29 protein-coding genes are annotated in these 42,709 nt (G+C 61.1%); 9 read left to right on the forward strand and 20 right to left on the reverse strand.

What is annotated here, in order from left to right; translation table 11 throughout:
• Positions 1 to 67: 67 nt before the first annotated feature.
• Genes HX805_RS27025 through HX805_RS27035 form a run of 3 tightly spaced genes read right to left on the reverse strand, consistent with a single transcriptional unit; the run spans position 68 to position 2,526 of the window.
• Positions 68 to 619 carry a GNAT family N-acetyltransferase gene (locus HX805_RS27025; RefSeq protein ID WP_177029104.1) on the reverse strand — a complete coding sequence of 184 codons (552 nt, stop codon included), beginning with the start codon at positions 617 to 619 and terminating at the stop codon, positions 68 to 70.
• Positions 620 to 623: 4 nt separating this feature from the next.
• Positions 624 to 1,085, reverse strand: coding sequence for an LEA type 2 family protein (locus tag HX805_RS27030; RefSeq protein ID WP_003214086.1), 462 nt, complete (start codon positions 1,083 to 1,085; stop codon positions 624 to 626).
• Positions 1,086 to 1,098: 13 nt separating this feature from the next.
• Positions 1,099 to 2,526, reverse strand: a complete 1,428-nt coding sequence (locus tag HX805_RS27035; RefSeq protein WP_177068203.1) for a nucleobase:cation symporter-2 family protein — start codon at positions 2,524 to 2,526, stop codon at positions 1,099 to 1,101.
• A gap of 235 nt (positions 2,527 to 2,761) precedes the next feature.
• Here HX805_RS27035 and HX805_RS27040 point away from each other — a divergent pair, with 235 nt between their 5' ends.
• Entirely contained in the window at positions 2,762 to 4,387 is a 1,626-nt protein-coding gene (locus tag HX805_RS27040) for a methyl-accepting chemotaxis protein (protein WP_177009635.1), read from the forward strand.
• Positions 4,388 to 4,535: 148 nt separating this feature from the next.
• Here HX805_RS27040 and HX805_RS27045 read toward each other — a convergent pair whose 3' ends face one another.
• From HX805_RS27045 to HX805_RS27065, 5 genes are all read right to left on the reverse strand, one after another.
• Positions 4,536 to 5,513 carry an NAD(P)-dependent oxidoreductase gene (locus tag HX805_RS27045; protein WP_177117454.1) on the reverse strand — a complete coding sequence of 326 codons (978 nt, stop codon included), beginning with the start codon at positions 5,511 to 5,513 and terminating at the stop codon, positions 4,536 to 4,538.
• Positions 5,513 to 6,808, reverse strand: coding sequence for an MFS transporter (locus HX805_RS27050; protein WP_003214078.1), 1,296 nt, complete (start codon positions 6,806 to 6,808; stop codon positions 5,513 to 5,515). Before HX805_RS27050 ends, HX805_RS27045 begins: the two co-directional genes overlap by 1 nt.
• A gap of 55 nt (positions 6,809 to 6,863) precedes the next feature.
• A complete protein-coding gene (locus HX805_RS27055) occupies positions 6,864 to 7,808 on the reverse strand; it encodes a sugar kinase (RefSeq protein ID WP_177117455.1) in 945 nt (314 codons plus the stop codon).
• Positions 7,801 to 8,583, reverse strand: coding sequence for a sugar phosphate isomerase/epimerase (locus HX805_RS27060; protein WP_102605812.1), 783 nt, complete (start codon positions 8,581 to 8,583; stop codon positions 7,801 to 7,803). The genes HX805_RS27055 and HX805_RS27060 overlap by 8 nt, the downstream gene beginning before the upstream one ends.
• Positions 8,584 to 8,671: 88 nt before the next feature.
• A complete protein-coding gene (locus tag HX805_RS27065) occupies positions 8,672 to 9,730 on the reverse strand; it encodes a LacI family DNA-binding transcriptional regulator (protein ID WP_177117456.1) in 1,059 nt (352 codons plus the stop codon).
• Positions 9,731 to 10,006: 276 nt separating this feature from the next.
• On the opposite strand from HX805_RS27065, the gene HX805_RS27070 reads away from it, so the two are divergent.
• The 3 genes from HX805_RS27070 to HX805_RS27080 all read left to right on the forward strand — a co-directional run bounded on the left by HX805_RS27070 (position 10,007) and on the right by HX805_RS27080 (position 16,673).
• Positions 10,007 to 11,998, forward strand: a complete 1,992-nt coding sequence (locus tag HX805_RS27070) for a hypothetical protein (RefSeq protein ID WP_177117457.1) — start codon at positions 10,007 to 10,009, stop codon at positions 11,996 to 11,998.
• 144 nt (positions 11,999 to 12,142) lie between these two features.
• On the forward strand, positions 12,143 to 14,173 hold the full coding sequence (locus HX805_RS27075; RefSeq protein ID WP_177117458.1) for a hypothetical protein: 2,031 nt from the start codon (positions 12,143 to 12,145) through the stop codon (positions 14,171 to 14,173).
• Between the two features lie 232 nt (positions 14,174 to 14,405).
• On the forward strand, positions 14,406 to 16,673 hold the full coding sequence (locus tag HX805_RS27080; protein ID WP_177117459.1) for an autotransporter outer membrane beta-barrel domain-containing protein: 2,268 nt from the start codon (positions 14,406 to 14,408) through the stop codon (positions 16,671 to 16,673).
• Between the two features lie 67 nt (positions 16,674 to 16,740).
• On the opposite strand, the gene HX805_RS27085 is transcribed toward HX805_RS27080, so the two are convergent.
• From HX805_RS27085 to HX805_RS27115, 7 genes are all read right to left on the reverse strand, one after another.
• The gene (locus HX805_RS27085) at positions 16,741 to 20,607 is read right to left on the reverse strand and encodes an Ig-like domain-containing protein (protein ID WP_177117460.1); all 3,867 of its coding nucleotides are present in this window, start codon (positions 20,605 to 20,607) and stop codon (positions 16,741 to 16,743) included.
• A gap of 125 nt (positions 20,608 to 20,732) precedes the next feature.
• The gene (locus HX805_RS27090; protein WP_177021201.1) at positions 20,733 to 21,332 is read right to left on the reverse strand and encodes a LysE family translocator; all 600 of its coding nucleotides are present in this window, start codon (positions 21,330 to 21,332) and stop codon (positions 20,733 to 20,735) included.
• A 188-nt stretch (positions 21,333 to 21,520) separates the two neighbouring features.
• The gene (locus tag HX805_RS27095; protein ID WP_177117461.1) at positions 21,521 to 25,711 is read right to left on the reverse strand and encodes a YncE family protein; all 4,191 of its coding nucleotides are present in this window, start codon (positions 25,709 to 25,711) and stop codon (positions 21,521 to 21,523) included.
• A gap of 125 nt (positions 25,712 to 25,836) precedes the next feature.
• Complete coding sequence (locus HX805_RS27100) at positions 25,837 to 26,676, reverse strand: AraC family transcriptional regulator (RefSeq protein WP_008431232.1); 840 nt, start codon at positions 26,674 to 26,676, stop codon at positions 25,837 to 25,839.
• A gap of 82 nt (positions 26,677 to 26,758) precedes the next feature.
• Positions 26,759 to 27,400 carry a DUF1345 domain-containing protein gene (locus tag HX805_RS27105; protein WP_003214055.1) on the reverse strand — a complete coding sequence of 214 codons (642 nt, stop codon included), beginning with the start codon at positions 27,398 to 27,400 and terminating at the stop codon, positions 26,759 to 26,761.
• A 43-nt stretch (positions 27,401 to 27,443) separates the two neighbouring features.
• Positions 27,444 to 30,536 (reverse strand): efflux RND transporter permease subunit, encoded by a 3,093-nt coding sequence (locus tag HX805_RS27110; protein ID WP_177117462.1) that lies wholly within the window; start codon positions 30,534 to 30,536, stop codon positions 27,444 to 27,446.
• A 12-nt stretch (positions 30,537 to 30,548) separates the two neighbouring features.
• Positions 30,549 to 31,706 carry an efflux RND transporter periplasmic adaptor subunit gene (locus tag HX805_RS27115; protein ID WP_023658897.1) on the reverse strand — a complete coding sequence of 386 codons (1,158 nt, stop codon included), beginning with the start codon at positions 31,704 to 31,706 and terminating at the stop codon, positions 30,549 to 30,551.
• Positions 31,707 to 32,011: 305 nt separating this feature from the next.
• Between HX805_RS27115 and HX805_RS27120 the strand changes: the two genes are divergently transcribed.
• The 4 genes from HX805_RS27120 (at position 32,012) to nudC (ending at position 35,826) form a co-directional block, all read left to right on the forward strand.
• Positions 32,012 to 32,713, forward strand: coding sequence for a response regulator transcription factor (locus HX805_RS27120; RefSeq protein WP_008430287.1), 702 nt, complete (start codon positions 32,012 to 32,014; stop codon positions 32,711 to 32,713).
• Between the two features lie 3 nt (positions 32,714 to 32,716).
• Entirely contained in the window at positions 32,717 to 34,012 is a 1,296-nt protein-coding gene (locus tag HX805_RS27125) for an ATP-binding protein (protein WP_177117463.1), read from the forward strand.
• A gap of 161 nt (positions 34,013 to 34,173) precedes the next feature.
• Entirely contained in the window at positions 34,174 to 34,986 is an 813-nt protein-coding gene (locus HX805_RS27130; protein WP_102369234.1) for a crotonase/enoyl-CoA hydratase family protein, read from the forward strand.
• 6 nt (positions 34,987 to 34,992) lie between these two features.
• Complete coding sequence (gene nudC, locus HX805_RS27135) at positions 34,993 to 35,826, forward strand: NAD(+) diphosphatase (protein WP_008430294.1); 834 nt, start codon at positions 34,993 to 34,995, stop codon at positions 35,824 to 35,826.
• Here nudC and HX805_RS27140 read toward each other — a convergent pair.
• From HX805_RS27140 to HX805_RS27150, 3 genes are all read right to left on the reverse strand, one after another.
• A complete protein-coding gene (locus tag HX805_RS27140; protein WP_003208505.1) occupies positions 35,794 to 36,573 on the reverse strand; it encodes a TSUP family transporter in 780 nt (259 codons plus the stop codon). The two genes, nudC and HX805_RS27140, sit on opposite strands and share 33 nt — an antisense overlap.
• Positions 36,574 to 36,768: 195 nt before the next feature.
• On the reverse strand, positions 36,769 to 37,485 hold the full coding sequence (gene pcsA, locus HX805_RS27145) for a phosphatidylcholine synthase (RefSeq protein ID WP_003208507.1): 717 nt from the start codon (positions 37,483 to 37,485) through the stop codon (positions 36,769 to 36,771).
• Positions 37,486 to 37,633: 148 nt separating this feature from the next.
• Positions 37,634 to 38,560 carry a class I SAM-dependent methyltransferase gene (locus tag HX805_RS27150; protein WP_177023324.1) on the reverse strand — a complete coding sequence of 309 codons (927 nt, stop codon included), beginning with the start codon at positions 38,558 to 38,560 and terminating at the stop codon, positions 37,634 to 37,636.
• A gap of 191 nt (positions 38,561 to 38,751) precedes the next feature.
• Between HX805_RS27150 and mdeB the strand changes: the two genes are divergently transcribed.
• Positions 38,752 to 41,430 carry an alpha-ketoglutarate dehydrogenase gene (gene mdeB / locus HX805_RS27155; protein ID WP_177117464.1) on the forward strand — a complete coding sequence of 893 codons (2,679 nt, stop codon included), beginning with the start codon at positions 38,752 to 38,754 and terminating at the stop codon, positions 41,428 to 41,430.
• A 124-nt stretch (positions 41,431 to 41,554) separates the two neighbouring features.
• Here the strand turns inward: mdeB and HX805_RS27160 are convergent, their stop codons facing one another.
• Positions 41,555 to 42,043: a DUF1289 domain-containing protein gene (locus HX805_RS27160; protein WP_003208512.1), complete on the reverse strand. Its 489-nt coding sequence runs from the start codon at positions 42,041 to 42,043 to the stop codon at positions 41,555 to 41,557.
• A 52-nt stretch (positions 42,044 to 42,095) separates the two neighbouring features.
• Positions 42,096 to 42,709 (reverse strand): ribonucleotide-diphosphate reductase subunit beta (locus HX805_RS27165; protein ID WP_177035193.1); only part of this gene is annotated, 614 nt, incomplete at its 5' end.

Genomic DNA, 42,709 nt, shown 5'->3' on the forward strand with positions numbered 1-42,709 from the left:
AGCCGCTGTAAGAGCGGAACCCCTATCAGCCGTTACCCAAATAACGGATATACACCCAAAACCCACCTCAGCCCCGCCGACTCCTCAGCCATTCCTCCCGGGTAATCTCCCAGATATCCTTGGGCAAACTCCCAGCGACAAACTGCCCCTCATCGGTCCTGACCAACCGCATCCCCGTCCGCTCGGAAATCCTGCGAGACGCCACGTTCGGCGCCGCCTTGGGCACGCGCATCACAGGCCGCTCCAGCACCTCAAACCAATACTCAGTCACCGCCGCACTGGCCTCGGCCATCAACCCCTGGCCCTGCCACTGCGGCGCCAGCCAAAAGCCGCGGTTGTTGTCCACCTCATCCATCAGGCTGACATTACCAATCAACACCCCAGGCGCGCTTTTCAGGCGGATCGACCAATGCCACTCCTCACCCCGGGCCATCGCCGGCAATGCAACCTGCTCCAGATAGCTGCGCGCACCATCCGCCGGGTACGGCCAGGGCACCAGGGCATTCAGGTAACGCACCACTTCCCAGTGCGGAAATTGCTGCTGGACACCCTCGGCATCCTCCAGCGTCAACGGCCGCAGGATCAGCCGTTCGGTATACAGCGTAGGTTGCGCATCCATGTCGTTACCAAGTGGCAGTGTTGGGAAAGTCCAGGGTCCCGCGATCCACAAAACGCATGGTGCCGAACAGGCCACCCGCGAGTTTCCCGCGCAACACGTACGGCAGGTTATTCAAACTCTGGGTCTGGCTCAAGCCAAGGGTCTGGCGCAAAACGGAAAACGCCGAAACGCTCACCGGCACCGTCAGCACCGTCTCCGAAAAGCGTGGGATCGAGCCACCCTGGTCACTCACCCCGGACGCCAGCGGCCGGCCATTGACCTCCAGGTCCAGGGCCACGCCGCTGTAGTCGATGGCGGTTTCATTCGGATTTTGTATCCGCAGCTTCACCGCGAAACGCACTTCCAGGTCCTGGCTCTGCAGCGGCTCGATGCCCACCACGTTGATGTTCACCGGGTCGCGATTGGGAAACAGCGCGCACGCGCTCAGGGTGAGTAGCAGCAGTGACAAAACCATGAGCTTGCGCATAAAACGGGTTCTCCTATTTCGTGACGTCCGGGTCCTGCATCACTTTGAGGGTGGAGGCTTCCGGATCAAATTCATCTTCTTCCAGTTCTATGAACTCCTCAGGCAGGAAGATGTTCAGCACGATAGCGCAGAACGCCCCCACGGTGATTGGCGACTCGAAGATGTTGTGCAGTGCCTTGGGCAGCTCGCGCAGTACTTCCGGCACCGCCGCCACACCCAGGCCCATGCCCAGGGAGATCGCCACGATCAGCACATTGCGCCGGTGCAGGCCGGCTTCGGCGAGGATCTTGATCCCGGCCACGGCCACGGTGCCGAACATGATCAGCGTGGCGCCGCCCAGTACCGGCTTGGGCATCAGTTGCAACACCGCGCCGATCATCGGGAACAGCCCCAGCAGCACCAGCAGCCCGGCAATGAAGTACGCCACATAACGGCTGGCCACGCCGGTCAACTGGATCACCCCGTTGTTCTGGGCGAAGGTCACCATCGGCAAGCTGTTGAAGGTGGCCGCCATCACCGAGTTGAGGCCGTCGGCCAGCAGGCCGGACTTGATGCGCTTGATGTACAGCGGGCCCTTGACCGGCTGTTGCGAGATCATCGAGTTGGCGGTCAGGTCACCGGCGGCTTCCAGGGGCGAAATCAGGAAGATCACCGCCACCGGGATAAACGCCACCCAGTCGAACGAAAAACCGTACTTGAACGGCACCGGTATGCTGATCAGTGGCAACTGGGGCAGGGCGCCCAGGTCGACGCGGCCCATCCACCAGGCCACCACAAAACCCAGGGTCAGGCCGATCACGATCGAACCCAGGCGCAGGAACGGGTTGTTGAAGCGGTTGAGCACCACGATGGTCAGCAGCACCAGGGCCGCCAGGCCCATGTTGCCGGCGGCGCCCAGGTCGCTGGCGCCATAACCGCCGGCCATGTCGGTGACGGCCACCTTGATCAGCGACAAACCCATCAAGGTAATGATGGTGCCGGTGACCACCGGGGTGATCAGCTTGCGCAGCTTGCCGATGAACTGGCTGAGCACCACTTCGATAAACGCCGCGAAGAAGCAGATGCCGAAGATCGTCGACAGGATCTCATCGGTGCCGCCGCCCCGGGCCTTGACCATGAAGCCGGCACTGAGGATCACGCTGATAAACGAAAAACTGGTGCCTTGCAGGCACAGCAGGCCCGAACCCACCGGGCCGAACTTGCGGGCCTGCACAAAGGTGCCGAGCCCGGACACAAACAACGCCATGCTGACCAGGTACGGCACTTCGCTTTCCAGGCCCAGCACGCCGCCGACGATCAGCGTCGGGGTGATGATCCCGACAAAGCTGGCCAGCACGTGCTGCAGGGCGGCAAATATCGCCGCGCTGAAGTGCGGACGGTCGTCGAGGCCGTAGATCAGGTCGGATTTATAACGGGGGCGAGGGGTTTGAGTGTCAGACAAAATACGGGCCCGGGTAGGAAAAAGGAGGCGCAGGATGCCAGAAAGTGCCAGTTGTCAGAAGTGTGAAAAAATATTTCGAAACATCCCCCATTAAATCCTCAAGCCGGCCGATACCGTTTATAGGCCCACATACCTATTACAACAGTGGCGCCAGCCGGTCAGAGCGGCGCGTTGACGCCCACTGACCGTGTCGCGGCAGGGATGCTCGCAGCCACTACTTCTAAGAGCGCCCCCTATGTCCCTTCGTAACCTGAATATCGCACCTCGAGCTTTTCTCGGTTTCGCCTTCATCGCGTTGCTTGTCGTTATTCTTGGGGTGTTTGCGGCGAACCGCATGACTCTGATTCGTCAGGCATCGGTCGACATGGGCTCCAACCAACTGCCCAGCGTCGGGTATCTGGCGACCATGACCGAAAACGTCCTGCGCCTGCGGATTCTCTCTTTTCGTGTGCTGGTAAACCGTGAGCCGGCGGCTCTGGATGAGGCTCAAACCCGCATGGGTGTGCTGGTGGACAAGGTCAAGACGGCACAGGCCGCTTATGCAGGCATGCCAGCCGGGAACGAAGAGGCGGCGCTGTACAAAACGTTCTCCCTCACGCTCGACAATTATCTGAAGGCCCAGGCCGAGATGGTTGCCTTTTCACAGCAGAACAAGGTCGAAGAGATGCGTGCCTTGATCAATAGCCGTATCAAGGACGGCACCGACCAGATGGGCGAGCAGTTGAATAAACTGATCGCCATCAACGCTGCTGACGCGAAGCAGGCCGACACCGAGGCCGGGCAAAGTTATCAGGATGCAATCACTGGCATCATCGCAGTCTCCGTGATTGCTGCGTTGATGACCGTACTGCTGGCCTGGCTGCTGACGCGCAGTATCGTGACGCCCTTGCGCAAAGCGCTGGAGGTTGCTGAAACCATCGCCGGCGGCAACCTGAGCAAGCCCATCGAAGTCGACGGCAAGGACGAACCGGCCCGCCTGATCGGCGCCTTGGCCGCGATGCAGAACAACCTGCGCCAGACCATCCAGCACATCGCCGGCTCAGCCACGCAGTTGGCCTCCGCCGCTGAAGAGCTCAGCGCCGTCACCGAAGAAGCCTCCAAAGGCCTGCAACAGCAAAACAACGAAATCGACCAGGCCGCCACCGCGGTCAACGAAATGACGGCCGCCGTGGAAGAAGTGGCGCGCAACGCGGTGTCCACCTCCGAGGCGTCCAGCCAGTCCAACCAGGCTGCGCGGGAAGGGCGCGACCGAGTGGTGGAAACCGTCGGTGCGATCCAGACCATGACCCAGGACGTGCAAAACACCTCGGTGCTGATCGAAGGCCTGGCCACCCAGGGCCGTGACATTGGCAAGGTACTGGATGTGATTCGCGCGATTGCCGAGCAGACCAACCTGCTGGCACTCAACGCGGCGATTGAAGCGGCGCGTGCCGGTGAAGCCGGGCGTGGTTTTGCGGTGGTGGCGGACGAAGTGCGGGCCCTGGCCCATCGCACGGCGCAATCGACCCAGGAAATCGAGAAAATGGTCGCCGGCATCCAGAGCGGTACGGGTGAAGCGGTGCAGTCCATGCAGCAGAGCAACCAGCGCACCCAAAGCACCCTGGAAATGGCGCGGGCTGCCGGTGTGGCCCTGGAGCAGATCACCCAGTCCATCAGCCTGATCAACGAGCGCAACCTGGTGATCGCCAGTGCCTCGGAAGAACAGGCTCAGGTGTCCCGCGAAGTGGATCGCAACCTGGTGAACATCCGCGACCTGGCGACGCAGTCGGCGGCGGGTGCCAACCAGACCAGCGCGGCCAGCCATGAGCTGTCGCGACTGGCGGTGGATTTGAACGGGATGGTGGCGCGCTTCGTCATCTGACCTGAAATACGATCAAAAATGTGGGAGCGGGCTTGCTCGCGAAAGCGGTGTGTCAGTTGATGCATTCGGTGGCTGACACACCGCCTTCGCGAGCAAGTCGAATCGTCGCACCGCCGCTCCCACATTGGCTTCTGTGGTGCTTCAGGAATCAGTGTTTCCAGGCGGCTGGGTTCACCAGGTTCTTCGGCTTCTCACCCGCCAGCGCCGCCAGCAGATTGTCCACCGCGCACTTGGCCATCGCCTCCCGCGTCTCATGAGTCGCTGAACCGATATGCGGCGTCGCCACCACATTGTTCAAACGCAACAACGGCGAGTCATGCTGCAGTGGCTCCCGCACAAACACATCCAGCCCCGCCGCACGAATCGTGCGCTGTTGCAACGCCTCGATCAGGGCCGCCTCGTCCACCACCTTGCCTCGGGAGATGTTGATAAAGATCGTCTCCGGGCCCATCAACGCGAACTCTTCAGCACCGATCAAATCTTCGGTTTCAGCCGTCAGCGGCAAGGTCAGGCACACAAAATCGGCTTCCCGGAGCAGGTCCGGCAGGCTGCGGTATTGCGCGTCAAAACGTTGCTCCACTGCAGGTTTTGGCGAGTGGCTGTGGTAGATCACCGGCATGCCGAACCCGAAGTGCCCACGCTGGGCCAAGGCTTCGCCAATCCGGCCCATGCCGATAATGCCAAGCGTCTTGCCGTGTACATCGCTGCCGAAATGCAGCGGGCCGATGTTCTGGTTCCAGTTGCCGGCACGCACCATATTGGCCAGCTCCACCACTCGCCGGGCGGTCGCCAGGATCAGGGCGAAGCCGGTATCGGCGGTGGTTTCGGTCAGTACGTCGGGGGTATTGCTGAGCAGGATGCCGCGCTCGGTCAGGTAGTCGATATCGTAGTTGTCGACACCAACCGACACGCTGGCCACCGCCTCAAGGTTTGGCGCCAGATCCAGCAGTTTGGCATCCAGGCGCAGGCTGGCACCGAGCAAGCCCTGAGCGGTCGGCAAGGCTTCACGCAGTTTGGCCAGGCCGCTTTCATCCAGTGATTCAATAAGCGTGACCTGGGCCTGTTCATGCAGGCGGGCCATCAGCGGTGCTGAGAGTTTCTTGTAGAGCACGACAGACTTTTTCATCAGGTCTTTACCTTCAATTCAAGGGATTGCAGCGGGGCGCGCTCGCGGTCACTGGCGCCGGGCTTGAGAAAGATCGTCAACACCACCGACACCAGCAGCGCACCACTCATCAGCAAGTACGAGGCGCCGGGCGATCCGGTGCTGCTGTTGAGGTAGCCCACCAGGTACGAACCGCCGAACGAACCGAGGGCGCCCATGCTGTTGATCAGCGCCATGGCGCCGCCGGCGACGTTGGCCGGAAGGATCTCGGGGACGATTGCGAAAAACGGCCCGTACGGCGCGTACATACAGGCCCCGGCGATCACCAGCAGGGTGTACGACCACCAGAAGTGTTCGGCGCCGAGCACGTAGGACGCATAAAACGCGATGGAGGCGATCAGCAACGGTGGCCACACAAAACGTTTACGTTTTTGCAGTTTGTCCGAGCCCCAGGACACCGCCAGCATGCCGATCACCGCCGCCAGGTACGGCAGCGCCGACAGCCAGCCGGCCTCGACCATGTCCATTTTCAGGCCGGCCTTGAGGATCGACGGCAGCCACAGCACGAAGCCATACACGCCAATGCTCCAGCAGAAAAACTGCAGCGCCAGGATGATCACCTTGGGTGAGCGAAAGGCCTCGGCGTAGTTCTTTACCGCCTTGATGCCCACTTGTTCTTCGGCGAGGGCGGTTTCCAGGTCTTTTTTATGCTGGGCGCTCAGCCATTTGGCGTCTGCGGGTTTTTCATCCGCCAGCTTCCACCAGATAAACGCCCACAGCACCGCCGGCAAACCTTCGATGATAAACATCCAGCGCCAGCTGAAATGCTGCACCAGGTAGCCCGAGACCACCGACATCCACATCATGGTCACCGGGTTGCCGAGGATCAGGAAGGTGTTGGCTCGCGAGCGTTCCGCGCGGGTGAACCAGTGGCACAGGTACACCAGCATCGCCGGCATCACGGCGGCTTCGACCACCCCGAGCATGAAGCGGATCACGATCAGCATGTAGGCGTTGGACACCATGCCGGTCAGGGTGGCCAGGCCGCCCCACAGGATCAGGCTGACGAAAATCAGCTTCTTCACGCTGCGTTTCTGCGCGTAGATCGCACCGGGCACCTGGAAGAAAAAGTAGCCAAGGAAGAACAGCGCGCCGAGCAATGACGACATGCCCGGGGTGATCATCAGGTCTTCGGCCATCCCGGAGGCGGCGGCAAAGCCGTAGTTGGCGCGGTCCAGGTACGCCAGGCTGTAGGTGATAAACACGATGGGCATGATGTACCACCAACGGCGGGTGGCGAGTTTCAACGGTTCCATAAGGTTGCTCCTGAGCTTGTTGTAGTTGTGGCAACAGGTAACTCGGTGATGCTGATTAACCGGCTTTCTGGGTGTGGGGCAGATCGGTCCTGAACGGCAAGCCTTCCATGTCGCCACGGCTCTGCACCGCGCGGCTGCCGATCCAGTTGCCGCGCTGCACGGCTTCGCTGAAGCTCAGGTTTTCCAGGAGCGCGCTGATCATGCCCACGGCAAATCCATCGCCGGCGCCGACCGTGTCGACCACCTTGGCCACTGGCACGGCGGCGACAAACCCCTGGTCCAGCTGGGTGCGGTAATACGCGCCGTGGGGCCCGAGCTTGATGGCCACGGCTTCCACGCCCTGGTCCAGGTAAAACGCGGCGATGTCGGCCGGGTCTTCAAAACCGGTGAGCAAGCGGCCTTCGCTCAAGCCCGGCAACACCCAGTCCGCCAGGCAGGCGAGGGCGTTGATTTCGCTGATCATGCGTTGCTCGTTCGCCCACAGGGACGGGCGCAAGTTCGGGTCGAAGGACACGCTGCGCCCGGCCTCGCGCATTTGCGTCATCAACTGGCGCGACAGGTCGCGGGTGGCATCCGACAGCGCCGGCGGAATGCCGGTGGCGTGCAGGTGCCGGGCTTGCAACAGCTCAGGCTTGATCGCCTCGACCGACAGATGGCTGGCGGCCGAGCCACGGCGGAAGTACTCCACCTGCGGATCATCGCCGGCTTCCTCGCGGGACTTGAGTTGAAAGCCCGTGGGGTGCAGCGGGTCCACCGCCACATGAGTGCAGTCCAGGCCTTCGTTCTGCAAGGTGTCCACCACGAAGCGCCCGAGGGAATCGGCACCCACGCGGCTCAGCCATGCGACGTTGAAGCCCAGGCGTGACAGGCCGATGGCGACGTTGCTGTCGGCGCCGGCAATACGCTTGTGAAACTGGGCAACCTGGGCCAGGTCGCCGGTCTGATCGGCGACAAACATCGCCATGGTTTCACCAAACGACAGGATATCGATCTCAGACATGTGCGTTCTCCACGCGGGGCTGGCCGAGGACGGCGAGGGTGGCGACCTGCTGGGCGGTGACCTGCACCAGGTCATTGCCTTGCAGCGGAAATTCCACGGCCCGGGTAATACCTTGAGTCATGTGCTTGAGCAGTTGTTCCCACAGATGCAGGTCGGCGGCGCCCGGCGGCAGGGCCACCAGCTTGCCGTCGGCGCGGCGGGCCACGGCCTTGCAGTGCAGGTAGTCCACATGCCGGCCCAGCAGGCGCGCGGCGGTGGTCGCGGATTGGTCCTGCCATTGCCAGTTGCCGATATCGAAGGTCATTTTCACCGGCACCGCCAACCGCTCGACTTCGTTGAAAAAGCGCTGCATCGGCTCAATGCGCCCGCCGTGCAGGGTCTGGTCGTTTTCCACCAGCAGCTTGACCGGATGCCGGTTGAGCAGGGCGCTCAAACTGTCGAGGTCGTTGGTGTCGGTGAAATAGCCCAGGGAGACTTTCAGCCAGCGGGCGCCGAATGCCTGGGCGCGGTCGAGGGTGGCGGCCAGTTCGGCATTGGGCTGCGAGCGACCGGCCACCCAGAGTTCCAGGGGCGATGAGAACACGCACTCCAGGCCTTGATCGGCTGCAGCTTGCGCCAGCTCATGGGGTTGTTCGGTGGTCAGCAGCTCTTCGCGCCATTCGATGCGTTGCGCGCCGGCGGCAGCCAGCACCTCGACGAAACTCAACTGGCCTTGCTGGCGGACCAGGTCGGCGCCGTAACTGGAAAGGCTGATGGAGACGGGGTATTTATGCATTGTTGTGGACCTCTGAAACCGGTTTCATTTTTATTCGCAAAATAAACGTGTGGGAGCTGGCTTGCCTGCGATGGCGGCGGTCAGCCGCCTACTGCTTCGCCGGAGAAACCGTTATCGCAGGCAAGCCAGCTCCCACAAGGGATTGGGTCGAGCCCCGGATAATCAGTTGTGGCAAGAAGTTCAGGGTGCGTGGGGGCTGGCTATCGCCGCGCAAACGCTTGAGTAAACAGTCAAACGCACTGGCGCCAATGGCCTCGGTGGGCTGGGCGAGGGCGGTGATGCCGTTGCCCACCAGCGGGTACCAGTCGAGGTCATCCAGGGCGATCAGGCCTACGTCATCAAACAGGTCGCAGCCTAGATTTTTCAATGCACGGGTACACGCCAGTGCCGCGATTCCGTTGGCGCAGAACAACGCCTTGGGGCCGGATTTGCCTAGAAACTTTTGCAGACGCTGTTCCAGTTCGCCATCCAACTCCAGTACGGCGCCGGTCAACGTCGGACGGTTGGTCATCTCCGCCTTGAAACTGTCCAGGCGCTCAAGCCGCGAGCTGGTGCCGTCGGTGGCTTCAGTCACCAACAGCAGGTCGCGATAGCCTTGCTGTTCCAGATGCTCCACGGCCATGCGCACCGCCACCGGGTTGTCCAGCCCTACCAGGTCGCTGTGCAGCGGTTCGACCTTGCGGTCCACCAGCACCAGGGGCATTTCCCGTTGCAGTTCCAGCAATTGGTCCAGGTGATGGCCGAGGGTATTCACGATCAGCCCTTCGATATTGTAGGCACGCAGGGCCGCCAGGTGCTGGCGCTCCTGCTCGTCATCGCGGTCGGTGTTGCACACCACCAGGCTGTAGCCGTGCTGGCGGCAGGCGGTTTCCACGCCATGCATCACGGCAATCGAATAGGGGTTGCGGATATCGGCTACCAGCATGCCGATCAGGCGGGTGCGCCCGCGTTTCAGGCCGCGGGCCATCTGGTTGGGGCGATAGCCCAGCTCATCGATGGCCTGCTCGATGCGCAGGGCGATGGCATCGGAGAGCAGGGCACGGTCGTCGCCGATAAAGCGCGACACGCTGGCCTTGGACACACCGGCGCGCTCGGCGACGTCCAGCATGGTCACGCGGCTGCGTTGGGCGGCGGAAAAAGTAGTCACGGCGGCGGCCTTTCTTATTGGATTTATCTGGGTTCCAAGGCGAAACCAATTGCTGAAACCGGTTTCAGGAAACACCAAGTAGGAAATTTCGTCAAGCGCTGCTCAGTAACCGCCCTGGCAGCAAGGCCGAGCAAAAAGCGACGAATGGAGGGGGCTACCTGTTAATTCTGACAGTATCCGGCTGGAGGAATCGGGCGCTTAATTCTCTCAACGCCACTTGGTATACACACGCCGCCTGCCGGCAGGCCACTGTCCACCGTGTTGAGGATTAAACCCATGTCTGACGTCTCTGAATCCACTTACCTGATCAACCCCTTGGGCGCGGACGACGGGGGCACTGTGTTGCTGGACCCGATGGACATACCCGGCGTCGACAGTGGTGACCCCCGGGGCGTGATCCCGCGCTCGCGCCTGCAGGGCCCGCTGCAGGTCAACATTCCGATGTGGAACCCGCGACCCGAGCCGCTGCTGGATGAGCCGCACATCGTGCTCCTCCGCTGGGTGTGGGCGGGTGTCGATGAGGAGGTTGATTCGCGGCAGGTGTTTGGCCCGCCACCCCCTTTGCCAGCGGTGATCTCACTGGAGGTGCCCCTGTCACGATTGACTGATAAGGGCTCCGGCACCGCGCAACTCTACTACACGGTTCAGGACTCCTTTGGCGGCGTCAGTGTGCTGAATCCCAGGAGAACACTCACCATCGATCTGGACTCGCCTGAGTTACTGAACCCTCTGGATACTGTGGATTTTGTAGTTGCCCCGACCCCGAACGTCGATGAGCAATACCTGCTCGATAACGTGCCGGTGGCGTTCAATATTCCGTTCTACACCGTGCGCGCGGACAGGGACCGGATTGAATTCTACCTGTCCAACCGGGATAACCCGCCGCTAAGCGCGGCGGACGCCGAGTACGTGATCGCGTTAGCCTCAGACCCGCTGGTTGCTTACGTGGACCCCGATATTTTTCGCAGGTTGAACAACGGTGACGCCTATATTTTCTACCGCATTTTTGACGAGGCAGGCAATTTCAGCAGCCAGAGTGCCGGACTGCTGTTTCAGCTGGCACTGACGCCGTTGCCGAGCAACTTGCCGCGTCCGCAAATTCGGCCACCGGCATACGACGACGGCCTGATCAAGCGCGATGATGCACGTCGTGGCGTGTTCATGCGCATTGACCCCGCCTACGACGATTGGGCGCCGGGGGACCAGGTAATCGCCTACTGGAATGCCCGTCCGACAGTCCCGCAGCCAGTACTGAGCTTCCCTTGTGATGTGGAAATTCCATGGCTGACCCTCAGGGGGCCTGCGCCTGTACTGGTTCCCGAAGCGGCGGTGGTGCGCTACGAAATCATTCGCGGAGCCCTGCCTCCATTTCGTTCCTTATCGGAACGGTTCAATGTCGACCTGACGATTGCCGGCCAGGACCATCCCAATGCGCCCGCATTGCTTAACCCGACCCTGGCCAGCGTCACGGTGATAGGGCGCGGCTCCAAGACTCCCAATCAGCTCAATCATCTGGATCGTGGGCTGGCTGCCCAGGCATATGTTCCTTTGTTTGCCGATCCGGTTGCGGGTCAATTGCTCAGTCTGTTCTGGAACGGTGTTGGCCCGGTGGCCAGCCATCCCGTGCAGTTGGGGGAGGTAGGAGGGCAGTTGGTGTGGTTTACCGATATTCCCTGGAATCTGATCGAGGGGACGGTCAATCCACGTCTGCCGGTCCATTACCTCACCAGTAATGGGGTCAACGAACAACAGTCGCCGCCAACTTTTGTGAATGTCGATGTGACGGCGCTGATTGATTTTACTCCTCCGCAAGTTCAGCACACCCTCACTAGCGAGTATGTGACCTGTTGTTCTTCGCCTTCGCCTTTATATGGCGTGCATTGGTTGATTCCGGGCAATATCGGCCTGCAACTTAACGACGAGGTGCGTTTTCACTGGCAAGGCTATGCGCGTAATAACTGGGTTGATCCTATTGCTGGATCTGAATACGAAGAAACCATCCAGGTGCTGCAACCCCATATTGATAACGGTATTAAAGTTGTGGTGGAACCGTTCGACCGGACCCTGGAGCCTATGCGCGAATACGGTTCAGCTGTCGCCAGTTTCGAAGTGTGGCGAAACCTGGGCAAGGTGGGTGACTCCCGGCCAGACGTCAAGGGGAGCGGACACATCCGTGTCGACCTGACCTTTCCAACGGGTGGGTTTTGTAAACCCGGGGATGTCATTAGTTGCACCAGTGATGGAAAGGCAACGTTGGTCAAAGATTAAAGGACTGGGTGTATTTGTTGTTGTGCAGGGAATAGTCGGCGTGTGATAGGCGTGCAAGCGCTTTGTCTCGCGACGCGAACGGCTACGTCAATGGTAGGGAAGTGTGGGTGAGATGTAATTCGTCTTAATATCTGGAGACACGTAATGAAAAAGGACACGCTCGACTTTATCCGTAACTATGCAAAGAATCGAAGTGCCAATACGACTGGCGCCTTGCCTGATGGTATTCTTGAAGGTGAGGTGCCTGGCTACCCTGGATTGCTTTCACGGGAGTACAACCTGCGTGAGAATTTGAATTTCTCTATTCCACTATGGCCTGACGCCGATACCCATCCGATTTTTGACGATCTTGTCAGTGTTTGGTGGAAAAATTTCGATGACACCGAGTGGGGCGAGCCCATTTATAGGTTCACCGTTGCTGCCCCAGGGCCTGAGACAGTGGTGAACATTGCTCAAGGTCGGCGGCCCGCGGGGCGGTACCAAATCAAGTACGAAATTTACGTACGTGGCGTTGACAACCGTTCCCAATCAGATCCGCAGACCATTGTCGTTGACCTGACACCACCGTATGCCATTTCCCCCGATGCACCGCCGGCGCCGATTCCGCCTGCCGACCTGCCGACACCTGCCGACCGCGACTACTTTGAAAGCAAGCCCAATGAGTCTGCAGTGTTTACGATCCCGGATTATGTGGCGCATGGTCGGGCAGACGGCGATTGGGCGTATCTTTACTATAATGGCTCCGATACGCCCTATGCACCCAACCCGCCCGATCCTTCGCCACGCTGGAATCTGCCTGCGGACCTGAGCTTTCCATTGCCATTATCCGTGGTTGACGCCAATCCGGATGGCCTGCGCAATTTGCGGTATGAGTTGTTCGACGCGGCAGGGAATTGGGCGCGGCTTTCGACTGCCTACGAGATGGACGTGGGCCTGTTTCCAGCGCCCGAGAACCTGCTGGCCCCCCTGGTTGACCGAACCTCACCCCCCGGCGATGTATTGATTGATCGGGCGGACGTTGCGCTGGACGGCGGCATGATCGTGCGTATTCCTGAATATACGAACTTTCTGCGCGGCGTCGATGGAGATGAATTCCTCGTCACATTGAGGACAAGCATCACCACCGTTCCCTTGGAGGCCCAGCCACTGGGCAACAGCCGTTTCCCGGCGGAGGTTTACGTTCCGTACAGGGTGCTGGAAATCCTGTATGGGGCCACTCGAGGGCTATTGCCGTTGACGGTTTCCTATGTGGTGCGGCGGCGGTCTGTCAACAACCCGGCGACACCGACCACCACCGTCAACCTGGACCTGTTTGTTGTCGGCCCCACTCCCATTGGCCCGGACCCGATCAACGATGACCTGCTGCCCGTAGTCGTGAACGGGGTGGACGCAACCGGTACCGAGGGCCCCGACGACGAACTGGAGCGCGACCACGCCAACCGGCCTGCAATTGCTCGGGTAACGTTATGGAGTACGGCACCCACACCGGATGCCAGCGACTTTACGATCCGCCTTTACTATTCGGGCGAACTCGTTGCTACCCAACCGGTGACCGGCGCCTCGGCTGGCCAGGTGATTCCGCTCTCAATCCCGTGGAGCTTCATTGAGCGTCATGGCAATGGCCGCAAGACGGTGTTCTACACCATTGCCCAAGGGGCCAGCACCAACCGCCAGTTTTCCCCTGACACGACGGTGACGGTGAATGCCAACTTCAAAGAGCTTGCCCCGCCGGTGGTACGACATCTGTCGGACGGAGGGGCGATCAACTGCACTACGTTCAGGCCTGAAAATCCTCCCGGAAACGTTGTGGTGTTTATCCCGCCTTCGGAGCACTTTGAACTGAGGATGGTGGTTACGCTGCACTGGCAGGGCTACAGCGACAATGCAGGAATGGTAGCGGTCCCGGCAGCAGTGGGTCGTGTGGACTCCATACCGCTCACGCAAGCCATGATCAATTCTGGGTTCGAGTTGCTCCTGGGGCCCTATGAGACCATCTACAAACCCATCCAGCCCAACTCGGGTGCAAGGCTGGCCGGCTCCGCGCGGATCTGGTACACCATCAACCTGCCTGAAGGACCATTACCTTCCGATGAAGCGCATCCTCTTGTTCGCGGGGTTCGGATAGGTGGAACGAATGGCTTTTTCTGCGACGGTACTGCCGTCCCGCTTCCTTGATACTTGTTTGAGCCCTAATGCCAAAGAGGAGCCTTGCTCCTCTTTGGCATTTTTGCCGTTGGGTCGACTACAAACTGCATTCACTTTCAGCACAGCACCTTGGGATTAGTCCTACAGATGTTGGGAACAGCTCTGGGTACCTTGGGCGCCGCTTGATTGGCAGGGTCCACACGCTTTTCGGAACCGGCCAGTTTTTTTCCGTAAAGGAACGCCAACCCAGAGGTCCGTAAAGATGTCAGCTCCATTCGATTTCAAACCAACTCCCTTAAGCCTTGCCTTCAAGGCCAAGGCCGTCACACTGCTGATGCTCATGGCGCAGCTGTCCGAAGCGCGTGTCGTGACCGGCCCGGATGAAACGGTGGGGCCTGGCCCGCGCCCTGACACTTTTGAATTGCGTGCAGGTTCCCGCCTGACGGTTCATGGAGTGCCCACCCTGCAAATCACTGCCAATTCCGCAACCCTGATTGTCAATGCCGGCAGCAGCACCCGGGACATTGCCGCAATCAACTCCGACATCCGCATCGATGGTTCGGACGTCATTGCGCGGGATTCGGGAAGGGCCGGGGTTCATGTCACGGGCAGCAACGTGCTGATCACCAACAGCAACGTTACCCACAACAACGGAACCGGGCTGGCAGCGGCCCGTTCCCTGGGCGCCACCAATGGTTCCAGCGTCACGGTCGTCAACAGTCACATCACCGGCAGCACCCGCGGTGCCTCGGCCAGTGCCCACAGTGTGCTGGACCTGACCGATTCGCGTGTCGAGGCGACCGCAGATGATGGCGTGGGTATCGAACTGTTCAATGGCCAGGCCCGTGCGTTCAATACCAGCATCGTTGGTGGAGACATTGGCGTGAAGATGGGCGTGGATAACGACCCGACTTTGGCCAGCAGCCTGATCCTCGACCGCTCGAGCGTCGAGGGCAAGACCGGTTCGGCGATTCAGGTCGGCTCGTTCCGGCCCGGGGAATCCACCCTTGCTGATATTCATGTACTCAATGGCTCCACGCTAACCGGCGCAAACGGTGTGCTGCTGGAAGTCATGAATGGCGCCACCGCCAACATGAACGTCGACCGCAGCTTCCTGGTCGGTGACGTGGTGGTCGAAGACGGCAGCACCGCCAGGTTGCAGCTCAACAATGGCTCCTGGCTCACCGGCAAACTGCAGAACGTCGCCGAGTTGAGCGTCAATTCAGCGTCCCACTGGATGCTGGTGGATGACAGTTCAGTCGGCGACCTGATCATGGGCGGCGGCACCGTGCACTTTGGCGGCGCCGATGAGTTCTTCCAGTTGGACGTCAACAGCCTGTCGGGTGACGGCAGCTATGTGATGCACACCGACTTCAGCACCGGCCAGACCGACTTGCTCAACGTCAACGGGGTTGCCACGGGCAACCACAGCCTGCTGTTGGCGGCGACCGGCTCCGAGTTGGCGAGTGCCTTGCCGATTCGTGTGGTGCACACCGAAGGTGGCGATGCGCACTTCTCGCTGGACGGCGACACCGTGGATGTGGGCGCCTATTCCTACGGGCTGAAGAAGGAAGACACCGACTGGTACCTCGACCCTAACCGTCGTGGCACCAGCAACAGCACCAAAACCGTGATGGCGTTGTTCAACACGGCCCCCACCGTGCTGTACGGCGAGATGTCCCTGCTGCGTACCCGCATGGGTGAACTGCGCTTCAGCGACGGCCAGAGCAACGGGTTCTGGATGCGTGGCTACGGCAACAAATACGAGGTAGCCGGGAACAAGGACGGTGGTGGCTACACGCAAAACCAGCGTGGCCTGAGCCTGGGGGCCGATGCGCCATTGTCGAGCGGAGATGGCCAGTGGATGGCCGGTGTCATGGCGGGTCACAGCACGTCCGACATCAGCGCCAACACTTCCGGCAGCGGCAAGGTCAACAGCTACTACCTGGGGGGTTATGCCACCTGGATCGACGACGAGAGCGGGCTGTACTTCGACGGCGTGGTCAAGCTCAACCGCTTGCACAACGAGGTCAACGTGACCATGAGCGACGGCAAGCGTGCCAAGGGCAACTACACGCAGAATGCCGTGAGCGCATCGGCGGAAGTCGGCCGGCATATCAAGCTCGACGATGGTTACTTTGTAGAACCGTACTCGCAACTGAGCACAGCGATTATCCAGGCGCAAAGTTACGAGCTGGACAATGGCCTGCAGGCCAAGGGTGATCGCACCGCCTCCGTGGTGGGCAAGCTCGGCGTGACAGGTGGCAAGAATATCCAGCTGGAGAGCGGCGGGGTGCTGCAGCCCTACCTGCGTACAGCGTTGGCCCATGAGTTCAACCACAGCAACAAGGTCAAGGTGAACGACCAGCGCTTCAACAACGATGTGTTCGGTTCGCGTATTGAAGTGGCAGCGGGCGTGGCGATGTCGGTGTCGAAGAACGTCAAGCTGCACGCTGATATTGAACATGCCCAAGGCAAGAAGGTGGATCAGCCGTGGGGGGTTAATGTGGGAGTGCGTTACGATTTCTAGGAAACAGGGGTAAAGAAAAAAGGAAGCCGAGGCTTCCTTTTTTTGTGGGGTTAAGTATCTTGATTTTTTAATAGGGAGTCATGCACCACGCTGACATGTTGTAATGCCCGCGAACGGCTACCCAGCGTAGCGGTCCGGTTCCCATCGTTATGTAGTTGTACCAATCACCATTGAATGAACAAAGTCCATACTCTCTGAGTCTTGGAGGAGGGTTGTATATAGAGCTTAACGCGTAAATTATCGATCCATTTCCGCTGTTGCCTATTACAAGTGGGCGTCCTCCTATTGAGTTCATCCAGTTAATAGCAGCAGTAGGAGACTGGTGTGTTTCATTGACTTGTAGTTGGAAGATGTTAGAGACAACGACCGTATAGGACCGCGAAATATTATTTCTGTCTCTCGCGGTGATCGTCGCCGTACCATTACGATTGCCTGTTACTTTTCCCGTGGTTGAGTGTACTGAAGCAATAGTAGGTGCGCTGGACGCGTAGGAATAAGAACCAACCCCTCCGCTGGCTACTCGTGTCTGCGTATTGCCCGCCCAATCCCTCCCGGTTGCGGGCCAGTTGGTGAGCACCCTTGTACCGTTCAAGTTCATTTGACTCTGATCAATCCTCAGCGAAGTAATTACCGTATAGGTCGCAGTGGGGAACGTAATGGCCGTGGATTCAACGCTGCTGCCATCAAACGTTACCTTGCACGTTACGGTGATGGTGCTGTTGTTAGGCAGCCCGTCCAGCCATGTGCGCAGTACCGCCTTGTTCACCAAGCCGGTCGATACTTCTCCCGCCAGCAGGCTGTAGTTTGTCAGCACATTCAACGGCGCGCTGCCCGCCCTGGTCAGTTGCACCCAGACCTTCTGGCCCGTTGCGGCCAAAGGCCAAGGGGCAACACTCAAGGTGGCATTGGTGCTGAAGTTATTGAGGTTCAACTCACCGCCTGTAGGGACGCCATTGATCAGCGGCCGAGGCAGCGCCGAGGACGGAACACGGTTGACGGTCAGCTTCTGTGTTTCTGACGGGACAATAGTCGTCCCTATCGTCGCCATATAACGGAGCTCGATCAATTTGCCCGCGCTGTTGGCGAGGATGTCCCGGCTGATCTGAAAGTCGACGCGCTTATTGGTGTTACCGTTCTGCGCCGGGATGGTGGCCATGGTGCCGTTCGGGTAAATCCACTCGAGGGCGATGCGGTGGGCCGCGGTCATTTCGTTATAGGCCACCGCCACATAGGCGTTGTTCTGCCAGTCCTGTGGGTCGATGGTCAAGGTGGCGCCCTGCAGATTGGCAAAGGCCGGGCGCGGCAATGTGGCGGGGATCGACTGGATAATATGCTCGCGTACACCAAACAATACTGCGGTGTTTTTATCAGTGCTTTCGGCCAGGCTGACCCAGAAGCGAATGGTCAGGTGCGACTCGTTCCTGAGACCTTGCAGCTCCGCCAACGGTATGGGTTGCGAGACACCCAGGGTGGCGCTTTCTCCAACAGGGGCGGCGATAAAAGTGTCCAGGTTGAACGCACTGCCGTCGGTGTTGGTACCCGTGTATTGCAGCCACATGAACTGCTCTTCAAAGGCCAAAGGCCAGGCCGCCACACGGATGCGGGCTTGAGCGACGAGCTCGTTCGTCGGCAGGATCACGCTGTTGCCGACCCCGTCGATGGTTGGTGTGGGTAAGCCACTCAACGGCAGCAGGTCCAGGTTCAGAGTATCCGACTCATGGAGAAACCCGCTGCGGGTAAAACTGTATTGCACACTGATGCGGTTACGCTCGTTGCGAATGCCCTTGGCAATGGTACGGGCCTCTATCGGCACACCCACTTCATTGGTGTCGGGGTTGCCCCAACCCGTTTCGACGGTGCTGCCCAGCAGATCGGCCGTCACCCATTTCACTGAAAACGATTCGCTCTCGCGCATGCGCCGGTATTTCACCAGCACCGTTGCGCCCGATTGAGCCGCCAGCGGGTCAAGCCGGTCAGGGTACTGCTCGGCTTCCACGACTTCAGGCGCATCCAGTTCCACGCCACGGCCCACGGTCAGGAGGGTTGTAAACGAGCGCAAGGTGAGTTTCGGCAGCGGGGTTTCGCGTTCCAGGCTGTAGGTGATGCGCAGTTGGCCATCGAAGTTGTTATCCAGCACCGCACGGCTCACCGGCAGTACCAGTGGCTGGCCCTGTGTCGCACCGTTGATCGTCACCGAACCGCTGGCGGAACCGCCTGTGCCCGTGCCCACAATGTTCCATTGGATATGGTCGCGGCTCCTGGTTGCCGTATAGGGTAGCGTCAGCAGCACGCTGTCGCCCACTACGTCAACCGGGTCAACGTTGTCGTCAATCGCACCCTGCAGGGTGGGGGCAAGCATGGTTTCGAGGCGTTCGTCGATGCGTACTGTCAGCACCCGTGATTTGCGTTCAATCAGCGCACCGTAGGCATGCAACTGGCTGTCTGCGCCGTCATCGACCAGGTAATACACTGCGACGTCACCCAGGTCCTTGAACTGTTGCAGTATTTCGCTTGGAACCCGGCGCGTGCCACCCTGGTCCCCGGCCAGTTGCGGGTCGGAATAGCGAATTCCACCGCCCCCTGGAACAATTTGCTCGATGACCAGGGTTTCCAGCGAGTCGTAGGCGTGGGGCTGGTAGGACGGGATGCTGATAAACGCATCATCGTCCGGGTTGATCAGGCCCAACTCGCTCGGGGTCACGGTCACTGCCGGCATCGAGGTCGGTGTACCCACCACCGTCACGGTGACACTGCCAGACTGCCCGAGGTGGCCACCGGTGGCGGTGTGCCAAACGAATGAAGCCCTGAACGAGCCGCCGATGACGCGCTCGATCAAATCGCGGTCCACCGGGAAGATCTCTTCCCGACCGTTCCTGACTTCGACAGGATCAAGCACCAGTTCTTCGATCGTGCCGTCCGCCAGTGTGGCCGTCAGGGTAATCGTGACCTGGTTTGGGGGCAGCGGGGCCGGTGTCACCCGTGGGGTCTGCAACAGGATTTCGAACAGTGAATTACTTTGCGTGTCGTAATCGATTTGCCGGCTTTCCGCGTCATCCACCAGGAAAAACGGCGCGCTCATCAAGCTGGGGTCCAGTTCGGCGACCAGTCCATACGGCTTGGAGTACTGGTATTTTTCCCCTGAGTAATTCTGAACCACATCGAACACCCTGAAGCGCAGGGTGAGTGCGCCGTTGAGGCCGCCCTTGAGAATATTTTCCTTGCTGATAAATACCCTGATCGGCTGGATACCGCCAGCCTCGGCGGCCGTGACCAGGTGCCTGATCTCAATTCCGTCCCAATAGAACTCAATGGTGTCGTTCTTGCGCACGTTCGGATAGGGCGCAATCACGGCGTATAACCCGCGACTGATCGTGTCCATGTTGATCGTGCTGCTTTCGGGCAACCCGTCGACACTCAGGCTCAGTTTACTGTGCCATTTGTCGTCACCATTGTTCTCAATCCCGCCGGGACGGGTGGTCTTGATCAATATGCTTTGCGGCGGCGAGGTGCTTTCCTGGCCGCTGCCTGCGCGCACTACCCGCGCGCGCACTTGAACTTCACCTTCAGGCATGCGTTCGGCGATGACGTACATGCCATAACGATCCTGGTCCATCTCGACGACACCAGACGCCTGAAGATCGTTATTGAGGTACAACTCAAAGGCGTCGAAGATGGCCCAGGTGTGCCATTTTTCCAGGACGAAATACGCATAGGGCTGAACATGCCGAATGCCCAGGCCATAGGCGTAAGGTTCATCGGGATACTGGTCAAGCGAGACCGGCGGGAACGCCGAATAGGGCGGGGCCAGGTCTTCAGCCGTGATCACCGGCAGGGGCGCGGGCTCAAGGAGGGCCAGGGGGCTGTCGGAAACAGGTACACCTGGGTCTTCAATGACCGAGGCATTGTCATCGGGGTCGATCGGTTGGTTGGGCATGCTGACCACTCCTTGCTGGAAGTCACGCACAGCGCTGGCTGTGCATATAGGCAAGGGAAATCAAACACCCGCAGCCCCGATAGCGGATAGCTGTGAAAACTGACAGTGCCGACGAACGGTTGTGTCTACACCCAGACGCTCAGCCAGCTTGAGACCAGCAACAACACCGCCATGCAGCGGTTGAACCGTTGCATGGCCTTGGGCGAGCGAAACACCCGGCTGCTTCCAACCCCCAGCAATGCCCACGCGCCGAGGCACGGCAAGGCGATCACAAAGAACGCCAGCGACAGGTACAGCACATGGCTCTGGCGTTCATCGCCATTGCCGGCAAACACGCTCACCACCGCCAGGGCCATCATCCAGGTCTTGGGGTTGACCAGTTGCAGGCTGGCGGCGCCGGCCAGGCCCAAGGGTTTTTGCACGGCAGCCGGGTCGATTGACTCGGCGGGGGCGCTGAAGATCTGCCAGGAAAGGTAGCTGAGCCAGGCGACCCCCAGCCATTGCATCGCTGCCTGCACCCGGGGCCAGTGCGCCAGCGACTGGCCAACGCCGGAGCCTACCAGCAGCACAATCCCCGCCGCCCCCGCGCATGCGCCCAGCACGATAGGCAGCGCGGCTTTGAAGCCATACCGTGCGCTGTTACTCAGCACCAGGATATTGGTGGGGCCAGGGGTGATGGAGGCTACAAAAGCGAATAGCAGGAAGGGCAACAGGGTAGGGAACATGGTGGGGCGACTCCGTAAGTGGGGCGATGGAGTCGATGGTTGCAGGGGCGTGGTGGCGTGTCTGGAAGGTTTGAGCAGGGGCGTGCGGACACGGGCAGGGGATAGTAGCGGGAGAGTTATAGGGGACAAAAAAAGGGACAAGTCCATGGTTTAGATGGACCTGTCCCGGTTATACCTCGGTTAGTTAATCAATAACGCATGACGTAGAGTCCTTGCGAGTCACTGTCGGTGAAATAAGCTTTTGAACCGTTTGGTAGTACTGCAATATTGCCAAATCCAAACCCAATATCCACGGGTACAGTCGCTATAAGCCTATCCGTATTTGTATCAAATATGTTGAAGGCGCCGAACCCTGCCGTATAGGCATGAGGAAGTACCGGGTTGACTGCAACCGACGTTCCCGGTCCCGCCTCAATCACGGTCACCAAACTGTTGGTGTTGGTGTTTATTATCATCAAACCATCACCTCTCGCCAAATAGAGGCGAGGGGTGTTGGTACTTAAAGCCATGGGCCCAATCACTCCCTGAATGACAGTTACAACACTATTGTTTGCAGTGTTGAATACAGTGGTATCGACTGGGTTGAAGCCGCCGCCATAGGTCGTAAGATAGGCACGCGTATTATTAGGTGAGCGGGCGATGAAGTGAGACTGACCCGCTATTTGAGCTATTCGATTGCCGGTGGCGGCGTCGTAAGTATAAGCACCGGTCCTCGCAGTAACATATAGCCGAGTGCCTGCAGTATTGATCGCCAAGTCCTGTACATTTTCGGTGGCATAGGTCGCAACTCTGGCAAAGGAGGTTGTACTGATTACCGCTATGCCGGTGTGGATCAGGTCCAGGTAGAGTCTTGATCCGTCCGGGTGAATTGCAAGGTGCCCACTGGACTGAATGTCATACGAAGCCGAGTGAATAATGGCGTCCGTTGCTGTGTCGATAACGTAAATCGCAGTTCTACCACCCCCGCCAACAGCGACATAAACGCGGCGCCCGTCAGGGCTGACGACGACCCCCTTTGATGAGTGACGGAGGGTAGGAATAAATTTGACCTCCGCTAGCCATGTCACGGTATAGGTACTTTGCAGGAGCGGGATGGCTTTTGACTCATCGTCACTGCCGTCATACGTCACTTTGCAGGTCACCGTGAACGTAGTGTTTTTCCCCAGGCTTGCCAGCCAGCTGCGGGAGACAGCTTGGTTGGTGATGCCGTTGGCCGCTTGAGCAGCAGTAATGGCGTGTGCCCTCAGCACCGACAAAGGTTCTACACCTGCCGCCTCCAGCGTGATCCATACACGTTGACCTTGCTTGCTCAATTCCCATTTGGCTACTGAGGCGTGTGCATCCCCGGTGAACGCCTGTAGGTCCAGGGTTGTGCCGCTGTTCATGTTATTGATTCGCGGTTGTGGCGGTCTTCCCGCTGGGATCCTGGCCACTGTCAATACCTGCGTTTCTGAAGGCACCGGGCTGCCATTGATGGTGGCGACATAGCGCAACTCAATGGTTTTGCCGACGCTGTCTGCCAGCACTTCATTGGTAATGACGAAATCCACACGACCGCCGTCCAGGCCGTTCTTGGCGTCAACATCCGCAACACCGCCATCCGGGAAAATCCATTGCAACTGGATGGAATGGCTTGGATTCATGCCGCCATACGCCACCGTGACACTGGCGTTGTCTACGTGGTCCAGCGGCTGAATGGTCAGCGTTGCCCCGGGCTGGTCGTTGAACCGTGGGTGCGGCAGCACGGCGGGCAGGGTTTGCACACGGTGTTCACGCACGCCAAACAGCACGGCGGTGTTTTTGTCGGGGCTTTCTGCCAGGCTGACCCAGAAGCGGATGGTCAGGTGCGAGCCATCCATCAAGCGCTGCAGTTTGTCCACTGGCGCGGGTGGCGAGATACCGTTGGCGGCACCGTTTTCGGTGACCAGGTTGGCGGTGTAGGTGTCCTCGCGGTACGGGCTGCCGTCGGCAAACGTGCCCTCCCAACTCATCCACATAAACTGCCCGGCATCGATAAACGGCCAGACGGATACACGGGCGCGGGCCTGGTCATTGAGTTTCGACAGGTCGAGCAGGGTGCTGTCGCCAATGCCGTCGATCGTCGGTGTGGGCAGCCCGGTGAGGGGAAGCAGGTGCAGGTCGACAGTGTCCGAAGGGTACGGAAAGGCGCCACGGTTGAAGTGGTATTGCACGCTGATCTGGTTGCCACCGGGGCGAATACCCCTGGCGATGGTGCGCGCCGGGATGGTCACGAATACTTCGTTGGTGGACGGGTTGCCCAGGGTGTACTCGGTGGCACTGCCCAGCCCGTCGCGGCTCAACCAGTCGACCTTGATCTGGTCGGTGGCCTGCATCGGCCGGTATCTCACGATGACCTTGGCGCCGCTCAATGCGGCCAGGGGGTTGAGTGCGTCGGGGAACAGGGTGGCGCCGTCGATAACCGGACGCTCCAGTTGCACGCCGCGGCCCACGGTCAGGTTGAGCACCTCGGAGCGCAATACCAGGCGTGGCGGGCCGCTGCGTTCGAGGCTATAGGTAATGCGCAGGCTGCCATTATTGTTGTTGTCGAGGATCGCCCGGCTCACCGGGAAAACCAGGGGCTTGCCTGCCGTGCCGCCGTTGATGCGCACAACGCCACTGGCCGAGCCGTCAAGGCCGGAGCCGATGGCGTTCCAGTGGATCAGGTCACCTTCTTCGGTCTGCCCGTGCGGGGCGGGCAAGGTCAGGGGCAGGGTCAGCAGCAAGGTGGGCGTGGTCACATGGCTGGGGTCGATGTTGTTGCCCAGGGCGCCTTCCAGGTGTGCAGTCGGCATGTTGCCGATGCGCTCACCCACGTGGGCGAACAGCTCGCGGGACTTGCGAGTGGTCAATGCGTTGCCGTCCAGTACGTGGCCGGCGCCATCGTTGACCAGGTAATAAAACGCGATGTCGCCCACGCCTTCAAACTGTTTCAGGTTTTCTTTGCTGACGTAGCGCGTGCCGCCCTGGGCGCCCGCCAGTTGTTCTTCCTTGTAGATTTCGCCACCGCCGCCCGGGCGGATATGCTCAATCACCAGGGTTTCCAGCCAGTCCGGGTTGTGGGGTTCGTAGAAGGGGATCTGCACGGTGATGTCCTGATCGGGCTCGATCAGCCCCACCTCGATCGGTGCGACCGTCACTGCCGGCATCGCCACCGGCGTGCCCACCACGCTGACGGAGGTACTGCCGGATTGCTCCACGCGGCCGTCGTTTTTCAGCCACTGGAACGAGACCCGGAAGGACCCGCCCACCAGTTGTTCGATAATCTCGCGGTCGACGGTGACAAATTCAACGCTGAGGTTTCTGTCCACCACCGGGGCCAAGGGGAACACCTGGGTCGAACCGTCGCCCAGGGTACCGAACAAGGTCACCGCCAATTGGTGCCGCGGCAGGGGCGCCGGGGTTTGCCGAGGCACCGTCACCAGCACTTCGAAGGTTGCCTCGCTCTGGGTATCGAAGTCGATCTGGGTCGCCTCTTCGCCATCCACCAGGAAGATCGGTGCAAAAAGCAGGTCCGGATCCAGCTCGCTGTCCAGGAAGTAGGGTTTGGAATACTGGTATTTATCCCCGGAGAAGTTTTGCACCACGTCCGAGACCCGGAACCGCAGGGTCAGCTTGCCGAAATGCCCCCCCTGCAAAATGATGTCCCTGGAGACAAAGACGCGAATCGGCCCTGAACCCGCGACTTCGGCCGGGCTGACGATATGCGTGACTAAAACCCCATCCCACGACAGCTCGATCTGGTCATTCTGGCGCAGGTTTTCATAGCGCTGGATCAGGCACCAGACCCCGCTGTTGGCATTATCTATATTAACGGTGGAGCCCTCAGGCAGGCCTTCCACCGTCATCACCAGGCCCGGGTGCCATTTGCTGCCGGGGTCGTTATCGCGGCCACCGGGGCGGGTGGTCTTGATCAGGATGGTTTGCAGCGGCGACGTACTCTCCTGGCCGCTGCCGGCCCGCACTACGCGGCCGTATATCTGGACGTCGCCTTCGGGGATGAATTCTTCGGGGACGAACAAGTCGTAACGGTCCCGGTCTTCAAGTGCAATATCGGCGGCGACTGCATTGACCAGGTCGTTGAGGTAGAGGGCGTAGAAGTCGTAATTGAAGTTGAACCAGCGTTCGAAGGTCCACTGGGCAAAGGGGCGCACGTGGCGGATGCCCAGGCCGTAGACCCCTCTTTCAGGATACAGCGTGGCATCCAGCGGGACCGACGGATAGGCTGACTTGGGTGGGTCAAGGTCTTCGACGCGGCGCGACGCCAGGCCTGACGATGGGTTATGCAGCACGAGGGCGTTGCCGGGCGGGTTGTTGTCGCCCAGCGGCGCATTATCCGGGGCTATGGGAAAATTGGGCATGGACAGGCTTCCTTGAATGAGGCGCGGCCCTGAGTGGCCGACGGCTGACAAGGAGATCAAACACCTATCGGGGGGCGTGGCGAACCTGTGAGAATTGACAGTGCCGACGAGTGGTGGTGGCGCAGCTAGCGCTGCAAAACGCTTGAACACCGCTTGCGATACGCCGCCGGCGTCAGGCCATACGCCCTCACGAACCAGCGTCCCAGGTGACTCTGGTCGGCAAAGCCCAGGGCAATCGCCACGTCGGCGGGTTGCTTGCCGTTGGCCAGCCAATGCCGGGCGCGGGCCAGGCGCAGTTGCACCAGGTAGGCATGGGGTGGCAGGCCGAAGGCGCTCTTGAAGGCGCGGGTAAGGCGAAAGCGATCGACGCCGCAGGCCAGCGCCAGTTCATCCATGCCCACATCTTGCTGCAGGTGCGCATGCAGGTATTCCCGGGCCTTGTGCGCCACCCGTGGCAGGCGAGGGTCTTCATGGTAGCGGGTGCGCCAGTGCAGTTGCGCAGTGAGGCGTTCGAGCAGTTGGTCCATCGCCTGTTGCCGCACGATGCGCAGCTCACCTCCGTGCAAGGTCTGGAAGGCCCGGCTGGTGGCCAGGGCCAGGCGCGGGTCGCTGGCCAGGGTACTGGCAAACCCCAGCTGGCTGTCGAGCGGCGCTTCTTCGAACACTGCGCTGACTTCCCGCGCCAACCACTGCGGGTCGAGGTAAAGCATGTGGTAGGTAAAACCGTCCGCCGTGGGCGCGTCGCCGTCGTGCAGCTCGCCGGGCTCCACCAGGAACACCTGGCCGGGCACGCTGTTATGGCGGGTGCGCCGGCAGTTGAACTGCTGCACACCTTGCTCCGTGACGCCCACCAGGTAGCTGTCGTGCCAGTGCGGGTCGTAGGCGTGGCCCTCGAAATGCGCGCGCAGGGTCTCGATGCCGGTGTCGGCGTCCTGAGCCAGGTCGATCCAGTTGTGGGCGGCCATAAAATACCTATGGAATGGAACACTGCAAGAGCGAACAAGCTCGCTCCTGCAGGGGCTTAGCGTCTAGAAGGTTTGTGCAGCTTCATCCAAACAATCCGGCGGCGATGTTGATCGAGAACCCCAGGATCGCCGTGTTGAACAGAAACCCGATCAACGATTGCCCCAGCACCACCTTGCGCATGGTACGCGTGGCAACCCCGACATCCGCCGTTTGCACCGCCACGCCGATGGTGAACGAGAAGTACAGGAAGTCCCAGTAATTGGGCGTGCGTAAATCCTCGGCAAAGCGCAGTGCCGGCTCGGGGCCGTCCCAGGTGTAATACAGGCGCGCATAGTGCACGCTGAAAATCACCCCGATCAGCAGCCATGAGCCAACCACCGTCAGGCCGGTGAAGCCGTAATGCAACAGGCGCTGGCTATCGCTCAGGTCCTTGGTGCCCACCAGGTTCAGGGTGATGGTCGCCAGGCTGGCAATCGCCGCGATGCACACCATGAACAACACCAGGCCGGCGTTCTCGTCCTCGATCTCGGCGATGCGTTTCACGTCGTCGGCCCGGGAATGGCTGGTGAGCCACAGCATCAGCACCAGGTAGGTCCAGACCCCGGCGTTCCAGCCGATGAGGATTTTGCTGATGATCGTGTCGGCGGGAGCCAGGAGCCCCACCGCCAGGCCCAGGACGGCGGCGGAGGACAGGCGAGGGTGGGTGCGTGCGAGGAAGGGCATGGCGCTCACAAATCAGGGATGTGTAAGCACCATAGCGCATTTATTACGTGTGGCGCTTGCGCACCAGCTTCATGACCACGACGAAGAACACCGGCACAAACACCACCGCCAGCGTCGCGGTAATCATGCCGCCGATCACCCCGGTACCGATGGCCTGCTGGCTGGCCGAGCTGGCGCCCGTGGCAATCGCCAACGGCACCACGCCGAGGATGAACGCCAGGGACGTCATGATGATCGGCCGCAGGCGCAGGCGTGCGGCTTTCAACGTGGCGTCGATCAGGTCTTCACCCTGGTCATACAGGTCCTTGGCAAACTCGATGATCAGGATCGCGTTCTTCGCCGACAGCCCAATGATAGTAATCAGGCCGACCTTGAAGAACACATCGTTGGGCATCCCGCGCAAGCTTACGGCCAATACCGCGCCGAGCACGCCGAGGGGCACCACCAGCAGCACCGAGGTCGGAATCGACCAGCTCTCATACAGCGCCGCCAGGCACAGGAACACGATCAGCAGCGACAAACCGAGCAGCAGCGGGGCCTGGGAGCCGGACAAGCGTTCCTGCAACGACAGGCCAGTCCATTCCTGGCCCAGGCCGGGGGGCAGTTGGCTGACCAGGCGCTGGATTTCCTCCATCGCCTCGCCGGTACTGTGGCCCGGTGCCGATTCACCGGAAATCGCGATGGCCGGGTAGCCGTTGTAGCGGGTCAACTGGGCGGGGCCCTGAATCCAGCGCGCCTCGACGAAGGCCGACAGCGGCACCATCTTCCCGGCATTGTTGCGCACATGGATCTTCATCAGGTCGGCCACCTGGCTGCGCTGATCACCTTCGGCCTGCACCACCACCCGCTGCATGCGGCCCTGGTTGGGGAAGTCGTTGATATAGGCCGAACCGATGGCCGAGGACAGCACATTGCCGATATCGGCAAAGGAGATGCCCAGGGCATTGGCTTGCTTGCGGTCCACCTCAAGCTGTACTTGCGGAGCTTCGGCCAGGGCGCTTTCACGCACGTTGGCCAGGATCGGGCTTTTCTCGGCAGCGGCCAGCAGTTCGGTGCGGGCCTCCATCAACGCGGCATGGCCGACGCCACCACGGTCCTGCAGGCGGAACTCGAAACCACTGGAGGTGCCCAGGCCATCCACCGGCGGTGGCAGGATTGCATAGGCAATCGCGTCCTTCAGCTCACTGAAAGCCGCGTTGGCACGGTCCGCAATGGCCGCGGCGGAATCCTTGCTGCTGCGCTCCGACCAGTCCTTGAGCGTGGTAAACGCCAGCGCGGCGTTCTGCCCCGAACCGGAGAAGCTGAAACCCATGATCATCGTGGTATCGCCCACGCCCGGCTCGCCGGCGTTGTGTGCCTCGATCTGCTCGGCGACCTGCACCGTGCGGTTCTTGCTGGCACCCGGCGGCAGCTGGATATCGGTGATGGTGTAGCCCTGGTCTTCCACCGGCAGGAAGGACGAGGGCAGGCGGGCGAACAACACCCCAAGCCCCACCACCAGCACCAGATAGATCAACAGGTAACGCCCGCTGCGCTTGAGGGCGTAGGCCACCCAGCCTTCATAGCGGTCGGTGAACTGCTCGAAGCGCCGGTTGAACCAGCCGAAGAACCCGCCTTTCTCATGGTGCTCGCCCTTGGCAATCGGCTTGAGCAAGGTCGCGCACAGGGCTGGGGTCAAGGTCAGGGCGAGGAATGCCGAAAACAGGATCGAGGTGGCCATCGACAACGAGAACTGCTGATAGATCACGCCTACCGAACCCGGCATGAACGCCATCGGCAGGAACACCGCCACCAGCACCAGGGTGATACCGACAATCGCCCCGGTAATCTGGCCCATGGCCTTGCGGGTGGCCTCCTTGGGCGACAGGCCCTCGGTGACCATGATCCGCTCGACGTTCTCCACCACCACAATCGCATCGTCCACCAAAATGCCGATGGCCAGCACCATGCCGAACATGGTCAGCACGTTGATCGAGAAGCCCAGCAACAGCATCGTCGCAAAGGTGCCCATCAGCGCGATGGGCACCACCAGCGTCGGGATCAATGTGTAGCGGATGTTTTGCAGGAACAGGAACATCACCGCAAACACCAGCAACATCGCTTCGCCCAGGGTGTACACCACCTTGGTGATCGAGACCTTCACGAACGGCGAGGTGTCGTACGGAATTTTGTATTCGACGTTGGCCGGGAAGTAGCGCGCCAGTTCGTCCATCTTCGCCCGCACCAGGGTCGCGGTGCTCAAGGCGTTGGCGCCCGGTGACAGCTGCACGCTGACGGCGGTGGACGGCTTGCCGTTCAGGCGGGTGGAGAACTGGTATTCCTGGCTGCCGATTTCCACCCGCGCCACGTCACCGACGCGCACGGTGGAACCGTCCGGGTTGGCCTTGAGCACGATGTCGGCAAATTCGGCCGGGGTCGACAGTTGGCCTTTCACCAGGATCGACGCGGTGATTTCCTGGGTTTTGGTGCCCGGCAAATCGCCGATGCTGCCGGCCGACACCTGGGCGTTCTGCGCCGTAATCGCCGCGTTGACGTCGGCCGGGGTCAGGTTGAAGCCGATCAGCTTCTGCGGGTCGATCCAGATGCGCATTGCGCGTTCGGCGCCGTACAGCTGGGCCTTGCCCACACCGTCCAGGCGCTTGAGTTCGTTCATCACGTTGCGCGCCAGGTAATCGCTGAGCGCCACGTCATCGAGCTTGCCGTCACTGGAGGTCAGGGTCACCAGCAGCAGGAAGCCGGCGGAGACTTTCTCCACCTGCAAGCCTTGCTGCGTCACGGCTTGGGGCAGGCGCGGCTCCACCGCCTTGAGGCGGTTTTGCACGTCAACCTGGGCCATCTCCGGGTCGGTGCCCGGCTGAAAGGTGGCGGTGATGGTGGCCGAACCGAGGCTGCTCTGGGATTCGAAATACAGCAGGTGATCGGCGCCGTTAAGCTCCTGCTCGATCAGGCTGACCACGCTTTCGTCCAGGGTTTGCGCGGAGGCACCCGGGTACACCGCATAGATCTCGACTTTTGGCGGCGCGACGTTGGGGTACTGCGCGACTGGCAACTGCGGGATGGCGAGGGCGCCGGCCAGCAGGATAAACAGGGCGACCACCCAGGCGAAGATCGGGCGGTCAATAAAGAACTGCGGCATGTTTAACGATCCTTATTGGCCGGATGCCTGGGCGATGGGCGCGGGGCTGTCGTCGACCTGGACTTTCTCGCCAGGGCGGGCGTGTTGCAGGCCTTCGACGACGATACGGTCACCGGCCTTCAGGCCGCGGGTCACCACCCAGCGGTCATTGACCACCGAACCCAGTTCTACCGGCTGCTGGCTCACGGTTTGCTCGGCGTCCAGCAGCAACACCATCGGGATCCCGGCGCTGTCGCGGGTGATCGCCCGTTGCGGCACGCTGATGCCTTGCTGGTCGACGGCTTGCTCCAGGCGCACGCGGATAAAGCTGCCGGGCAGCAGGTCGAGGTCCGGGTTGGGGAACTCGCTGCGCAAGATGATCTGCCCGGTGCCCGGGTCGACGCTGATCTCGGCGAACAGCAACTTGCCCGGCAGCGGATACAGGCTGCCGTCATCCTGGATCAGCGTGGCCTTGGCCTGGTCCTGGCCGACTTGCTTCAAGTGCCCGGCGCGAAAGGCCCGGCGCAGGTCGTTCAGCTCGCGGGTGGATTGGGTCAGGTCGGCGTGGATCGGGTCCAGTTGCTGGATCAGCGCCATCGGTGTGGCTTCGTTCTGGCCCACCAGCGCACCCTCGGTCACCAGCGCACGGCCAATCCGACCGGAAATCGGCGCAGTCACGGTGGCATAACCCAGGTTCAATTTGGCGCGCTGCACGGCGGCCTGGTTGGCGGCCACATCGGCGGCGGTTTGCCGGGCGGCGGCGCGGGCGTTGTCGTATTCCTGGCCGCTGATGGCGTTGCCTTCCACCAGTTGGCTGTAGCGCTGCTCTTGCAGGCGCGCCTGGAATGCATTGGCCTCGGCCTTGCGCAGGCTGGCCTGGGCGCTGTCGAGGTCGGCCTTGAACGGCGCCGGGTCAATCCGGAACAGCACATCGCCCTGTTTGACGTCATGGCCTTCCTTGAACACCCGTTGCAACACCACGCCGGCCACCCGGGCGCGCACTTCGGCGATGCGTGGCGCGGCAATCCGTCCGCTCAACTCGCTGGTGATGGAGAGGGGCTTGGCTTCCAGGGTTTCGATCCGCACCTTGGCCAGCGGCGCCTCGGCGGCGTCGTCCGCCGACTTGCCACACGCGCTCAACGCCAGTGTCAGGGCCAACAGGCAAAACGGCGCAAACAGATTCTTCGACATGCTCATATCCCAATATTGACTGGCGCATCCTACGGGCGCCCCCGCCACAGTGCTGTGAAGCTCTGTAGGTGGTGTGTGAAGAAATGTAAGGTGCGACCCACAGATGCACGCGGGCGTATATCCTTCATAACCGCCGAACCTTACACGATCTTCCTGATACCGAAGATCAAATGTGGGAGCGGGCTTGCTCGCGAAGGCGGTGTGTCAGTCGCCGTGTGCGTTAACTGAAACACCGCCTTCGCGAGCAAGCCCGCTCCCACATTGGATTTGCGTACTACTCAGAAATTGTATTATTTGGAAATACCATGCCCAACATTCTTCTGGTGGAAGACGACGCCGCGCTCTCCGAATTGATCGCCAGTTACCTGGAACGCAACGGCTATCACGTCAGCGTGCTCAGCCGTGGCGACCACGTGCGTGAGCGTGCGCGGCTCAACCCACCGGACCTGGTGATTCTCGACCTGATGCTGCCGGGCCTCGACGGCCTGCAGGTCTGCCGGTTGCTGCGGGCCGACTCGGCCACGCTGCCGATCCTGATGCTCACCGCCCGCGACGACAGCCACGACCAGGTGTTGGGCCTGGAAATGGGCGCCGACGACTACGTCACCAAACCCTGCGAGCCGCGGGTATTGCTGGCGCGGGTGCGAACCTTGCTGCGCCGCAGCAGCCTCACCGAACCCCAGGTGGCCAACGATCAGATCCTGATGGGCAACCTGTGCATCGACCTGTCGGAACGCACCGTGACCTGGCGCGGCCAGCCGGTTGAGCTGTCCAGCGGTGAATACAACCTGCTGGTGGTACTGGCCCGGCATGCCGGCGAAGTGCTCAGCCGCGACCAGATCCTGCAACGCCTGCGCGGCATCGAGTTCAACGGCACCGACCGTTCGGTGGACGTGGCGATTTCCAAGCTGCGGCGCAAGTTCGACGACCACGCGGGCGAGGCGCGCAAGATCAAGACCGTGTGGGGCAAGGGCTACCTGTTCAGCCGTTCCGAGTGGGAATGCTGAGCCATGTTTCGCGTCCTGATTCGGCTGTACCTGATCACCATCGTCACCTTTGCCGCCGCGATCTACCTGGTGCCCCGGGCGGTGATCCAGCTGTTTGAACACCGTTACATGAACTACAACATCGAGCAGTCCCGAGGCATGCAGAGCCTGATCGTCAAGGAGTACCGACGGGTGCCGATGGAGCAGTGGGCCAATGTCACCGTGCGCCTGTCGGCGGATTTCGCGCCGCTGAAGGTGCAACTGCTGCGTATCCAGGACGCCAGCTACACCCCTGAAGAACAGCGCCTGCTGGAAAAAGACCAGATGGTGATTCGCCTGGGCGAGTGGGGCTGGGCGGACGACGTCAGCTCGGCCCTGGACGACCAGTTGGTGGTCAAGGTCTCGGTACCGCCGGACCCGCTGGACATGAACCTGCTGTACTGGAGCATGAACGTGCTGATCGGCGCGGCGCTGCTGGGATGCCTGCTGTTCTGGCTGCGGCCCCACTGGCGCGACCTGGAACGCCTGAAAAGCACCGCCGCGCAACTCGGCCAGGGCAACCTTGCGGCCCGCACAAAAATCCCGCCCAGCTCCAACATCGGCAGCCTGGCGGCGGTGTTCGACACCATGGCCAACGACATCGAACAGCTGCTCAACCAGCAACGCGACTTGCTCAATGCCGTCTCCCATGAACTGCGTACGCCGCTGACGCGCCTGGACTTCGGCCTGGCCCTGGCGCTGTCCGACGACCTCCCGGCGGCCAGCCGTGAGCGGCTGCAAGGGTTGGTGGCGCACATTCGCGAGCTGGATGAGCTGGTGCTGGAGCTGCTCTCCTACAGCCGTTTGCAAAACCCGGCGCAAACACCCGAGCGGGTGGAAGTGGTGCTGGATGAGTTCATCGACAGCATCCTGGGCAGCGTCGACGACGAACTGGAAAACCCGGATATCGTGATCGACGTGGTGCTGGACTGCGCCGTGGAACGCTTCACCCTGGACCCGCGCCTGACCGCCCGGGCCCTGCAAAACCTGCTGCGCAACGCCATGCGGTATTGCGAGCGGCGAATTCAGGTGGGGGTGAAGGTGTGTCCCAGGGGGTGCGAGATTTGCGTGGATGATGACGGCATTGGCATTCCGGTTGACCAGCGAGAGCGGATTTTCGAGCCGTTCTACCGGCTGGATCGCAGCCGGGATCGAGCCACTGGCGGTTTTGGCCTGGGATTGGCCATCAGCCGGCGGGCGCTGGAGGCGCAGGGCGGAACATTGACGGCCCAGGCTTCACCATTGGGTGGTGCACGCTTCCGGCTCTGGCTGCCGAGTTAAAGAACACCACAAAACCATTGTGGGAGCAGGCAAGCCAGCTCCCACATTTGATCTTCATCGTTCTTCAGTCCCGAATTTGGCGTTTGCACAGCCTTACCACCTCACGCGGTGCCTTGTTATAGTTCGGCCCCTATTCCAGCCGCCAGTCAAGGATCACTGCCATGTCCGAATACCAAGCCTTTGTCGTCGAACTCAGCGGCAACGTCGCCCATGTGCAGCTCAATCGCCCGGAAAAGATCAACGCGATGAACGCGGCGTTCTGGACCGAGATCATCGACATCTTCCAATGGGTCGAAGACACCGACGCGGTGCGAGCCGTGGTCATCAGCGGCGCCGGCAAGCATTTCTCCTCCGGCATCGACCTGATGCTGCTGGCCTCGGTCGCCAACGAGTTCGGCAAGGACGTGGGCCGCAACGCGCGCCTGCTGCGGCGCAAGATCCTCGAACTGCAAGCCTCCTTCAACGCCGTCGACAACTGCCGCAAGCCGGTACTCGCGGCGATCCATGGCTACTGCATCGGCGGCGCCATCGACCTGATCAGCGCCTGTGACATGCGTTACGCCGCCGAAGATGCGCAATTCTCCATCAAGGAAATCGACATCGGCATGGCCGCCGACGTCGGCACCCTGCAACGCCTGCCGCGCATCGTCGGCGATGGCATGCTGCGCGAGCTGGCCTACACCGGCCGCCAGTTCGGCGCCGAAGAGGCGCGCAGCATCGGCCTGGTAAATCGGGTGTACAGCGATCACCAGAGCCTGCTGGCCGGCGTGCTGGAAATCGCCCGGGAAATCGCCGCCAAATCGCCGATCGCGGTCACCGGCACCAAGGCGATGATCAGCTACATGCGTGACCACACGATCAATGACGGTTTGGAATACGTTGCCACCTGGAACTCAGCTATGTTGCAATCCAACGACCTGCGCGTGGCCATCGCGGCCCATATGAGCAAGCAGAAACCCGACTTCGTGGATTGACTGAACATGACCCCAGGCTGGATTACCACAACGCTGCTGGACAACGACGCCCCGGGCGGCTGGGCCGTGGCCCGCAGCCGTGAAGGCTTTTTACACGACCAGAACGGCCCGCTGTTTCCCCGGGAGTGGCTCAAGCGCCAGGACCTCTCGGTGTTCGCCGAGCATGGCATCGGCCACCTGGACGGCGAGCCGGTGTACCTGCTGGAACTCAACAGCCCCGCCGACGTTCCGGGCTGCGGCTGGCAGGGCCTGCGGGCATTCATGCTGCAGGGCGATCACACGCTGTACAAAGTCCTGGGCTACGCCGCGCAAATCGGCACCTGGGCCCGGGAGCATCGTTTTTGCGGCAGTTGCGGCCAGGCGATGGTGCAGGTGCCGCGGGAGCGGGCGATGTTCTGCCAGGCCTGTGACCTGCGCAGCTACCCGCGTATCTCGCCAAGCATGATCGTGCTGGTGACCCGTGGCGACGAGATCCTGCTGGCCCGCTCGCCGCGCTTTGTCACGGGGGTCTACAGTACCCTGGCGGGGTTTGCCGAGCCGGGTGAGTCTGCCGAGGACTGCCTGATTCGCGAGGTGCGTGAAGAAGTGCAGGTGGAGGTCAAGAACATCCAGTACATGGGCAGCCAGTGCTGGCCGTTCCCGCACTCGATGATGCTGGGCTTTCACGCCGAGTACGCCGGCGGCGACATTGTGCCCCAGGCTGACGAGATCGAAGACGCGCAGTGGTTCAACATCCATGAACTGCCGCCGTTGCCGGCGTCGCGCTCGATTGCGCGCTACCTGATCGACCTCTACCTGGCCCGTCGCCTAGGTCACGCTGAACCAGTGCTGCCAGGCTAGGCGCACCGTCAGGCCGAGCACCACGGTGATGAACACCGGGCGAATGAACTTGGCGCCGCCGCTGATGGCGCTGCGTGCGCCAAAAAAAGCGCCGCACATCACCGACACGCCCATGCACAGGCCGACAATCCAGTCTACCGAGCCATTGAAAATGAACACCGTCAGCGCCGCCGCGTTGCTGACGAAGTTCATGCTGCGCGCCACGCCGCTGGCCTTTACCAGGTCGATGGGGTGCAACAGCATGGTACTCACGGTCCAGAAGGCCCCGGTGCCCGGGCCGGCGACGCCGTCGTAGAAACCCAGGCCAAAGCCCTGGGTGGACTGCCATTTCTTCTTGATCGGTGCGTCGTTGTCCAGCGCCGCCTTGGGCGTGCCGCCGAACAGCAAATACAAACCGCAGCCGAACACAATCACCGGGAGCATCTTGTTCAGGGTTTCTGCCGGCAGGTAATGGGCCACGACCGCGCCGGTGAGTGCACCGACCAGGGTGCCGACGATGGCATGCACCCACTGGCGCGGATGAAACAGCTTGCGCCGGTAGAAGGTAAAGCTGGCAGTGGCCGAGCCGAAGGTGGAACTGAGCTTGTTGGTGCCCAGCACCAGGTGGGGCGGCATGCCGGCGGTCAGCAGGGCGGGCGTGGTGAGCAGGCCGCCACCGCCGGCGATGGCGTCGATGAAACCGGCGATAAAGGCAACCACGGCGAGGATCGCCAGGGTGGTGAGGTCAACGCTGAGTTCGAAAGGCATGGGCAAGACTTAGTCGGCAGGGCGCAGCAAGGGCTGCGCGAAAGGCCGGTATCTTACCCATAACCCTGGGTCGAGGCGATCCAAATGTGGGAGCGGGCTTGCTCGCGAATGCGCAGTGTCAGTCACCGGATAGAGTGGCTGATCCACCGCATTCGCGAGCAAGCCCGATCCCACATTTCAACCGTGCCCGCTTGGCTATTTATGTGTTTCGACCCACTCCAGTGCGGTCCGCCAGATGCAGATCCCCAGGAAGTACGCCGACATCAGCAACCACAGGCCCAGGGTCAGGCGATTGGTGTACGGGAAGTCGATCACCAGCAGCAGGCTGCACAGCAACCAGATGGTGGTCACGGCAATATTGATCGGCATGAAGCGCTTGACCCGGAAAGGGTGCAGGAACTTCATCGGCGTCACGGTCAGCAACGCCAGGCCGATCACGGTGAGCAAGGTGACCCAGGCTTCCGGCTGGATGATATAGACGCACAGCGCCACCACGTTCCATGCGGCGGGGAAGCCGACGAAGTAGTTGTCCTTGCTCTTCATGTTGACGTTGCAGAAGCAGAACAGCGACGACACCAGAATCACCGACACCGTAAACAACGGGGTGAAGTCCGGCAGGGCGATATAGCGATAGATAAACAGCGCCGGAATAAACACGTACGTCAGGTAATCAATCACCAGGTCCAATACCGAGCCATCGAAGCTTGGCAGCACTGTTTGCACATTCACCCGTCGCGCGAGAGAGCCGTCGACCCCATCGACGATCAAGGCCAGGCCCAGCCACAGCAGGCAAGCCTTGGGCTGGTTGTCGAGCAGTGCCAGGGTGGCCAGGAAGGCCAGTACTACACCGGTGGCGGTAAAACCATGGGCGCCCCAGGCCTTGAGACGGGCTACATGCAGGGTCGATATCACAGGGGCGTTCTCCAAAAGGTGAAACAGGGCAGCCGACGGGGTAGCACCGTCGAATCTGGCCAGAGTGTGCAGGTATCGACCGGGAAGGGTGGGATAAGGTTCACCACCCGGCGTAGGTTAAGCGTAGCAAGCGCAGGACGTTTCGGCATCAGCCTTGGCGAAACACCAGTGCCTTTAATCCGCTTTGCGGGTCGATATCGGGGAATTCCGGCGGGTTTTCCAGCCGCTGGTCAAAGCGCAGGCCAGGCGCTTCGCGGGTTACGCCGTCGATCAGGAAGTCTTCGCCGAACGCCGGGTCGTTCATGCACGCCAGCACCGTACCCTGGGCCGTGAGCAAGTCCGGCAGGCGACGCAGCACCCGCTGGTAGTCCTTGGTCAAAAGGAAACTGCCTTTCTGGAACGAGGGCGGGTCGATGATCACCAGGTCGTACGGGCCGCTGTTGGTGACCTTGGCCCACGACTTGAACAGGTCGTGGCCGAGGAACGTCACCTTGCTCAGGTCGTGGCCGTTCAGGCGGTGATTGTCACGACCACGGCTCAGGGCGCCTCGGGCCATGTCCAGGTTCACCACATGCTCGGCGCCGCCTTCGATGGCCGCCACGGAGAAACCACAGGTGTAGGCGAACAGGTTCAGCACCCGCAGGCCATGAGCCTGTTCGCGTACCCAGTTGCGGCCGTAACGCATGTCGAGGAACAGCCCACTGTTCTGCTTTTTGCCCAGGTCGATCAGGTAGCGCAGGCCGCCTTCGGTGATGGTCAGTTCGTCGACCACCTCGCCCAGCAGCCATTCGGTGGTGCTTTGCGGCAGGTAGCGGTGTTGCAGCGCCACGGTATGGGCGCCGAATGACCGCCAGTCGATCTGCACCAGCATCTGCTTCAAGGCCTCAAGCTCCGTGGCTTCTGGCTCCTTGAACAGCGAGACCAGCACCACGCCTTGCAGCCAGTCCACCGTCAGTTGCTCCAGGCCCGGCCAGCAGCGGCCACGCCCGTGAAACAGGCGCCGGGTCTCGGCGGGGACGGTTTGCAGGGCGTTCAGCAAATGGGTGTGCAGGGTGGCGAGTGCGTCTGGGTTCATCGGGCAACGTCGGTCATTGAGCGGGCGGCATTTTAAACACAATTGCGGGGTGTTCGGGAGTTGAAGCACAACGTGCTTTGAATTTGCTGATTGGCAGTGATTTATGCTCAAAAGTCCCCGAGAGGCGGCGCACAACAGTCAAAAAATCCCTTGGCACCGACATAAACTGGAAAAAAAGCCCGGAGGTGCCCATGAACGGTTTCGCGAGTGCAGTGAGTCAGACAGCGATGGACCAGGAAGAACTGGCCGAATGGCGCGATGCCCTGGCCTCCCTGATGGCCAACGCCGGCGCGGCGCGCGCACGGGAGATCCTCGACATGCTGGCGGATGCCGGCGGCGCGCCGCACATCGCCTGGAAACCCCGGCATGGCACGCCCTACATCAATAGCATCGCCGTGGAGCAGCAACCGCCGTTTCCCGGAGACCTGGCCACCGAAGAACGCTTGGCCTCAGTGGTGCGCTGGAACGCCCTGGCCATGGTGGTGCGCGCCAACCAGGCCTATGGCGAACTGGGCGGGCATATCGCCAGCTACGCCAGCGCGGCGGATTTGTTCGAGGTGGGCTTCAACCACTTTTTCCGTGCCCGCAACGACAGTTTTGGCGGCGATCTGGTGTTCTACCAGCCGCATTCCGCCCCCGGCATCTATGCTCGCGCCTTCCTTGAAGGGCGCCTGAGCGAGGCCGACCTGGCCCACTATCGCCAGGAAATCGGTGCCGGCAAGGCGGGCGCCCGAGGTTTGTCCAGCTATCCCCATCCGTGGTTGATGCCGGACTTCTGGCAATTTCCCACCGGGTCCATGGGCATTGGCCCCATCAGCTCGATTTTCCAGGCGCGGTTCATGCGCTACCTGCAACACCGCGGCTTGCAGGACACCACCGACCGCCACGTATGGGGCGTATTCGGCGACGGCGAGATGGACGAACCGGAAAGCATGTCGGCCCTCACCCTGGCCGCCCGTGAAGGCCTGGACAACCTGACCTGGGTGGTCAACTGCAACCTGCAACGGCTCGACGGCCCGGTGCGTGGCAACGGGCGAATTATCGACGAGCTGGAGGCGTTGTTCGCCGGTGCCGGCTGGAACGTGATCAAGCTGGTCTGGGGCTCGGACTGGGACGCCTTGCTGGCCAAGGACACCGACGGCGAGCTGGCGCGCACCCTGTCGCAGACGGTGGACGGGCAATTCCAGACTTTCGCCGCCAAGGACGGCGCCTACAACCGCGAACATTTCTTCGGCCAGAGCGAGGCGCTGTCCAAACTGGTCGAGGGCCTGAGCGACGAGCAGATCGACCGGCTCAAGCGTGGCGGCCATGACATGGTCAAGATCCACGCGGCCTATCACGCGGCGCGCCGGGTCGCCGGCAAACCCACGGTGATCCTGGCCCAGACCAAAAAGGGCTTTGGCATGGGCGAGGCCGGGCAGGGCAAGATGACCACCCACCAGCAGAAGAAGCTCGACCGCGAGGCCTTGATCGCCTTCCGCAATCGCTTCCAGTTGCCGCTGTCGGATGAACAGGCCGAATCCCTGAGCTTCTACAAACCGACTGAAGACAGCCTTGAAATGCGCTACTTGCACCAGCGCCGCGCCACCCTCGGCGGGTATGTGCCGAGCCGTGGCCAGCAGGCGCCCACCGTGAGTGTCCCGCCGGTGTCGGGCTACGGCGCGTTTGCCACCCAGGCGGAGGGCAAGGAAATGTCCACCACCATGGCCTTTGTGCGCATGCTCACCAATCTGCTCAAGGACAAGGCCCTCGGCCCGCGCATCGTGCCCATCGTCGCCGACGAAGCGCGCACCTTCGGCATGGCCAACCTGTTCAAGCAGATCGGCATCTATTCCAGCGTCGGCCAGCGCTACGAGCCCGAAGACATCGGCTCGATCCTCAGCTACCGCGAAGCCACCGACGGGCAGATCCTTGAAGAAGGCATCAGCGAAGCCAGCGCCATCAGTTCCTGGGTCGCGGCGGCCACCAGTTATTCGGTGCATGGCCTGCGGATGCTGCCGTTTTACATCTACTACTCGATGTTCGGTTTCCAGCGCGTGGGTGACCTGATCTGGGCCGCCGCCGACCAGCGTGCCCGAGGTTTCCTGCTGGGCGCCACTGCCGGGCGCACCACCCTGGGTGGCGAAGGCTTGCAGCACCAGGACGGCAGCAGCCACCTGATGGCCGCCACCGTGCCCAATTGCCGCGCCTACGACCCGGCGTTTGCCGGCGAGTTTGCGGTGATCCTCGACCATGGCATGCGCCAGATGCTGGAGCACGATGTGGACGAGTTCTACTACGTGACGCTGATGAACGAAAACTACCCGCAGCCGAGCCTGCCGGAAGGCGTCGAAGCGGCGATCATCAAAGGCATGTACCGGCTGAGCGGGCAGCCTGGCGGCATGGTCCGGTTGCTCGGCTCCGGCACGCTGGTGCGCGAAGCCCAGGCAGCGGCGCAATTGTTGGCGGAGGATTGGCAGGTTGACGCTGAAGTGTTCAGTGTCACCAGCTTCAGCGAACTGGCCCGGGACGCCCGTGACGTGGAACGCTGGAACCGCCTGCATCCGCAACAGCCGGCGCGGCGCAGCCACCTGGCGGAGTGTTTGCCCAAGGGCGCGCCGGTGGTGGCGGTATCTGACTATGTAAGGGCGGTGCCGCAGATGATTGGGTCATACGTGGATTCGGCTTACACCGTGCTGGGGACGGATGGCTTTGGTCGCAGCGATACCCGGGCGGCGTTGCGGGATTTCTTCGAGGTGGACCGCCATCACATCGTGCTGGCGGCGCTGACGGCATTGGTGGAGCAGGGGAGTCTGGACAAGCAGGTTTGCCAGCAGGCGATAGAGCGTTATGGGGTGCAGACCGATCGCGAGCCGTCCTGGACCTCCTGAGCGACAAAGATCTAAATGTGGGAGCGGGCTTGCTCGCGAATGCGGTGTGTCAGTCAATATATCCGGCAACTGATACACCGCTTTCGCGAGCAAGCCCGCTCCCACACTGGTTCTGTGTGGTTGTCTAAATACTGGCTATCAACGGCGCCCCAAACGATTCCCGCAGAAACCCCGGCGCGATATACCGCTCGTAATGCGCCTCGGACAACAGGAAAAACTCCCGGTCAATCGCATCCCGCAAATCTGCCAGATTGCGCTCGCGAAACTCCGGCAACAGCGCCAACCCATACGCATCCAGCTTCGAAATCACCCGCGCGCCCCGGGCAATCAACTGGTACGCCCAGCAATACGGCGACTGGTGGGGCACAAAGCGGATCTTGCGATCTTCCAGTTGCTGGCGCAGGCGCTGCGGGTCCAGCACCTGCAGCTTGCTGGTCATCACCTGCACCAGCAGTTGTTCCAGGCGCAGCCACACCGCCTGTTTCTCCTCGGCGTTGTAGCCGTTCCACTGAATCACTTCATGGTGATAGCGCTTGCAGCCCCGGCATACCAGGTCTCCGTAGACGGTGGAGCACAGGCCGACGCAGGGGGTCTTGATGGTTTGATTGGGCATAAAAAAACATCGACAGGTGAAACAACACGGCCCCCGAAGGGGCCGCTTTAAATCAATCCCAGCTCAGCGCGCCGCCAGTCTGGTACTCGATCACACGGGTCTCGAAGAAGTTCTTCTCTTTCTTCAAGTCCATGATCTCGCTCATCCACGGGAATGGGTTAGTCGTCCCTGGATACTCTTCCTTCAACCCAATCTGCGACAGACGACGGTTCGCGATGAACTTGAGGTAGTCCTCCATCATCGCGGCGTTCATGCCGAGTACGCCGCGTGGCATGGTGTCACGCGCGTATTCAATCTCCAGCTGAGTCCCTTGCAGGATCATCTGGGTCGCTTCTTCCTTCATCTCGGCATCCCACAAGTGCGGGTTTTCGATTTTGATCTGGTTGATCACATCGATGCCGAAGTTCAGGTGCATCGACTCATCCCGCAGGATGTACTGGAACTGTTCCGCCACGCCGGTCATTTTGTTGCGACGGCCCATGGACAGGATCTGGGTGAAGCCGCAGTAGAAGAAGATACCTTCCAGTACGCAGTAGTACGCCACCAGGTTGCGCAGCAGCTCTTTATCAGTCTCAACGGTGCCGGTTTCGAACTTCGGATCGGAGATCGAACGGGTGTACTTCAAGCCCCAGGCAGCCTTTTTGGCGACCGATGGAATCTCGTGGT

Origin of the sequence: Pseudomonas sp. G5001 (genome assembly GCF_013385475.1) — a bacterium.
In the GTDB taxonomy this organism is placed as follows: domain Bacteria; phylum Pseudomonadota; class Gammaproteobacteria; order Pseudomonadales; family Pseudomonadaceae; genus Aquipseudomonas.

Coding starts and splice junctions, on each gene's coding strand:
- HX805_RS27025 (WP_177029104.1), bottom strand. CDS start 619: ATGGATGCGCAACCTACGCTGTATACCGAACGGCTGATCCTGCGGCCG.
- HX805_RS27030 (WP_003214086.1), bottom strand. CDS start 1,085: ATGCGCAAGCTCATGGTTTTGTCACTGCTGCTACTCACCCTGAGCGCG.
- HX805_RS27040 (WP_177009635.1), top strand. CDS start 2,762: ATGTCCCTTCGTAACCTGAATATCGCACCTCGAGCTTTTCTCGGTTTC.
- HX805_RS27045 (WP_177117454.1), bottom strand. CDS start 5,513: ATGAAAAAGTCTGTCGTGCTCTACAAGAAACTCTCAGCACCGCTGATG.
- HX805_RS27050 (WP_003214078.1), bottom strand. CDS start 6,808: ATGGAACCGTTGAAACTCGCCACCCGCCGTTGGTGGTACATCATGCCC.
- HX805_RS27055 (WP_177117455.1), bottom strand. CDS start 7,808: ATGTCTGAGATCGATATCCTGTCGTTTGGTGAAACCATGGCGATGTTT.
- HX805_RS27060 (WP_102605812.1), bottom strand. CDS start 8,583: ATGCATAAATACCCCGTCTCCATCAGCCTTTCCAGTTACGGCGCCGAC.
- HX805_RS27070 (WP_177117457.1), top strand. CDS start 10,007: ATGTCTGACGTCTCTGAATCCACTTACCTGATCAACCCCTTGGGCGCG.
- HX805_RS27075 (WP_177117458.1), top strand. CDS start 12,143: ATGAAAAAGGACACGCTCGACTTTATCCGTAACTATGCAAAGAATCGA.
- HX805_RS27080 (WP_177117459.1), top strand. CDS start 14,406: ATGTCAGCTCCATTCGATTTCAAACCAACTCCCTTAAGCCTTGCCTTC.
- HX805_RS27085 (WP_177117460.1), bottom strand. CDS start 20,607: ATGCCCAACCAACCGATCGACCCCGATGACAATGCCTCGGTCATTGAA.
- HX805_RS27090 (WP_177021201.1), bottom strand. CDS start 21,332: ATGTTCCCTACCCTGTTGCCCTTCCTGCTATTCGCTTTTGTAGCCTCC.
- HX805_RS27095 (WP_177117461.1), bottom strand. CDS start 25,711: ATGCCCAATTTTCCCATAGCCCCGGATAATGCGCCGCTGGGCGACAAC.
- HX805_RS27100 (WP_008431232.1), bottom strand. CDS start 26,676: ATGGCCGCCCACAACTGGATCGACCTGGCTCAGGACGCCGACACCGGC.
- HX805_RS27105 (WP_003214055.1), bottom strand. CDS start 27,400: ATGCCCTTCCTCGCACGCACCCACCCTCGCCTGTCCTCCGCCGCCGTC.
- HX805_RS27110 (WP_177117462.1), bottom strand. CDS start 30,536: ATGCCGCAGTTCTTTATTGACCGCCCGATCTTCGCCTGGGTGGTCGCC.
- HX805_RS27115 (WP_023658897.1), bottom strand. CDS start 31,706: ATGTCGAAGAATCTGTTTGCGCCGTTTTGCCTGTTGGCCCTGACACTG.
- HX805_RS27120 (WP_008430287.1), top strand. CDS start 32,012: ATGCCCAACATTCTTCTGGTGGAAGACGACGCCGCGCTCTCCGAATTG.
- HX805_RS27125 (WP_177117463.1), top strand. CDS start 32,717: ATGTTTCGCGTCCTGATTCGGCTGTACCTGATCACCATCGTCACCTTT.
- HX805_RS27130 (WP_102369234.1), top strand. CDS start 34,174: ATGTCCGAATACCAAGCCTTTGTCGTCGAACTCAGCGGCAACGTCGCC.
- nudC (WP_008430294.1), top strand. CDS start 34,993: ATGACCCCAGGCTGGATTACCACAACGCTGCTGGACAACGACGCCCCG.
- HX805_RS27140 (WP_003208505.1), bottom strand. CDS start 36,573: ATGCCTTTCGAACTCAGCGTTGACCTCACCACCCTGGCGATCCTCGCC.
- HX805_RS27150 (WP_177023324.1), bottom strand. CDS start 38,560: ATGAACCCAGACGCACTCGCCACCCTGCACACCCATTTGCTGAACGCC.
- mdeB (WP_177117464.1), top strand. CDS start 38,752: ATGAACGGTTTCGCGAGTGCAGTGAGTCAGACAGCGATGGACCAGGAA.
- HX805_RS27160 (WP_003208512.1), bottom strand. CDS start 42,043: ATGCCCAATCAAACCATCAAGACCCCCTGCGTCGGCCTGTGCTCCACC.